Origin of the sequence: Microbacterium sp. (genome assembly GCF_044340635.1) — a bacterium.
Taxonomy (GTDB): domain Bacteria; phylum Actinomycetota; class Actinomycetes; order Actinomycetales; family Microbacteriaceae; genus Microbacterium.
In genome coordinates this window covers 1-50,323 of record NZ_JBIITF010000020.1, presented here as the reverse complement: position 1 = coordinate 50,323, position 50,323 = coordinate 1, and the positions used below count along the sequence as shown (strand labels likewise).

At 67.6% G+C, this 50,323-nt stretch carries 57 protein-coding genes; 23 read left to right on the top strand and 34 right to left on the bottom strand.

Annotated features, from left to right (window positions below):
* Positions 1-174: 174 nt before the first annotated feature.
* A complete protein-coding gene (locus tag ACIQ0W_RS14660) occupies positions 175-1,341 on the top strand; it encodes an amidohydrolase family protein (RefSeq protein WP_062764969.1) in 1,167 nt (388 codons plus the stop codon).
* A 22-nt stretch (positions 1,342-1,363) separates the two neighbouring features.
* On the opposite strand, the gene ACIQ0W_RS14655 is transcribed toward ACIQ0W_RS14660, so the two are convergent.
* Positions 1,364-1,945, bottom strand: a complete 582-nt coding sequence (locus ACIQ0W_RS14655; RefSeq protein ID WP_005052801.1) for an ABC transporter permease — start codon at positions 1,943-1,945, stop codon at positions 1,364-1,366.
* Between the two features lie 169 nt (positions 1,946-2,114).
* On the opposite strand from ACIQ0W_RS14655, the gene ACIQ0W_RS14650 reads away from it, so the two are divergent.
* The 5 genes from ACIQ0W_RS14650 (at position 2,115) to ACIQ0W_RS14630 (ending at position 8,171) form a co-directional block, all read left to right on the top strand.
* A protein-coding gene (locus ACIQ0W_RS14650) for an IS5 family transposase (protein WP_241186004.1) occupies positions 2,115-2,958 on the top strand; the annotation gives its coding sequence in 2 pieces (ribosomal slippage) (positions 2,115-2,420 and positions 2,422-2,958; 843 coding nt in all).
* A gap of 458 nt (positions 2,959-3,416) precedes the next feature.
* Positions 3,417-4,139 carry a TnsA-like heteromeric transposase endonuclease subunit gene (locus ACIQ0W_RS14645; protein ID WP_077049454.1) on the top strand — a complete coding sequence of 241 codons (723 nt, stop codon included), beginning with the start codon at positions 3,417-3,419 and terminating at the stop codon, positions 4,137-4,139.
* Positions 4,140-4,141: 2 nt separating this feature from the next.
* Positions 4,142-6,124 carry a Mu transposase C-terminal domain-containing protein gene (locus ACIQ0W_RS14640; protein WP_077049453.1) on the top strand — a complete coding sequence of 661 codons (1,983 nt, stop codon included), beginning with the start codon at positions 4,142-4,144 and terminating at the stop codon, positions 6,122-6,124.
* Positions 6,121-7,107 (top strand): TniB family NTP-binding protein, encoded by a 987-nt coding sequence (locus ACIQ0W_RS14635; protein ID WP_077049452.1) that lies wholly within the window; start codon positions 6,121-6,123, stop codon positions 7,105-7,107. The genes ACIQ0W_RS14640 and ACIQ0W_RS14635 overlap by 4 nt, the downstream gene beginning before the upstream one ends.
* A gap of 23 nt (positions 7,108-7,130) precedes the next feature.
* Positions 7,131-8,171, top strand: coding sequence for a hypothetical protein (locus tag ACIQ0W_RS14630; protein ID WP_396643419.1), 1,041 nt, complete (start codon positions 7,131-7,133; stop codon positions 8,169-8,171).
* 279 nt (positions 8,172-8,450) lie between these two features.
* On the opposite strand, the gene ACIQ0W_RS14625 is transcribed toward ACIQ0W_RS14630, so the two are convergent.
* Genes ACIQ0W_RS14625 through ACIQ0W_RS14615 form a run of 3 tightly spaced genes read right to left on the bottom strand, consistent with a single transcriptional unit; the run spans position 8,451 to position 11,175 of the window.
* Positions 8,451-9,515: an ABC transporter permease gene (locus ACIQ0W_RS14625; RefSeq protein WP_396643418.1), complete on the bottom strand. Its 1,065-nt coding sequence runs from the start codon at positions 9,513-9,515 to the stop codon at positions 8,451-8,453.
* Positions 9,512-10,432 (bottom strand): ABC transporter ATP-binding protein, encoded by a 921-nt coding sequence (locus ACIQ0W_RS14620; protein ID WP_077049444.1) that lies wholly within the window; start codon positions 10,430-10,432, stop codon positions 9,512-9,514. Before ACIQ0W_RS14620 ends, ACIQ0W_RS14625 begins: the two co-directional genes overlap by 4 nt.
* A 41-nt stretch (positions 10,433-10,473) precedes the next feature.
* Positions 10,474-11,175, bottom strand: coding sequence for a TetR family transcriptional regulator (locus tag ACIQ0W_RS14615; RefSeq protein WP_344229003.1), 702 nt, complete (start codon positions 11,173-11,175; stop codon positions 10,474-10,476).
* Positions 11,176-11,439: 264 nt separating this feature from the next.
* Here ACIQ0W_RS14615 and ACIQ0W_RS14610 point away from each other — a divergent pair, with 264 nt between their 5' ends.
* Positions 11,440-11,958, top strand: coding sequence for a hypothetical protein (locus tag ACIQ0W_RS14610; RefSeq protein WP_077049442.1), 519 nt, complete (start codon positions 11,440-11,442; stop codon positions 11,956-11,958).
* Positions 11,959-11,991: 33 nt separating this feature from the next.
* Here ACIQ0W_RS14610 and ACIQ0W_RS14605 read toward each other — a convergent pair whose 3' ends face one another.
* Complete coding sequence (locus ACIQ0W_RS14605; RefSeq protein ID WP_083734896.1) at positions 11,992-13,368, bottom strand: TrkH family potassium uptake protein; 1,377 nt, start codon at positions 13,366-13,368, stop codon at positions 11,992-11,994.
* A 255-nt stretch (positions 13,369-13,623) separates the two neighbouring features.
* On the opposite strand from ACIQ0W_RS14605, the gene nhaA reads away from it, so the two are divergent.
* A complete protein-coding gene (nhaA, locus tag ACIQ0W_RS14600; RefSeq protein ID WP_077049440.1) occupies positions 13,624-14,967 on the top strand; it encodes a Na+/H+ antiporter NhaA in 1,344 nt (447 codons plus the stop codon).
* A 169-nt stretch (positions 14,968-15,136) separates the two neighbouring features.
* Here the strand turns inward: nhaA and ACIQ0W_RS14595 are convergent, their stop codons facing one another.
* From ACIQ0W_RS14595 to ACIQ0W_RS14570, 6 genes are read right to left on the bottom strand one after another with little or no spacing between them, the layout of a single operon-like run.
* Positions 15,137-15,880: a response regulator transcription factor gene (locus ACIQ0W_RS14595; protein WP_077049439.1), complete on the bottom strand. Its 744-nt coding sequence runs from the start codon at positions 15,878-15,880 to the stop codon at positions 15,137-15,139.
* Positions 15,877-18,387 (bottom strand): sensor histidine kinase KdpD, encoded by a 2,511-nt coding sequence (locus tag ACIQ0W_RS14590; protein ID WP_077049438.1) that lies wholly within the window; start codon positions 18,385-18,387, stop codon positions 15,877-15,879. The genes ACIQ0W_RS14595 and ACIQ0W_RS14590 overlap by 4 nt, the downstream gene beginning before the upstream one ends.
* A gap of 3 nt (positions 18,388-18,390) precedes the next feature.
* Positions 18,391-19,005, bottom strand: a complete 615-nt coding sequence (kdpC, locus tag ACIQ0W_RS14585) for a K(+)-transporting ATPase subunit C (protein ID WP_077049437.1) — start codon at positions 19,003-19,005, stop codon at positions 18,391-18,393.
* A 29-nt stretch (positions 19,006-19,034) separates the two neighbouring features.
* Positions 19,035-21,197: a potassium-transporting ATPase subunit KdpB gene (gene kdpB / locus ACIQ0W_RS14580; protein WP_077049436.1), complete on the bottom strand. Its 2,163-nt coding sequence runs from the start codon at positions 21,195-21,197 to the stop codon at positions 19,035-19,037.
* 3 nt (positions 21,198-21,200) lie between these two features.
* Positions 21,201-22,874 carry a potassium-transporting ATPase subunit KdpA gene (gene kdpA, locus ACIQ0W_RS14575; RefSeq protein WP_077049435.1) on the bottom strand — a complete coding sequence of 558 codons (1,674 nt, stop codon included), beginning with the start codon at positions 22,872-22,874 and terminating at the stop codon, positions 21,201-21,203.
* On the bottom strand, positions 22,874-22,963 hold the full coding sequence (locus ACIQ0W_RS14570) for a potassium-transporting ATPase subunit F (RefSeq protein ID WP_077049434.1): 90 nt from the start codon (positions 22,961-22,963) through the stop codon (positions 22,874-22,876). The genes kdpA and ACIQ0W_RS14570 overlap by 1 nt, the downstream gene beginning before the upstream one ends.
* Positions 22,964-23,379: 416 nt before the next feature.
* Here ACIQ0W_RS14570 and ACIQ0W_RS14565 point away from each other — a divergent pair, with 416 nt between their 5' ends.
* The 3 genes from ACIQ0W_RS14565 (at position 23,380) to ACIQ0W_RS14555 (ending at position 25,086) form a co-directional block, all read left to right on the top strand.
* Entirely contained in the window at positions 23,380-23,991 is a 612-nt protein-coding gene (locus ACIQ0W_RS14565; RefSeq protein WP_139340550.1) for a hypothetical protein, read from the top strand.
* A gap of 100 nt (positions 23,992-24,091) precedes the next feature.
* On the top strand, positions 24,092-24,562 hold the full coding sequence (locus ACIQ0W_RS14560; RefSeq protein WP_077049432.1) for a hypothetical protein: 471 nt from the start codon (positions 24,092-24,094) through the stop codon (positions 24,560-24,562).
* A 107-nt stretch (positions 24,563-24,669) separates the two neighbouring features.
* The gene (locus tag ACIQ0W_RS14555; protein WP_175627527.1) at positions 24,670-25,086 is read left to right on the top strand and encodes a hypothetical protein; all 417 of its coding nucleotides are present in this window, start codon (positions 24,670-24,672) and stop codon (positions 25,084-25,086) included.
* A gap of 65 nt (positions 25,087-25,151) precedes the next feature.
* Here the strand turns inward: ACIQ0W_RS14555 and ACIQ0W_RS14550 are convergent, their stop codons facing one another.
* Positions 25,152-25,709: a DUF6611 family protein gene (locus ACIQ0W_RS14550; protein ID WP_344228992.1), complete on the bottom strand. Its 558-nt coding sequence runs from the start codon at positions 25,707-25,709 to the stop codon at positions 25,152-25,154.
* Positions 25,710-26,159: 450 nt separating this feature from the next.
* On the opposite strand from ACIQ0W_RS14550, the gene ACIQ0W_RS14545 reads away from it, so the two are divergent.
* From ACIQ0W_RS14545 to ACIQ0W_RS14515, 7 genes are all read left to right on the top strand, one after another.
* Positions 26,160-28,229 (top strand): hypothetical protein, encoded by a 2,070-nt coding sequence (locus ACIQ0W_RS14545; RefSeq protein ID WP_396643417.1) that lies wholly within the window; start codon positions 26,160-26,162, stop codon positions 28,227-28,229.
* A gap of 161 nt (positions 28,230-28,390) precedes the next feature.
* Positions 28,391-28,693, top strand: a complete 303-nt coding sequence (locus ACIQ0W_RS14540; RefSeq protein WP_061683609.1) for a hypothetical protein — start codon at positions 28,391-28,393, stop codon at positions 28,691-28,693.
* A 165-nt stretch (positions 28,694-28,858) separates the two neighbouring features.
* On the top strand, positions 28,859-29,500 hold the full coding sequence (locus tag ACIQ0W_RS14535) for a hypothetical protein (protein WP_153002372.1): 642 nt from the start codon (positions 28,859-28,861) through the stop codon (positions 29,498-29,500).
* Positions 29,497-29,715: a hypothetical protein gene (locus tag ACIQ0W_RS14530; protein ID WP_058632855.1), complete on the top strand. Its 219-nt coding sequence runs from the start codon at positions 29,497-29,499 to the stop codon at positions 29,713-29,715. The genes ACIQ0W_RS14535 and ACIQ0W_RS14530 overlap by 4 nt, the downstream gene beginning before the upstream one ends.
* The gene (locus tag ACIQ0W_RS14525; RefSeq protein ID WP_058632856.1) at positions 29,712-30,071 is read left to right on the top strand and encodes a hypothetical protein; all 360 of its coding nucleotides are present in this window, start codon (positions 29,712-29,714) and stop codon (positions 30,069-30,071) included. Before ACIQ0W_RS14530 ends, ACIQ0W_RS14525 begins: the two co-directional genes overlap by 4 nt.
* Positions 30,068-30,424 carry a hypothetical protein gene (locus ACIQ0W_RS14520; RefSeq protein WP_058632857.1) on the top strand — a complete coding sequence of 119 codons (357 nt, stop codon included), beginning with the start codon at positions 30,068-30,070 and terminating at the stop codon, positions 30,422-30,424. Before ACIQ0W_RS14525 ends, ACIQ0W_RS14520 begins: the two co-directional genes overlap by 4 nt.
* Positions 30,421-30,714, top strand: a complete 294-nt coding sequence (locus tag ACIQ0W_RS14515; protein WP_058632858.1) for a hypothetical protein — start codon at positions 30,421-30,423, stop codon at positions 30,712-30,714. Before ACIQ0W_RS14520 ends, ACIQ0W_RS14515 begins: the two co-directional genes overlap by 4 nt.
* Positions 30,715-30,829: 115 nt before the next feature.
* On the opposite strand, the gene ACIQ0W_RS14510 is transcribed toward ACIQ0W_RS14515, so the two are convergent.
* The 17 genes from ACIQ0W_RS14510 to ACIQ0W_RS14430 all read right to left on the bottom strand — a co-directional run bounded on the left by ACIQ0W_RS14510 (position 30,830) and on the right by ACIQ0W_RS14430 (position 43,865).
* Positions 30,830-31,753: a hypothetical protein gene (locus ACIQ0W_RS14510; RefSeq protein ID WP_058632859.1), complete on the bottom strand. Its 924-nt coding sequence runs from the start codon at positions 31,751-31,753 to the stop codon at positions 30,830-30,832.
* On the bottom strand, positions 31,750-32,025 hold the full coding sequence (locus tag ACIQ0W_RS14505) for a hypothetical protein (RefSeq protein WP_058632860.1): 276 nt from the start codon (positions 32,023-32,025) through the stop codon (positions 31,750-31,752). Before ACIQ0W_RS14505 ends, ACIQ0W_RS14510 begins: the two co-directional genes overlap by 4 nt.
* 9 nt (positions 32,026-32,034) lie before the next feature.
* Positions 32,035-32,709, bottom strand: a complete 675-nt coding sequence (locus ACIQ0W_RS14500) for a hypothetical protein (RefSeq protein ID WP_061683552.1) — start codon at positions 32,707-32,709, stop codon at positions 32,035-32,037.
* On the bottom strand, positions 32,706-32,942 hold the full coding sequence (locus tag ACIQ0W_RS14495; protein ID WP_061683551.1) for a hypothetical protein: 237 nt from the start codon (positions 32,940-32,942) through the stop codon (positions 32,706-32,708). The genes ACIQ0W_RS14500 and ACIQ0W_RS14495 overlap by 4 nt, the downstream gene beginning before the upstream one ends.
* A gap of 2 nt (positions 32,943-32,944) precedes the next feature.
* The gene (locus ACIQ0W_RS14490) at positions 32,945-33,457 is read right to left on the bottom strand and encodes a hypothetical protein (RefSeq protein WP_061683550.1); all 513 of its coding nucleotides are present in this window, start codon (positions 33,455-33,457) and stop codon (positions 32,945-32,947) included.
* A gap of 180 nt (positions 33,458-33,637) precedes the next feature.
* A complete protein-coding gene (locus tag ACIQ0W_RS14485) occupies positions 33,638-33,907 on the bottom strand; it encodes a hypothetical protein (RefSeq protein ID WP_061683549.1) in 270 nt (89 codons plus the stop codon).
* 135 nt (positions 33,908-34,042) lie between these two features.
* Positions 34,043-36,538, bottom strand: a complete 2,496-nt coding sequence (locus ACIQ0W_RS14480; RefSeq protein ID WP_396643414.1) for a DEAD/DEAH box helicase — start codon at positions 36,536-36,538, stop codon at positions 34,043-34,045.
* Positions 36,538-38,604 carry a site-specific DNA-methyltransferase gene (locus tag ACIQ0W_RS14475; RefSeq protein ID WP_061683547.1) on the bottom strand — a complete coding sequence of 689 codons (2,067 nt, stop codon included), beginning with the start codon at positions 38,602-38,604 and terminating at the stop codon, positions 36,538-36,540. Before ACIQ0W_RS14475 ends, ACIQ0W_RS14480 begins: the two co-directional genes overlap by 1 nt.
* Positions 38,605-38,803: 199 nt before the next feature.
* Complete coding sequence (locus ACIQ0W_RS14470; RefSeq protein WP_396643413.1) at positions 38,804-39,211, bottom strand: hypothetical protein; 408 nt, start codon at positions 39,209-39,211, stop codon at positions 38,804-38,806.
* The gene (locus tag ACIQ0W_RS14465; RefSeq protein WP_396643412.1) at positions 39,208-39,393 is read right to left on the bottom strand and encodes a hypothetical protein; all 186 of its coding nucleotides are present in this window, start codon (positions 39,391-39,393) and stop codon (positions 39,208-39,210) included. Before ACIQ0W_RS14465 ends, ACIQ0W_RS14470 begins: the two co-directional genes overlap by 4 nt.
* The gene (locus ACIQ0W_RS14460) at positions 39,386-39,616 is read right to left on the bottom strand and encodes a hypothetical protein (RefSeq protein WP_396643411.1); all 231 of its coding nucleotides are present in this window, start codon (positions 39,614-39,616) and stop codon (positions 39,386-39,388) included. The genes ACIQ0W_RS14465 and ACIQ0W_RS14460 overlap by 8 nt, the downstream gene beginning before the upstream one ends.
* The gene (locus ACIQ0W_RS14455; RefSeq protein WP_061683544.1) at positions 39,613-40,407 is read right to left on the bottom strand and encodes a hypothetical protein; all 795 of its coding nucleotides are present in this window, start codon (positions 40,405-40,407) and stop codon (positions 39,613-39,615) included. The genes ACIQ0W_RS14460 and ACIQ0W_RS14455 overlap by 4 nt, the downstream gene beginning before the upstream one ends.
* 282 nt (positions 40,408-40,689) lie before the next feature.
* Positions 40,690-41,646 carry a DNA-processing protein DprA gene (locus tag ACIQ0W_RS14450; protein ID WP_058633234.1) on the bottom strand — a complete coding sequence of 319 codons (957 nt, stop codon included), beginning with the start codon at positions 41,644-41,646 and terminating at the stop codon, positions 40,690-40,692.
* A 74-nt stretch (positions 41,647-41,720) separates the two neighbouring features.
* A complete protein-coding gene (locus tag ACIQ0W_RS14445) occupies positions 41,721-42,512 on the bottom strand; it encodes an HNH endonuclease family protein (RefSeq protein ID WP_061683543.1) in 792 nt (263 codons plus the stop codon).
* Complete coding sequence (locus ACIQ0W_RS14440) at positions 42,509-42,685, bottom strand: hypothetical protein (protein ID WP_396643409.1); 177 nt, start codon at positions 42,683-42,685, stop codon at positions 42,509-42,511. Before ACIQ0W_RS14440 ends, ACIQ0W_RS14445 begins: the two co-directional genes overlap by 4 nt.
* 2 nt (positions 42,686-42,687) lie before the next feature.
* The gene (locus ACIQ0W_RS14435) at positions 42,688-43,146 is read right to left on the bottom strand and encodes a hypothetical protein (protein WP_061683541.1); all 459 of its coding nucleotides are present in this window, start codon (positions 43,144-43,146) and stop codon (positions 42,688-42,690) included.
* A gap of 26 nt (positions 43,147-43,172) precedes the next feature.
* Positions 43,173-43,865: a DNA-processing protein DprA gene (locus ACIQ0W_RS14430; RefSeq protein WP_396643408.1), complete on the bottom strand. Its 693-nt coding sequence runs from the start codon at positions 43,863-43,865 to the stop codon at positions 43,173-43,175.
* A gap of 127 nt (positions 43,866-43,992) precedes the next feature.
* Between ACIQ0W_RS14430 and ACIQ0W_RS14425 the strand changes: the two genes are divergently transcribed.
* The 4 genes from ACIQ0W_RS14425 to ACIQ0W_RS14410 all read left to right on the top strand — a co-directional run bounded on the left by ACIQ0W_RS14425 (position 43,993) and on the right by ACIQ0W_RS14410 (position 45,848).
* The gene (locus tag ACIQ0W_RS14425; protein ID WP_396643407.1) at positions 43,993-44,163 is read left to right on the top strand and encodes a hypothetical protein; all 171 of its coding nucleotides are present in this window, start codon (positions 43,993-43,995) and stop codon (positions 44,161-44,163) included.
* A gap of 137 nt (positions 44,164-44,300) precedes the next feature.
* Complete coding sequence (locus ACIQ0W_RS14420; RefSeq protein WP_396643406.1) at positions 44,301-45,197, top strand: hypothetical protein; 897 nt, start codon at positions 44,301-44,303, stop codon at positions 45,195-45,197.
* A gap of 30 nt (positions 45,198-45,227) precedes the next feature.
* A complete protein-coding gene (locus tag ACIQ0W_RS14415; protein WP_396643405.1) occupies positions 45,228-45,512 on the top strand; it encodes a hypothetical protein in 285 nt (94 codons plus the stop codon).
* A 3-nt stretch (positions 45,513-45,515) separates the two neighbouring features.
* Positions 45,516-45,848 carry a hypothetical protein gene (locus ACIQ0W_RS14410; protein WP_396643404.1) on the top strand — a complete coding sequence of 111 codons (333 nt, stop codon included), beginning with the start codon at positions 45,516-45,518 and terminating at the stop codon, positions 45,846-45,848.
* Between the two features lie 326 nt (positions 45,849-46,174).
* Here ACIQ0W_RS14410 and ACIQ0W_RS14405 read toward each other — a convergent pair whose 3' ends face one another.
* From ACIQ0W_RS14405 to ACIQ0W_RS14385, 5 genes are all read right to left on the bottom strand, one after another.
* Positions 46,175-47,200: a DUF4192 family protein gene (locus ACIQ0W_RS14405; protein WP_058633114.1), complete on the bottom strand. Its 1,026-nt coding sequence runs from the start codon at positions 47,198-47,200 to the stop codon at positions 46,175-46,177.
* Positions 47,201-47,317: 117 nt separating this feature from the next.
* Positions 47,318-47,815 carry a hypothetical protein gene (locus ACIQ0W_RS14400; RefSeq protein WP_058633113.1) on the bottom strand — a complete coding sequence of 166 codons (498 nt, stop codon included), beginning with the start codon at positions 47,813-47,815 and terminating at the stop codon, positions 47,318-47,320.
* Positions 47,816-47,955: 140 nt separating this feature from the next.
* Entirely contained in the window at positions 47,956-48,516 is a 561-nt protein-coding gene (locus ACIQ0W_RS14395) for a hypothetical protein (protein WP_054687487.1), read from the bottom strand.
* A 139-nt stretch (positions 48,517-48,655) separates the two neighbouring features.
* Positions 48,656-49,150, bottom strand: a complete 495-nt coding sequence (locus ACIQ0W_RS14390; RefSeq protein WP_054687484.1) for a hypothetical protein — start codon at positions 49,148-49,150, stop codon at positions 48,656-48,658.
* A 104-nt stretch (positions 49,151-49,254) separates the two neighbouring features.
* Complete coding sequence (locus ACIQ0W_RS14385; protein ID WP_396643403.1) at positions 49,255-49,905, bottom strand: hypothetical protein; 651 nt, start codon at positions 49,903-49,905, stop codon at positions 49,255-49,257.
* Positions 49,906-49,998: 93 nt separating this feature from the next.
* Between ACIQ0W_RS14385 and ACIQ0W_RS14380 the strand changes: the two genes are divergently transcribed.
* Positions 49,999-50,259 (top strand): hypothetical protein, encoded by a 261-nt coding sequence (locus ACIQ0W_RS14380; RefSeq protein WP_054687480.1) that lies wholly within the window; start codon positions 49,999-50,001, stop codon positions 50,257-50,259.
* The last annotated feature ends 64 nt before the right edge of the window (positions 50,260-50,323 follow it).

Sequence of the window (50,323 nt, the reverse complement as noted above, 5' to 3'; positions counted from 1 at the left end):
GTCGTGCCGATCGGGCAGTTCCCGACCGTCTACGAGATGACTCCCGAGATGCTCGAGGCGTTCATGAACATGACCCCCGACGAGCAGCTCGCCGCCGTCAACGCGTCGGCGGGAGAGTAGTCAGCCCGTGAACAATAATGTCTCGTATCTACATCTCCTCGAACGGAGCAGTTCATGACGGATTCCACGCTCGGCGCAGTCTCTGCGACCGCGATCACGAACACCAGGGTCTTCGACGGACACAGTCTGAGCGCCCCCACGACGGTCGTCGTCCAGCCCGACGGGCGCATCGGTGACGGATCAGCGGATGCGGTCGTCGTCGGTGCCGCTGTCGTCAACGCGGAAGGTACGGTGCTCCTTCCTGGCCTGATCGACTGTCACATGCACCTGAAGGGGCGCGAGTCCCTCGAGACGCTCGCCACGTACGGTGTCACCACCGGCCTGGACATGGCGACATGGCCCGCATCACAGTTCCAGTCGTTGCGGGGACTGAGGGGAGTCGCTGACTTCCGCACCGCCGGCATGGCGGCGACATCTCAGGGCAGCACGCACAGCCGCATTCCGACCTATCCGGACGTCGCGCTGGTCGATTCCCCCGACAAGGCGGAGCGGTTCGTAGAGGTGCAGGTGGCAGACGGGGTGGATTACATCAAGATCGTCGCCGATCTGCCCGGTCCCACCCAGGACGTGCTCGATGCACTCGTGGCTGCTGCGCACGCGCGGGGGCTCAAGGTCATCGCGCACGCAGCCCTGTACGAAGCTGTGCGTATGAGCCTCGCTGCGGGGGCCGACATGATCACCCATGCTCCACTCGACCGCGCGCTCGACGATGCGACGGCTGAGACGATGCTCGCCCAGGGCACGGTGTTCATCCCGACCTTGACGATGATGAAAGGCATCGCCGCGAATCTCACCGCAGCGGGCGTTCCCGGTGTGAGCTATGCACACGCCCACGAGAGCACGCGCGCGATGCATGCCGCGGGCGTTCCGGTCCTGGCCGGCACCGACGCCTACATCGGGTCCTTCACACGGGCATCGCCGCCATACGGCGAGAGCATGCACGACGAAGACGCCTACATCGGGTCCCTCACACGGGCATCGCCGCCATACGGCGAGAGCATGCACGACGAACTCGCTCTGCTCGTGGACGCCGGCCTGTCAACAGCCGAAGCGCTGCGCGCTGCCACCTCGACGGCCGCGCACGCGTTCTCACTCGACGATCGGGGGGCGATCACCCCCGGATTGCGAGCCGACCTCGTGCTGGTGGACGGCGATCCGCTCACCGACATCGCTGCCGCGCGTCGCGTTCTGCGTGTGTGGTGCGGCGGCATCGAGGTGTGAGGGCGTCCTCTCGACCGCGGTGTCACTCCACGGCGGTGTTCGCGCCGTGGTGCCACGCGAGCACCCGGTTCTCGACGACGATGAGCAGCAGGTTGAACACGTACCCGAAGATCCCGATGAGCACGATGCCCGACCACATGTCCGTGATCGCGAACGACCTCTGCGACTGAAGAACGAAGACGCCGATCCCGTTGCCTCCCGCCATCATCTCGCTCACGACGACCATGATGAGCGCGAGCGAAAGACTCGTGCGCATTCCGGCAAAGATCTGCGGAGCTGCCGCGGGAAGTGCGACCTGCAACTCGTAGCGGAACCAGTGGATGCCGTACACCCGGGCGGTCTCGCGCAGTCCGGGGTCCATTCCTCTGATTGCAGCTTCGGTATTGAGGAGCACGGGCCAGAGGCAGATGAAGGTGATCAGAATCACCTTCGCGGTGTCGTCGAGGCCCAGCACGATGATGACGAGGGGAATCAACGCGACCGCAGGGATCGCGCGCAGGAACTCGAGCACGGGTGCGAACATCGCCTGGAGGCGGTGCGCCTGACCGAGAACGAACCCCACGACCACGCCGATGACCACAGCGCCGATGAACCCGATCATCATCCTGGAAAGACTCGGCAAGACGTCGCTCGCCATCCGCGCGAAGAGCCAGTTCTCCTGGAAAGCGACTAGGGCGTGTCTCCCAAAGGTTTGGGCTGGTCGCTGGAACGCTCGGTGTGTGTCTCGAACGGAGTTGCTGACTGATGCGCAGTGGGAGCTGATTGCTCCGTTGATGCCGTCCTCGCAGGGGCGTCGTGGTCGGCCGTTCGCCGATCATCGCACCGTGGTGGAGGGCATCATCTATCGCTACCGGACCGGGATCGCGTGGCGGGACTTACCCGGGTGCTTCGGGCCGTGGCAGACGGTGTGGAAGCGGCACCGCCGCTTCAGCGGTGATGGGACGTGGGACAAGATCCACAGCGTCCTGCTGGCCCATGCCGACGCCGCCGGGCTGATCGACTGGGAAGTCTCGGTGGACTCCACGATCAACCGCGCCCATCAGCACGCCACCAACCTGCCCCGGGACACAGGGGGACCTGACGAATTACACGAATCTGCGCATCGAGCCGCCTGATCACGCCATCGGCCGCTCCCGCGGCGGCCTGTCGACGAAGATCCACCACCTGTGCGACGGGAACATGCGGCCGCTGGTGATGCTGCTCGGGCCCGGGCAGGGCGGGGACTCCCCGATGTTCGAGCACGTGATGAACGCCCTGCGGGTACCGCGCCTGGGTGGGGGCCGGCCACGCACCAGGCCCGACCGGGCGCTGGGTGACAAGGCTTACTCTTCCCGGGCCAACCGCAAGCTGTTGCGCCGGCGCGGCATCCAGGCCGTCATCCCCGAACGCGATGATCAGATCGCCAACCGCAAGCGCCGCGGCGCCAAGGGTGGTCGCCCGGTCACCTACGACACCGAGGCCTACAAGCGCCGCAACGTCGTCGAGCGCGGATTCAACATCTTCAAGCAATGGCGCGCCTTGGCCACCCGCTACGACAAACTCGCCCTGACCTATCGCGGCGGCGTCGTCCTACGCGCCATCACCATCTGGCTCAAGGCTTTAAGAGACACGCCCTAGGCGTCGCGCCGAGCGTCGGACAACTGGAGTGAGAATCCGACAAATGGAGTGAGACGACTCGACAGGTCCGTGAGAATCGGACAACTGGAGTGAGACACGACACCCTGCATGCTCTTGATCTAGCAAGTTGCTATCTACCTGATGCCGGTGGGAAGCTCGCTCCGTTGCCTCGATCGGCAGTCGCGAGCTTATCACGGCTGTCAAGGGGGGTGCCAAATATCTGCCTATCGTCTGCATATGCCGGTGCACCCGCACCGATGTGTCCGATGACAGTGATTCTGTCGTCCGTGCCATTGATCTTGTGTCTGGGACGTTGATTCTGTCGTCCGTGCCATTGATTCTGTGGGCGAGCCTGCGACACGCGGCTTCTCGTCGAGCGGTCGACGAGTGGCGAGTCGTACTCTGGCGCCGTCAGGTTCACTTCCTCAACTGAACATCTGCGAGTGAGAGGAGTGAGCGTGAGCGGGTCGTTGCAGACGGCGGGGTCGGTCCGAGCCGATTTCGAGTGGGTCCTGGACGGCAAGCGGGATCGCCGTGACGCGATGGACGCTGCCGGGGTCGCCTTCGAGTCGGTCGACGTCGTGCGGGTGCCTGCGTCGTGGCAGCACAAGCGGAGCTACGAGGGCTTCTACTGGGCGGCGACCACAGCCTCGCATGTGTGGTTCGAGTCGCTGTACGAGCGCGCGGCTCTCATGCGGCTCGATCGTGATCGTCGAGTAGCGGGTCTCGCATCACAGCCGATGTGGATCCACTGGCCGCAAGGCGCCGGCAAGCACGCACCCGACTTCTTCGTCCGCTATCACGATGGCAGCGCCGCGCTCGTCGACGTCCGACCTGCCGAGCGCATCGGCGATGACGACGCCGAGGTGTTCCGGATGACTGCTGAGGTCTGCGAGCGGCTCGGATGGGGCTACCAAGTCGTGAGCGACATCTCCGTAACTGAGCATCGCAACCTCCGCTTCCTCTCTGGATATCGCTTCGACCGTTGGATCTCAGCGTCAGCCACGGCCAGGATCCGTGCATCCGAAGGAGAGCAGAGGACTCTGGGGGAGTGGGAGGAACTACTCGCGAACCTATGCGCGGAACCATTGGGCGCCGTCTACTCGGCACTTTGGTGGCGGCGGCTTCGGGTAGACGTGGAACTCCCGCTCTCGCTCAGTACGGCGGCAGTGGCGGCATAGCGATGCGCGCGCGGATCGGAACACACCTCACCTGGGACGGTCACGAGTTCGTCGTTATCGCGATCGACTATCGGCACGCCGTGTTGCGATCGCTGGAGGAGGAGTTCGTCCGCGAGGTCGTCATCGAGGAACTGCTGCGCGCCCCCGACGTCGTCTGGCACGATGTGCGACCGCTCTCGAGCGAACCGCCCGACATTCAGTTGATTGCCGCGTTGCCGGAGGCGGAGCGACGCGTGCTGGATGCCTGGGTCGAACAGCTGGAGGCGGTGAAGGTCGCGGTCGACGCCGGCGCCGAGCTCAAGCCATTGCTCCAGGACGTTCGCGATGCCATGGCACCGTTCGTCCAGGTGTCGACGGAGACCGTGCGTCGCAAGTACCAGCGCTACCGCGCCGAGGGCGTCCTCGGGCTCATCGACAAGCGCCGACAGAACGGACGCAAGCCTTCGGTCGACGCGCGCATCGCGGCCGCCCTGAGTCAATTGGGCGCTGCAGGAGTGAAACGCTCCTCGGGCACGCGGTCTCGCACCGTCGACAACGTGAAGTGGATGCTCGAGGAGGATCTCGGTGAGAGCATCGACCTGCCGAGCGACCGGACGCTGTACCGCCTGATCGCGGCACACCCCACGGCTCGCAAGCTCAGTTCATCGGCGAGGCGTCGAGAGACCGAAGCGAACAAGCCGGGCCGGGCATTCGGGTTGCATGGATCCCTCCGCCCGGGCGAACACGTGCAGATCGACTCCACGGTGATCGACGTTCCTTGCCGGCTGCTGGATGGGCGTCTCAACCGTGCCGAACTCACGATCATCCACGATGTCGCCACCCGCTCGATCCTGGCGGCGATGGTTCGCGCGATCGCGACCAACAGCGCTGACCTGGCGGGAGTCCTCGCTCGGGCGCTGACCCCCTACGACCGGCGGCCGCCGGGTGCCCGCGAGCAACGTGAGCGGGTGGCCGCGACCTGGGCGGGCAAGTTCATGATCGAGCAGGATCGGCTGGATCAGCATCGGCTCGCGCAGCCGTACATCTTCCCCGAGACGATCACGACCGACAACGGCAAGATCTTTCGCTCTCAAGCCTTCCGGCTGGGATGCGCACGGCTGGGGATCTCTCTGATCTTCGCGAGCAAGCAGACGCCGACCGACAAGCCGCACGTCGAGCGCACGTTCGAGACGATGGTCACCCGGTTCGTGCAGTATTTGGAAGGCTTCACGGGCGGCAGCGTCGAACGGCGGGGCCGAGATGAACCGACCGACGAGGCGCTCGCCCTGGCCCAGCTGCAAGAGCTCCTCGAGGACTGGGTCGCAATCGAGTGGCAGAACCGACCACACGACGGGCTCACCGACCCATTGCTCCCCGGCCGCTTCCTCACGCCCAACGAGATGTTCCGTGCGTACCGCCGGGTGGCGCCGGAGATCCACGTGCCCTTCGAGCTCGCCGACTTCATCGGACTGTTGCCATCGAAGACCTGTACCCTGCAGGACTACGGCATCAACTTCTCGCGTCGCGTCTACAAGTCCCGGCGCCTTCCAGAGCTCCGCGCCGCCGGAGCCCAAGGCGAAGGAGCGACACGGCCCTGCCAGATCCGGTACGATCCCAACAACCCGCTCTACATCTGGGTCGAGCACGACGGCGACTTCGTGCCTTTCCGCGGCGCCCCCGATCTGCTGGATCAGCCGATGGGCGGCGACATCTGGCGAGCCTCCCGTGACGTCGATGCGGATCACGATCGCGCCGTGAGATCGGATGCCGCGCAGCTGGCAGACCGGATGAAGCGGGCTCAGTGGGTGCGCTCCGGCAACAAGCGCAACCGTTCCGTTCGCACGGCGGAGGTGGATCGCGACCCGATGCACCTGACGGGCATCTCCAAGACGGTCGCTCGCGAAGAGTCCGAGGACGAGCCCGGCGGCGACGAGGTGATCTGGGAGCGCGGCGGTGGGTTCTCGCTCCTCGCGGACGATGACGGGGTGTGGGAGCGGCTGACATGACCCAGGCGATCAACACGCGGGAAGGGTGGTCCGCGTTCGTCAGCGAGACCCTCGACAAGCCCATCCCGATCACTCGCGCCGAGCTCGACGCGCTCTCACCGGCGGATCGTGCGATGAACCGTGAAGCCCGCAAGCAGTTCATGATCCGCGGCCCGGTGGTGCACACGGCGCAGTTCGCTGCGATCGAGACCGAGATCCTGCGGCGCCTGATGCTCAACCAGTACAAGTCTCACGGCAAGCTCGGCGTGATCGTCTCCGGCGAACCCAACATCGGCAAGACGACGACCGTCGCGCACATCGCCCGCCGGTTCGAGCGCCGCCGCCGCGATGTCGGCCGCGCCGGCGGCGGCAACTCGATCCCCGTCATCTACGTCTCGGTTCCGCCGTCGTGCTCACCGAAGCTGATGCTGGGCGAGTTCGCGCACTTCCTCGGTCTCCCGATCCGACCGCACTACAACACCGGCGAGCTGATGAACACGGTCGCGAGCGTGATCGCCGCGTGCGGAACCGAGCTGATCATCGTCGACGAGATCCACAACATCAACCAGAAGTACAAGCAGATGGGAGAAGCCTCTGACACCCTCAAACAGCTGTCGGAGAAGTGCCCCGGTACGTTCGTGTACGCGGGTGTGGATGTCGAGGCCAGCGGGCTCCTTGACGGCACCCGCGGTCGGCAGATCAGCAGCCGGTTCCAAATCATGCACCTGCAGAAGTTCGAGAACTCCGGCAAAGCCAAGGCGAACTGGGCCGATCTGCTCGTCGCCGTGGAGAGCTCTCTCGGGCTCATCGGCCAGCAAGAGGGCGCGGTGCTGCGCCACGCCAGTCAGCTGCATGCCGCAACCGGAGGCGTGATCGGCGATCTCACCGGGATGCTGCACATGCTCGCGATGGACGCGATCGACAACGGCACCGAGCGGCTCGACCTCGACACGCTGTTCGGCACCGTCCCAGCCGACTCCACTCCGGTGCCCGCCGCAACATGAGGTCTCCGCAGCGAGTGGAAGACGTGCGTCCCCTTCCGATCGGGGTGCGTCCACTGCCTGCGGAAACGGTGAGCGGGTACCTCGCCAGGCTCGCCACGGCGAACATGCTCACGCCGCGCGATCTGCGACTCCACGTCACGGCCGTCGCAGGGCTCTCTCCGTCGCGCCCCAACCTCGAGCGCGCGGCGGGGTGGGCGGAACGGCTCGGCGGGCTCGCCCCGGGCCACTTCGACGCCGACGCCCGCCGAAACGCGATGTACGTGCGCTGTCAGCACTACCAATGGCAACCCACGCGCTGCAGACAGTGCGGGTACACGCAGCGTCCGCGCACCGCGTGCCAACGGTGCTCGGACGGTTCACACACGACCGTGTGCAGTCGCGGCGGAGCCGTCTGCAACAGGCACCGCCGATGGCACACCGACGGAGCGGATTTCGACCTCGCGCCATTCCCCGAGTACGCCCGCGCAGAACGCTGCCTGTCGGGAACGCTCTGGAAGCGCGGGATAGGACTCGCGACCGGCGAGTTGCAGCTGGCGGCAACGTTGATCCGGTACTGGGCGGTGGACGACCAGATCAGCCCGCGCGTCGCCGAACGCGTGGCTGCGCTCGGCGTCGATGAGCTCAGCTCCGAGACCGTCTTTCTCGTCGCGTATCCGGAGGTCGTGAACCTGACGACCGTCCTGACCGATCTGTCTTTCGCGAGCTACCTACTCAGCCCGCGGTTCAGCCTCGCAGAGCAGGTCTGGGCGCTCGAGGCCGCGGTCATCACGATCATGCGAGGCTCCACCACGCCACGGCTGCACCACGTGGCCGAGAAGATCGTCTCCCGCGGCAAGGCCGCCGTCGAGACCGCTTTCGGGATGCGTCAGAACGCGCACAACAAGCGGCCCGCGACTCTGGAGAAGGCGCTGATCGCCGCATCGCAGCGCCACCGCAGCTGCTTGCTGCGACACCTCAGCTCAGTTCGCATCCAAGTCCCGCCGTTCGAGCCCGGGGTGGCGGCACCAAGGAACGATGTCCTGGTGCGACGACGGCCGCTTCCCGATCTCGCGCTTCAGGAATAGGCGCTTCGCCTGCCGGTGTCGACTGTGCACCGGGGCGCTGCACAGTCTTGAGTGCGATCCCGGTCGGTTGCTCTCGAGGACATAGTCACGACGGAGGATCCGCCCACGCCGATCATCCCGATTGCCACGAAGGCTGGCGAATATAGCGAAATCTAGGGATGTCTAGCGTTTCCCTAGATTCTCCTAGACCTTGCTCCACCTTGGCGATGGTGCCGAAGATGCTCGGCCCGATGATCAAGCACGACGGCGGACGTTGCTCATGCTCGCAGCGACCGGTGGCTACTTGTCGAGTTGGAGGCGGTGCCAGGCGACGAGCGTCAGTGCTCCGAATAGGAAGGGGACGCTGGGGATCAGGGCGAGTTGTCCGGCTGTGACGCTGTCGGGGTTGATGGCCCAGAGTGCGGGGGTGACGATGGGGAACCATGCTCCGACGCCGATGAAGGCCATGACCTGTGCGATGACGAGGAGGCCGATCGCGGTCGCGATCCCAGGGAGCAATCCGCGGCCGAGGGTGGTGGCCCAGGCGGCGGGTGTGGCGGCGAGGCCGACGAAGATGGTCACCGGGATCTGGCGGGCGAGGGCTTGCCACTCGGTGGGGTCGGGCGCCCCGTGACCGAGCAGCAATCCGAGCGTCAGGAGCGTGGCACACAGTGCGAGCGAGACTGCGATCGTCCAGGCGAGGTAGATGAGCAGCTTGGCCAGGGCGATCGCCCATCGCGGCACGGGGAGGGCGAACAGTCCGGTGATCGTGCCGTCCGCGAACTCGCGGCCGATCATCCAGCTGAGCCCGATGCCGAGCGCGGGCATGACGCCGGCGGCGGTGATCTGCGCGGCGATCGCGAGCAGCGCGGACCACCCGTCGAGGTCCGCGATCGGGCCGAGCTTCGCCGTCAGTTGGGGGTCGCCGAGCTTCATCGCGGCGAGGATGCCGGCGACCAGCGCAGTCACGCTGACCAGGAGAAGCCCCGTGGTCCACCGCAGGACGCGGGACGTGACGGCCTTGCGTGTCTCGGTCACCAATGCAGAGCGGAAGATGCTCATGCCTGCCCCCGTTCCTGGTCGTCGGCGAGAACCGACGCGAAGAACGCCTGCTCGAGGTCGGCGCCCGCCGGTGGTGATGTTCTCGTATCCGATCGTGCGAACGAGTTCGGGAGGCAGCGAGTCCATCAGTCCGATGAGCTCGGGCGACTTCATGGCCGGGTACAGCGGTAGATAGAGGAATACGACGGCGGCCAGGCCGGCCGACCAGCCGATGAGTCCTCGCCACCCTTCGCTGAGCCAGCGGCGGAACACCGGGAGTGGGGTGGGGTGAACGGATGCGGTGCGCTGTGCGATGGCGGTCATGATGCTGCTCCGTTTCGGGCGTACAGATCCAGCACGGACTCTTCGAGGTCGGGTTCTTCCACGGTGAGGTCGCGGATCGTTCCGGCGGCGATGGCCCGGATCACGGGGTCGATGTCGCCGCGTGCGGTCGCGGAGACACGGACCAGGTCGCCTGCCGCGGCGACGTCCACGTCCTCGATACCGGATGCCGCGGCCAGAGCGTCGGCGACGGTCTCGGCCGCGACACCGGTGACGGTCGCGCGGACGCGGCGCACGCTCGCGATCCGCAGCGATGAGACCGGGCCCTCCGCGACGATGCGTCCCTGCGCGAGCACCGCGACGTCGTCGGCTGCCTGCTGGATCTCGCTGAGCACATGGGAGCTCAGCAGCACGGTCTGCCCCGCGTCGCGGGCCTCGCGCACCATCGCGAGGAACTCCCGCTGCACGAGCGGATCGAGGCCGCTGGTCGGCTCGTCGAGCACCAACAGATCGGGCCGGTGCATGAACGCCTGGACGAGTCCGAGCTTCTGCTTGTTGCCCTTCGACAGCGTCCGCACGGGCCGGGCCAGGTCGAGTCCGAGCCGCTCGGCGAGCTGCTCGATGGTGCCGGGTGCAACGGGGCCGCTGATCTCGGCGAGGTGGCGCAGCAGGGCGCGTCCTTTGACGCGTCCTTCCAGGCGCAGCTCGCCGGGGACGTACCCGATGCGGCGGCGAAGGGCGGCGCCGCCGGCTCGGGGTGATGCGCCCAGCACCGTGATGTCGCCTGAGGTGGGGCGGATGATGTCGAGCAGCGTCCGCAGGGTGGTGGTCTTGCCGGCCCCGTTCGGGCCGATCAGCCCGAACACCGAGCCGGACTGGACGGTCAGGTCGAGTCCGTGCAGCGCGGTGTGCGAGCCGTAGCGCTTGTGCAGCGCACGGGTGTGGATCGCCACGGTCATGGCGGTGGTTCCTTTCGAATCAGGGATGAGGATCGAGGACGCTACCGCGCCGCCGGGGGATCCGGATCCTGATTCGGGTCGCCGTCGCCCTTGTCGCTGCGGGGCCCGGCGGGCCGGGCGAGTGCTTCCTTCGCCGCCGTCAGCAGGCTGTCGTCCTGGAACAGCCCGTGGGTGAACAGCTCGAGGCCGGGAAGCGCCAGCCGCCGCGCCCCTTCCGGGCCTAGTGGGTCGACGCCCAGCACCCGAGCGATTTGACCCTGCAGCAGCAGCGGCGCCAGCCCGTAGGCGGTCAGCAGCAGCGCGGTGGCCTCGGGGTCGGACATCGTCTGCGTCTGCCACTTGTCTCCCACATCACGGAGCATCTTGCGGGTGTGCTCCAGGAACGCGTCGAACACCCGCCGACCGGCGTCGCCGGGATCGGCGAGCAGCCGAACCAAATAGCCCAACCTGCCCGCGTGGACGCCGACGCCCGCCAGCACCGCGTCGATCCCTTGCGCGGTGGGGTCGTCGATCGCGATGGTGCGGTCCGCGAGCAGTGTCGAGACCACGTGCTCATCGCACTCTTCACGCAAACCGGCCTTGGAGCCGTAGTGGTGCAGCACCAGGGCGGGGCTCGCGCCCGCGTGCGCCGCGATCTGCCGCACCGTGGCCCGATCGAAGCCCGCCTCGGCGAAGACCTCGATGGCGGCATCCCGGATGCGCGCACGCATCGTCAGGTCGCCAGCATCCCGGACTGAACTCACGTTCAGCATACTAATCATGCGTTCACCAATCTGTCCAGTGATGTCGTCCAGCTGCGGGGTTTCGTTGCGGAACGCCGCACCCGGCCTTGGCGGGCCGGGTCGCACAACGCAGGCTTCTTCTCACAGCACAGCCGTGGCGCGGTGTTTCTCGCGCCCGCTGCGGGTAGGGTGTCGTGGATCCCCCTCCGGGGTCACGGTGAGCCGGGAAGTCTGGTCGGCAGCGGTCGCGCGACCGCTCCGGCACACCGAACAGACGGAGAAGCGGTGACACACACCGTCGTCGCCCTGGGCGACCATCTCGATTCCCTACGCCAGCTGACCCCGCACCGCGGCGTGATCGACTCCGACGAGGACCTGGAGCCACGCGGCGGCGTGCGTGGGCTGGTCGTCGGGGTGGACCTGACGGGCGCCCGGTCTGCACGAGAGGTGCGGGCGGAACTGAAGCGACAGGTGACCCGGTGGGCCGAAGCGGCGCGCCGGTATCCCGGAGCGATCCACCTGCTGATCGCCTACCAGATCCCTCGGGGCCTGGACCCGAGCCGCGTTCAGGGAGCCGCCGACGGTGCCGCCCTGCGGGCGCACGCGATGCTGGAGCGCAGCGCCGCCCGCTACGTCGATGTGACCCTGCTCGATGTGACCGAGTGCGACGACACGACGGTTCTGGCGGATCGGATCATGGAGCGGATCAGTGGCCGGGCCGGTGCTTACTCGGCGGCGGCGCTGACGTGGGCGGATATCCGCGGCACTTCGATCGCGCGTGCCACAATGGCCGACTACTACTGACCAGCCTCTCACCCGCGACAAGGCCTCCGGGGTTCAGCCGATGATGGGGCGTTCCTCGGGGAGGGTGTAGAGCAGGTTCCGTTGCCGTAGCGCCAGGGCGGCGGCCAAGCCGATGGGGCCGATGCGGCCGGCGAGCATGAGCAGGCTGAGCACGTACTTCCCGAACGGCTCGAGCTCGGCGGACAGGCCGACCGAGAGTCCGCAGGTCGCGAACGCGGAGATCACCTCGAACAGGATCCGGTCCAGCGGCGCGGTGCTGACGGTCATCACCAGCCCGGTGGCGACGAGCACCAGGGTGGCGCCGAGGAAGGTGACGCTGATCGCGAGGCGGAGCGAGCCGTCGGGGATGTGGCGTCCTGCCGCGATGACGTGCCGGTCGCCGCGTGCTTCGGCGATGATGCCGAGGAACAGCACCGCGAGGGTGGCGACCTTGATGCCGCCGGCGGTGGACGCCGAGCCGCCGCCGACGAACATCAGCGCGTCGGAGACGAGCAAGGTGATCGGGGTGGACTCGTTCGTGTCGGTGAGCGCGAACCCGCCAGAGCGCATCATGACCGAGGCGAACAGCGCGTGGAACGCTTTCTCGGCGGGGTTCAGGTGGCCGATGGTGCGGTCGTTACCCCACTCGAGCAGACCCCACGCGAGCGCGCCGACCGCGAGCAGGATGGTGGTCGTGGTGAGGGTGAGTTTGGTGTGCAGGCTCCACTTGCGCCGGTGCCACTTGTGGATGATGAGAGTGAGGAACACTGGAAATCCGAAGCTGCCGACGAACACTCCGATCATGATCGGGACCAGGATCCACAGGTCGCCGTCGAACGGGGCGAGCCCGCCTTCGTGGATGGAGAACCCGGCGTTGTTGAACGCCGAGATGCCATAGAACAGGGCATTCCACAGCCCCTCCCACCAGTGTTCCTCGATCATCACGAACCGGGGGACTAGCGCGAGGACCAGGATCGCTTCGATGGTCAGGGTCGTGACCACGACGATGCGCAGCAGTTGCCCGACCTCGCCGAGCTTGGAGGCGCCGCCGATGCTCTGCTGCGCGAACAGCTTCCCTCGCACCCCGAGGTGGCGGGTGACGGCCCTCATCAGCAGCAGCGCGATCGTCACGATCCCCAGCCCGCCGGCCTGGATCGCGAGCAGGATCACGACCTGCCCGAAGAAGGACCACTGTGTGGCGGTATCGACACTGGTCAGCCCGGTGACGGTGACGGCGGAGGTGGCGGTGAACACGGCATCCTGCAGCGGCGCGGCGCGCCCATCTGCAGAGGAGACCGGCAGCGTGAGCAGGCCGGAGAACAGCACGGCGGCGAGAAAAAAGATCAGCACCGCCATCCGCGACGGCGACCGCTTCGCCAGGTCGCGGAGATAGCGACCCGGCCGCAGCACCGTCTCGGGCAACCATCGCATACCGCGGTCTCGCGCCACCGGGGTCTCCTCATCAGATCAGACGACCCGAGGGTCGCCGCCGACCAGGCTTCCCGGCACTCCGGCGACAAGCATAGTTCGGCTGATCCGAACCCCCTCCATGCCGCGGGGTTTTGGACCGCCGAGGATGTTCTGAAGACCTGCCAGGGCACCTCCATGCGGCCTCTTGTAGGCTGGGGGAGGCGCGTCGGGAAGCCTGGTCGACACCGTCCTTCGTCGACCCGATCGGAACCGCCTATGACCTCTCCCGACCCTGCCCGGAACACTCCCGCGAGTGCGCAGTTCCCTCTCCGCGGCAGCTACGCCGAAGCGCTGCGCATCGGCACACTGCTACGCAAGGAGACCGTCGGCGGCGGGCTTCTCGTGCTCATGGCCGCGATCGGCATCCTGTGGGCCAACTCGCCCTGGGCAGAGGCCTACTTCACCCTCCGCGACCTCGAGGTCGGCTACGAGCCGTGGCATCTGCAGCTCAGTCTGGGCGCGTGGGCCGCCGACGGGCTGCTGGCGATCTTCTTCTTCCTCATCGGCCTCGAGCTCAAACGCGAGTTCGTCGCCGGCGACCTGCGCCGCTTCAGCACCGCGATCGTCCCGGTCGTCGCCGCGGCCGGCGGCGTGATCATCCCCGCCCTGGTCTACGTGGCCATCGTCGCCCAGACTCCCGGTCTCCTGCGCGGATGGGCGATACCGACCGCGACCGACATCGCGTTCGCGGTCGCCGTTCTCGCGCTCATCGGCTCTCACTTGCCGGGCCCGCTGCGGATCTTCCTGCTCACCCTCGCCGTCGTCGACGATCTCATCGCGATCAGCATCATCGCGATCTTCTACACCGAGACGATCGCCATCGTGCCGCTGCTGATGGGCCTGCTCACGATCGCCGTGTACGCCGTACTCGCGCAGCGGTACCGGCAGTTCTTCCACCTCAAGCCCGCCGCCGCATGGCTGATCCTGCTGCCCATCGGCGTGGTCGCGTGGGCATTCGTCCACGCCTCCGGCATCCACGCCACCATCGCCGGCGTGCTGCTCGGCTTCACCATCCCCGTCATTCACCGCCGCCGCGACCAGGTGCCCGACACCGAACCAGGTCTCGCGGAGGAGTTCGAGCACCGTTTCCGCCCGCTCTCCGCCGGGTTCGCCGTACCGGTGTTCGCATTCTTCTCCGCAGGGGTCGCCATCGGCGGGGCGGAGGGCTTCCTCTCCGCGCTCACCGACCCGGTGACCATCGGGATCATCGCCGCACTGGTCGTCGGGAAGCCGGTCGGCATCGTCCTGGCGACCTGGCTGACCACCCGAGTCCGCGGCATCCGACTTGACCCCTCGCTGAGGTGGGTCGACATCACCGGCGTCGGCCTGCTCGCCGGGATCGGGTTCACGGTGTCGCTCCTGGTCACCGAACTCAGCTTCACCGCGACCGACCCGCACCACGACCACGCCAAGGTCGCGATCCTGCTCGCCTCCGTCGTCGCGGCCGTGATCGCCTCGGCCCTGCTCGCCAGCCGGAACCGCCGCTACCGCAAGATCGCCCAGAACGACGCGGAAGACACCGACAACGACGGCATCCCTGACGTCTACGATCGGCCGTAACTCGAGTGCGCCGAGCGACTTGAGAAGCTCCCCGGGGTCATCGGCGAGGGTCGCGCGTATACGCCCCATCACCCGTGTGGGGTGCGGTGGCGCGGACTGTGAGCACGGTGTCGTCCTCCTGACCTGGTCTCCTAGCGGATGTCCGGGGGCGACGTGTCGGGTATTCCGATCAGGGGTTGAGCGGCGGCGTGGTGTCTTCGGCCGTTATCGCGGCCGCGGTGTTGGGTCTGTCGATGTGGAGGCGGTAGCCCATGCCTGCTTCGGTGATGAGGTAGCGCGGGTGGGAGGGTTCGGGCTCGAGCTTCTTGCGCAGTTGAGACACGTAGAGGCGGAGGTAGCCGGTGTCGGTGGCGTGCTCGGTGCCCCAGATGCTGGTGAGCAGGGTTTGCCTGGTGACGAGGTTGCCGGTGTTGCGGATGAGGATCTCGATGACCTGCCATTCGGTCGGGGTCAGGCGGATCGGCGCGTCGTGTCCGTCACGGGTCCGTGTGGCGCTTCGGGCGGCGAGGTCGATGACGATGTCGCCGAGGTGGACAGCGGGGTTGCTGTCGTGTGGGGAGAGGCGGCGGGTGAGGGCTCGGATGCGGGCGAGGAGTTCTTCGACGGAGAAGGGTTTAGTGACGTAGTCGTCGGCGCCCGCGTCGAGGGCGTCCACTTTGTCGGCGGCGCCGGTGCGGCCGGAGACGACGAGGATGGGGGATTCTGACCAGCCGCGGATGCCGTGGATGACGTCGATGCCGTCGAGTTCGGGCATGCCGAGGTCGAGGAGGTAGATGTCGGGCTTGTGGTCGATAGCGGCGCTGATGGCTTCGGCGCCGTTGGTCGCGGTGATGATTTCGTACCCTTTGGCGGTCAGGGTGATGCGAAGGGCTCGGAGGATCTGAGGGTCGTCGTCGGCGATCAGGATCTTCATGACGGGGTGTCCTCTGGCTGGGCTGTGGTGCTGTTGTGGGTGGGGAGAGCGACGACCATGGTGAGTCCGCCGCCGGGCGTGTCTTCGGGGGTGAGGGTGCCGCCCATGCCCTCGACGAACCCTTTGGAGAGCGCGAGGCCGAGGCCGAGGCCGCTGGTGTTGTCGGTGTCGCCGAGGCGTTGGAAGGGAACGAAGACGTCGTCGATGCGGTCGGGTGGGATTCCAGGGCCGTGGTCGATGACGCGGATCTCGACGATGTCGTCTAAGGAGCTGGTGGTGATCCGGACCTTGGAGTCGTCTGGGGAGTGGCGCGTGGCGTTGGCGAGGAGGTTGACGACGACGCGTTGCAGCAGGCCTGGGTCGGCGGAGACTAGGGGGATCTCGGGATTGAGGTCCAGCTCGAGCTCGTCGGGTCCGAGGCCGAGCTCATCGAGCGCGGGGACGATGACGTCGGCGGCGTCGACGTGGGTGGGGAGGATGGCGAGGACCCCGGCTTGAAGACGGCTGACGTCGAGAAGGTCGGTGACGAGGACGGAGAGGGTGGTGAGGCTTTCGCCGGCGGTGGTGACCAACTCAGCCATATCGGCAGGGGTGAGGGAGTCTCCGGCGGCTTGGAGGCCGCTGACGGCGGCGGTCGCGGCGGCTAGTGGCCGGCGGAGGTCGTGGCTGAGTGCGGACAGTAGGGCAGTGCGAATCTTGTCGGAGGCGGCGAGTGGGGCGATGCCGCTGGCAGTCTCGGTGAGCTCACGGTGTTCGAGCGCGACGGCGATTTGCGCGGCGACGACGGTCAGGAGGCGTTGTTCGCGGGCTGGGAGGTCAGGGCCGTGCAGTTCGAGCACGGTGCGTTTGCTTACTGGGACGGTCGAGTATCGGCCGTCGGCGAGGGGTTCGCCGGATGTTACCAGCACCGTGTCCCCTTCGCGCAGTCGCACGCCAGCCAAGGCGAACGCTTCGCGGGTGCGCTCCACGAGCGCCTCGATGGCGTTCTGTCCTCGCAGGACACTTCCGGCGATGGTTTGGATGAGTTCGGATTCGGCGGCAGCGCGACGTGCGACGCGTGTCTGTCGAGCTGCGCGGTCGACGATGAAGCTGACCAGCACTGCGATGGTGACGTACAGGGTGAGTGCAAGAAGATGGAGGGGATCGTCGATGGTGACGGTGTAGAACGGTTCGATGAAGAAGAAGTCCAGGGTGAGCCCGGACAGCACGGCAGCGAACAGGGCGGGCCAGATCCCTCCGACGAGAGCGACGATGACGACGAGCAGCTGGTAGCTGAGCACATCGCTGGTGATGGACTCGGGGCTGCGGAAGGTCGCGAGCAGCCAGGTGAGAGCGGGGCCGCCGATCAGGGCGAGGATCATCCCGGCGATGCGGCGTTTCATGGTCAGCGCGCCGCCGCTGCGGGGCAGGGCGAGGCGTCCGCCGGCGGCGGAGTGGGTGACGATGTGCACGTCGATGTCGCCGGACTCGCGGATGACCGTGGCACCGATACCGGGGCCGGTGAGCGCCGCGCTGAGCCGGCTGCGGCGGCTGACGCCGATCACGAGTTGTGTCGCGTTGAGGGACCGGGCGAACTCGACGAGCGAGTGGGGGATGTCGTCCCCGATGACCTGGTGATACGTACCGCCGAGCTTGTCAACGAGGGAGCGTTGCGCCGCTAACGCGGTGGGGCTGGAGGTGCGCAGTCCGTCCTGGCTGGTCACGTGCACCGCGATCAGCTCTCCGCCGGCGGAGCGGGCGGCGATACGGGCGCCGCGGCGGAGAAGGGTTTCACCTTCGGGTCCGCCGGTCAGGGCGACCACCACGCGTTCCCGGGCCTCCCATTGGCTGTCAATACCGTGCTCGTTGCGGTAGCTTTTCAGCGCCTGATCGACCTCGTCGGCGAGCCACAGCAGTGCGAGTTCGCGCAGCGCGGTCAGGTTACCGAGCCGGAAGTAGTTGGACAGGGCGGCGTCGATGCGTTCGGCGGGGTAGACGACGCCGCTTGCGAGGCGGTCTCGCAGGGCCTGCGGGGCGAGGTCGATGACTTCGACCTGGTCGGCTTCGCGGAGGATGCGGTCGGGGATGGTCTCTCGTTGGGGTACTCGGGTGATCTTTTCGACGACGTCGTTGAGAGATTCGATGTGTTGGATGTTGACGGTGGAGATGACGTCGATGCCTGCGTCCAGCAGTTCGTGGACGTCTTGCCACCGCTTTTCGTTGCGGGATCCGGGAGCGTTGGTGTGGGCGAGCTCATCAACGAGAGCGACAGCCGGGTTGCGTGCGAGGGTGGCGTCGATGTCCATCTCGGTGAGCTCGACGCCACGGTGGGAGACGACGCGGCGGGGGAGGATCTCCAAGCCTTCGGTCATCGCGGACGTGGCGGCGCGCCCGTGGGTTTCCACGACCGCGACGACCACGTCTTTGCCTTCGCTGAGAAGGCGTCTGCCCTCCTCGAGCATGGTGTAGGTCTTGCCGACGCCGGGGGCGGCGCCGAGGAGTACGCGAAGCCGCCCCCGTGTGCTCATCTGTCAGTCCTCCAACTGGTCTAGCGCCAGGTTAAGTTCCACGACGTTGACTGTCGGTTCTCCCAAGTATCCGAGGTCTCGACCTTGGGCGTGCTCGTCGAGGATGCCTTGCACCTGGTCTACGGTCAGGCCCCGCGCGTCGGAGACGCGCTGCACCTGCAGCTGTGCGTACTGGGGGCTGATGTGCGGGTCGAGTCCGGAACTGGATGCGGTGACCGCGTCCGCGGGGATCTCATCGGGAGAGACTCCGTTGAACTCGGCGATCTGTGCCTTGCGTTCCTCGATCGCCGCGATCAGGTCCTCGTTCTCGGGACCCCAGTTGGAACCTGAGGACGCGCCTCCGTCGTAGCCGTCGCCGGCTGCGGAGGGCCGGGGCTGGAAGTACTCCGGTAGCGGCTCACCGTCAGCGGCGGTGAAGTTCTGGCCGATCAAAGACGACCCGACGACCTCGCCTTCAGCGTTCCGGACGAGGCTTCCGTTGGCTTGTGCAGGGAAGGCGAGTTGACCGACCGCGGTGATCAGCAGGGTGTAGCCGATGCCGAGCACCACGGTGAACAGCAGGAGGGCACGGGTGGCGACCCAGAGGCTGCGGCCGGTGCTGCGGGTAGCGGTGTTCATGAACATGTTGTCTCCTTGACGATCCCGGGTCAGAACCCGGGGATGAGGCGCACGACGAGGTCGATGAGCCAGATGCCGATGAAGGGGGTGATGATCCCGCCGAGTCCGTAGACGAGCAGGTTTCGGCCGAGGATCTTGGATGCGTTCGCCGCGCGGTACTTCACGCCGCGCAGCGCGAGGGGGACCAGGACGATGATCACGATCGCGTTGAAGATGATCGCCGAGAGCACCGCAGAGGCGGGGGAGTGCAGCCCCATGATGTTCAGCGCCGCCAGGCCCGGGAACACACCCATGAAGATCGCCGGGATGATCGCGAAGTACTTCGCGATGTCATTGGCGATCGAGAACGTGGTCAGCGCCCCGCGGGTGATGAGCAGTTGCTTGCCGATGCGCACGATGTCGATGAGCTTGGTCGGGTCGGAGTCGAGGTCGACCATGTTGCCGGCCTCCTTCGCGGCCGACGTGCCGGTGTTCATCGCCACCCCGACATCCGCCTGCGCGAGCGCGGGCGCGTCGTTCGTGCCGTCGCCGGTCATCGCGACGAGGTTGCCGCCCTCCTGCTCCTTGCGGATGTAGGCGAGCTTCTGTTCCGGAGTGGCCTCAGCGAGGAAGCCGTCCACGCCCGCCTCCCGTGCGATCGCGGCCGCGGTGAGCGGGTTGTCGCCGGTGACCATCACGGTGCGGATGCCCATCGCACGCAGTTCTGCGAACCGCCCGGTGAGTCCCTCCTTCACGATGTCCTTGAGGTGGACCACACCTAGCACCCGGCCCTCGCCGGAGGGGTCCTTCACGGCGACGACCAGCGGGGTGCCGCCGGACTGTGCGATGCGTTCGGTGTGGTCCTCGAGCTCGGCCAGCTCGCTGGACGGCAACCTCCTCCCCTCCGATTCCAACCATGCGGTGACGGCGGACCCGGCGCCCTTGCGGATCTGAGCACCGTCGGGAAGGTCGAGACCGGACATGCGGGTCTGCGCGGTGAACGGGACGATCTCGCCGGCGGTGCTCGTGTCGACGTCCTCGCCCTGGGCGCGGGCAAGGTCGACGATCGAGGTGCCTTCCGGTGTCGGGTCCGCGAGGGACGAGACGGCGGCAGCGTGGACCAGTTCTTGCTCACGCACCCCGTCCATCCGGACGAACTCGCTGGCGCGCCGGTTGCCGTAGGTGATGGTGCCGGTCTTGTCCAGCAGCAGGGTGGTCACGTCGCCGGCGGCTTCGACGGCGCGTCCGGACATGGCGAGCACGTTGCGCTGCACGAGCCGGTCCATGCCCGCTATGCCGATCGCAGAGAGCAGTGCACCGATCGTCGTTGGGATGAGGCACACCAGCAGCGCGATCAGCACCGTGATGCTGGCCGGGCTGGCGGCGTAAGACGCTATGGGGTTGAGGGTGAGCGCGACGACGACGAACACGATCGACAGGCTCGCCAGGAGGATGTTCAGCGCGATCTCGTTCGGCGTTTTCTGTCGAGCAGCGCCTTCGACCAGGGCGATCATGCGATCGACGAAGGTTTCGCCGGGCTTGGAGGTGATGCGCACGACGATCCGGTCGCTGAGCACCCGGGTGCCGCCCGTGACGGCGGAACGGTCGCCGCCCGATTCGCGGACCACGGGTGCGGACTCGCCGGTGATCGCGGACTCGTCCACGCTTGCGATTCCCCACACGATGTCCCCGTCCCCGGGGATCAGTTCACCGGCGGAGATCACCACGATGTCGCCGAGGCGCAGGTCCGCGGAGGACACATCAGTGGTCGTCGCCTGTTCGGCGCCGGCATCCGTGGCGGAGTCGTACCCATCGATTCGGTGGGCGGTGGTGCTGGTGCGTGTCTTGCGGAGCGTGTCCGCCTGCGCCTTCCCGCGTCCTTCCGCCACGGACTCGGCGAGGTTCGCGAACAGGACGGTCAGCCACAGCCAGATCGCGATCACCGCGGTGAATGGCCACGGCACCTCGGTGCCGCCGGAGGGTGCTGGACCGCCGAGGAAGGGTTCCGCGATCGCGAGCACGGTGGTCAATGCCGCACCGACCCACACGAGGAACATGACAGGGTTACGCCATTGGGCGCGCGGATCGAGCTTGCGGAACGCGCCCGGGAGGGCAGCCCGCACCTGTGCCCAGGTAAAGGCCTTCCGCGGTGCCCGCGGGGCATCGCCCCGGGAAGGGGCAGGGGATTCGGGGGTGGGTGTGATGGTGGTCATGGTTTACAGCAGCCCTTCCGCTAGGGGACCCAGCGTGAGAACGGGGAAGAAGACGAGCGCGGTCACCAGGACCGCTGTGCCGACCACGAGGCCGATGAACAACGGTCGGTGGGTCGGGAGGGTGCCGGCGGTGGCCGGTACCTTGTCCTGTGCGGCCAGGGAACCGGCCAGGGCGAGAACGAGGACGATGGGCACGAACCGGCCCAGCAGCATCGCCACGCCCAGCGCGGCGTTCAGCCACGGCGTGTTCGCGGTGAGGCCGGCGAACGCGGACCCATTGTTGTTGGACGCGGACGCGAACGCGTACACGAGCTCCGACAGGCCATGGACGCCGGGGTTCCATATCGAGGTCGTTTCCACGTCCTCTCGGACTCCGGGGATCGCGAAGCTGAGGGCGACACCTCCCAGGAGCAGGGTCGGCATGACGAGGATGTACAGGCTGGCCAGCTTGATCTCGCGAGGCCCGATCTTCTTACCCAGGTACTCGGGGGTGCGTCCGACGAGGAGCCCGGCGATGAACACGGCGATCACTGCGATGATGAGCATCCCGTACAGACCCGCCCCGACACCTCCAGGGGCGATCTCGCCGAGCATCATGTTCAGCATCGGCATCATGCCCCCCAGCGCGGTGTAGGAGTCGTGCATCGAGTTGACCGAACCGGTGGAGGTCAGTGTGGTGCCGCTCGCATACAACACGGATTGGACCAGACCGAACCGGGCCTCCTTGCCTTCCATGGCGGCACCCGCGAGTTGCGGGGCGGTGCCGTTTCCGGCGAACTCGAACGCGGCCAGCGCGCCGAGCGAGACGACGAACAGGGTGCTCATCGCGGCGAGGATGGCGTAGCCCTGGCGGTTGTCGCCCACGATCCGCCCGAACGTGCGCGGGAGCGAGAACGGGATGAGCAGCAGGAGGAACACCTCGAAGATGCTCGTCCACGCCGCGGGGTTCTCGAACGGGTGGGAGGCGTTGGTGTTGAAGAACCCTCCGCCGTTCGTGCCGAGCTCCTTGATCGCCTCCTGCGACGCGACGGGACCGCCGGGCAGGACCTGTGATCCGCCGGATACGGTGGTGATGTCAGTGAACCCGGCGAAGTTCTGCACGACCCCTCCGGCGAGCAGGACGATCGCCGCGATCACGGAGAACGGCAGGAGGATGCGGAACGAGCCGCGCACCAGGTCGACCCAGAAGTTGCCGATCGTTCCGGTGCGTCGATAGGCGAACCCGCGCACGAGGGCGATCGCGACGGCGATGCCGGTCGCGGCGGAGACGAAGTTCTGCACCGTGAGTCCTGCGAACTGCACGGTGTAACCGAGGGTGAGCTCGGGGGAATATGCCTGCCAGTTCGTGTTCGTCACGAACGAGATCGCGGTGTTGAACGACAGCCCCTCCGGGACAGCGGGGAGACCCAGAGCGTAGGGAAGCCACTGCTGGGTGCGCTGCAGCAGGTAGAGCAGCAGGACCCCGACAAGGGAGAACAGCAAGACTCCGCGCAGATACGCTTGCCAGGTCTGCTCGGACCTGGGGTCAGCGCCGATGACGCGGTAGATCCCGCGTTCGACCTTCCAGTCCTTCCGAGAGGTGAAGACCCAGGCCATGTAGTCGCCGACGGGGCGGTACGCGACGCCCAGGAACAGGATCAGAGTCGCCAGGCTGGCGGCAAGGAACAGCCACTCCATCAGAACTTCTCCGGCTTCACCAGAGCGGTCACCAGATACACCAGCGCCGCGAGGCCGAGGGCAGCGGCGAGCAGGTCGAAGACGATCACAGCTTCTCCACCGCCTTGCCGATCAGACCGACCAGCGCGAACAGGACGATAACGCCCAGCACGTACACGATGTCGAGCACGAGGAACTCCATTCGAAAGCTGTCGAACCCCCGGGCGAGGGCCGCGCGTCGTTCAGACGCAACTCCCGATCAAACACCTGCGCTCACGGCGAAATCACAGCCCTAACGAAACGCATACGGCCACCCGTCGAAAGCTAACGGCCGTCCATACATCCCCGACGTCCCGCGCCCTCCCCGATGCCGGCGACCACCTCCGCCCCGAGTGCTCATACCCCGCCCGGCTTCTGCTCGTCATGTCAGCAGACCGTGAGCAATCCGGGCGAAGCGGGCCGTTCCGCGCATGTATTCCGTTCGGACCCCACCGATCGTGCGGATGGGCGGGCTAGGACAGACGGTGTGACTCTCACCGATATCGTCCCCACGCTGCGACGCACCCTTCCCGTTCCACTTCGGGCGAGGGCTTGGCCGGATCACACGACGCCGACGACGACCGACGTGGTCGTCGCCGGAGTGTCGATGCGGCGTCTGGCCGAGATGTGCGGCACCCCCTGCGTCCACAACACTGACCGCATCATTCGCACGAACCCCCGCCAGGCCGAGGTGCTCCGCTCGGACGTGTCGGTCGTCATCACCCGTGTCGTGATGACAGTGAACAACCTCGACTCCCAACGCGTCATCCTCATCGACGCGAACTTCAGCGACGTCCCTGCGGTGTGGTCCGAGGCGCGCCTGATCGACCGGATCTCCGCCGCCGCGTCGGCTCCTGGCATCTTGCTGGCCGCGGAAGCAGCCGCCCCGGCCTACCCGTCTCCTCCGGTGCGGCTTCCCGCCGACCTCGCCGAAGGCGACCTGCTGGCACTGCCGTGCGAAGGCACAGTGCCCCTGGGGCGCGTGCGTCCGGTGCCACTGCCGCGCCATGACACAGCACCGTTGTCTCCGGCTATCGCGGTGTCCCCGGCCATCGACATCGCCCCAGGTCTCTTGTCCGCCCTGACCCCCCAGCTCTGAAACGGAGACAGTTGACGTGACTCTGTTACACACCATCCTCAGCGCCCGACTCCTCCGGAACCGGATCCCTGCAGCGACGCCGCGGGCACACGGGTGGCCCATGGACACCGTTCACACTCGCGAGGACGTGCTGGTCGGTGGGCACTCGCTGCTCGGACTCGCCACGACGCGGGGCACACCCGCGGTACTCATCCACCCCGCCGGACACCCCGAACGGACTGGAGGTTCTGACGCCTATGTCACCCTCGTAATCACGCGTGTCCTCGCTGTCGCCGGGGACACGCGCGGCGCGTTGCACGTCCGCGTCGACGGCGACATGACGGAAGTCACCCCGGACTGGGCGGGGTCGACCGTGCTCGGCCGCCCCGACGCTGGCAGTCGGGCGCCCGCCAGCATCGAAACGATCGGAGCAGCACCGCTGCCGGGTGAGGTGCCCCAGGAAATCCAGGCTGGGGATCTTCTGGTCGTCCCGTGCGCGGGAACGATCGCGCTGGCCACCGTACGGCACCACCCCGCCACGACCCCAAACGAAAGAAACTCGATGGAGACGTGGACGCGATGCGCGAAATGACCTTCCGCACCTCCACCTCCGGCAGGATGTGCTTGCTGACCGGCGGATCTCTACATGGACCCGACGCAGAGCAGCCGGCTACGGACAAAGGTGCGAGCTCTTCGTTCGTGGGCGGCATCGTGTGGGGGATCCAGCTGGAGGACAGCGCAGCGGGGCTACAGGTACGCAACCGCCTCCGCGGTTCCTGGCGGCCCATTCGCGATGTGCTGCGTCGCTCGCCGACCGTGCATCATGTGATCGTGCTGTACCGGCGGGGTCCCGGCCATCGCCCTCGCTCCTGCAAACGGTTCGCTTACGCGGCGGCCACAGACTTTCACGCGCGGGCCGAGAGAGAACTGGGGTGGGACGTCGATGTCGTCTTTATCGACGTGACCGACTGCGCGTCCCACGCGCGGCTGAACGCTCGGCTTCTCCAGTACGTCCGCACGCACCCTTCCCCCAATATCTGGGGCGCGCTCTCGCTGGACTGGGCGGACGTCCGTGACCGATCCGTCCACGACGTGGCCGCGGAGATCTTCGCCTGATCGCGGCCACACCGCGATCGAAACCAGGCGGGGGCGATGTCCTCTGCCCGACGGCCAGCCGATGGCTAGCCGTTTCGTTGCAGACTGAGCAGTGTCACCTCGCCGAACACGTTACGCCAGGCTCTCGTGTACTGGTCTGCCGTGATCGTTCCCGCGCGACGGGCGCTCGCTGCTTCCGTCATCGTCTCCGCGAGAGCCTCGAGATGAGTCTGCGCCCGGGAACGATCGTGGTCGGGCGAGATCGCCGACGTGCACACCCAGATGGATGCGGACTTGCGACGGACCCCGATCGTCCGGGAAGACAGAACCACCCAGCCGATCACGAAGAGGCCTGCGATCGACAGCAGCGTCAGCTCGGGCGACGCCCCGGTTCCCAGCAGAACGATCGCGGCGATAACCGCGCCGCCTATGCCGAGGGGGGTGAGTGTGCGAGACGCGTCGGCCCAGAGACGTTCCCGGTCGAACGAGTCGGGCGGGTATACGACCAGATGCGTCGTGACGCTGCCATATCGGCCGGTGGACCGGGATATGTGCCCCCACCGTTGCGTGCCGACAACCTCCGTGGATGAGTACTGGCCTGCCATGGGGAAGTGAGGACTGTCGGGGTCCGCGCGTTTCGACACGCATACAGCTTTGTCGCCCACGTGGCTTCCCCGCGTGCGTCCTCACACAACCCATGCGCGAATCCGCCCAATACTCACGTCGATCCAAACACGGGCCGTTCGGCCGAGGTGACTCAGATGCATATGCCGCTTCGACGAACTACACATCCGCTGGCGCTGATACCGCCACCGTCGAGGTGCCCCCAACGGCCAAGCAGCGCGAAGACGCGGAAGGCGATCACAGGATCGGTGGCACGGACGACAGAATCACTGTCATCGGACACGATGACAACCCATCAGTAGTTCCCGCCAACCGATCTGTAGTTTCCGCCCCGGGCGCCGGGGAAGTAGGGGCTTCGTCGACGCCTGCATCGCGTTCGCCGGTGATGTCCGATTCCGCTGGCAATGCCGACCTATGTGCCATAGAGACGCATCGTCTCTGCAGCCGCTGATGCATAGGAGGTAGATGGGATGTCTCGCGCAATGTTGGGTGTGAGGCCCGAGGTCGTGGAGGACGTGGCGGTGCGCGCGTTGCCGCGGCGGCCGCTCGCGTGGCCGATGCGGGTCGTCGTCGTCTCGGCGATCGCGTTGATGGCCGGAGGGCTGGCGGCGTTGGCCGATCGCGTCGAGCTGCTGGTGTTGGTCGTGGTCGTCGCGGCGGTGATCATCGCCGCCCTGGTCGTGTTCGGTCATCGCGCGTGGCAGCGCGGCCGGTCCATCGACCTGATGATCGAGGCGGTCAATTCTGTGGTGAGAGCGTCAGCTCCGACCCGAGACCTGGTGACCGTGTCGAGGTGGAGGGGAGGGTGGATCGGCGCTCCGCAGCGCATCGTGATCCGCTACCCCGGAGATCTGGTCGACTCGGATCTGAAGTTCGCCGAGACGCTGGTGGTCCAGGTGAGCAACCGGATGGGGATCGCGTACCGGGTGAAGAAGAACGATGCGCGCCGATGCTTGATCACGCTGACTGCGGATCCGGCCGCCCCTGAGCCTGTGGTCGACCCGGATCAATCCCGTCTGGAGAGCGTGTTGTCGGTGATCATCCCCGGGGTGTCCGTCGACGAGTTCGTCCGGGACAATGCCGACAACCTGCAGCGAACGGTTCTGCACTGGCCGCCGACGTCGACTTCGCGGGTGTCGAAGACGATCTGGCAGAAGCAGGCTGTTGACGCCGTGCGCTCCTCGGTCGTGGCGCCCAACGCGGCGCAGCTGACCATCGACTGGGATCTCACCGCCGATCGCGGTACCGTGCGCCCGCTGACGCCGCTGCCTGATGTGCTCCCTCATCCGCCCCGTGACGACGACAACCCGATGAAGATCGCCTTCGGTCACTTCCGCGACGGGACTCCCTGCGTCTGGGACCTCGATGCACCACTCCCGCATTTGCTGATCGTGGGTGGCACCGGTGGTGGAAAGACGGTGCTGTTGCTGTCGATTCTCACCGCACTGCCCACGGGGATGCGGCGTGACGCATTCGGTCGGTGGGTTCGCGACCCGGACATGCCGATGGCCGAGATCTGGCCGGTCGACCCGAAGCGCCTTGGCCTGTTCAACCTCGGGCTGCTCCACGGCGCGAAGCCGGCCGCGACCCGCGAGGCGGCGATCGTCACCTACATCCTCAAGGTGAAGAAGCTCATGGACGACCGATACGAGTACCTCGAGCGGAACGGCCCTCATCTGCGTTCCACGCTCGACCCGCTCGTCCTCGCCGTCGACGAGGGTGAGGAGATGGCCGACATGCTCAACGAGTGGTGGAAATCCGGCGGCGGCAAGGCCGACTGGTGCCAGAGGATGGGTCTTGAGAAGGCGCCGACCGGCAGCATCCACCCCGTGATGACGGCATTCGGCTCGATCCTGCGGCTCGGCCGCGAAGCGCGGGTGCACGTCATTCTCGCTTCGCAGCAGGCGGCGGCGTCGTGGTTGAGCACGTCGAGCCGATCCCAGTTCGCCGTCCGCATCGCGTTGCGGAACCTGGAGCAGTCCACCTCGATGATGACGTTCGGCAGCCTCGTGGCCACCGCCGGGCTCGAGAACAAGCCCGGCCGCGCCTGGGTGTCTCCGGGTATGGGTGTCCCGCCCGAGCACGCGCAGATCTTCTGGACCCCGAAGCTCGCCCAGGGGCTTGGCGACGAGGACCGCGCGATCATGCACGACCTCGGAATCACCCTCCCGGACGACCCGGGCTTCGTTCCGCATGACGACGTCGTCCAGGCGCCCGCCGAGCACGGTGAGGCCGAAGACGTGGCGGAGACCGCCGGCGGGGAGGATGCGGGCCGGCCGCACCTGTATGCCGTCGAGGACTCGGCCCCCATCGAGGAAGAGACCGTGCGCAGCTTCGAGCTGTCGGTCTCCGAGCTCGAGGTGGGGATGGACATCCTCGTCGACGTCGACGGTGAAGGTGTGATCGCGACCGTGGAGTCCATCGACGTCGACCTGGAGGACCAGGACTACCTCATCCTGACCTACCTCACCGAAGACGGTGAGAGGGGTGAGGTCGCGGTCCCCGATGACGAACAGGTGACGATACTGCTTCCGGAGTGACCCCCGGAGACGACAAGACGATCTCGTCTTTTTATCGCATAGGAGTTAGACTCATATGCGTAAAGAAAGACGAGATCGTCTTTGTCCGATCTGGGCCTCTAACCGGACCCATGTCGAGTAGAAGGCATCCCGCCTCATCCTCGACAAGAAGGAGGGTCATCATGACCATCACCCAGACCGCCCCCGCGAGCACCGCGGTGGGGGTCGATGTCACCGGAACGGTGCGCAGCCCGCTCATGCTCTTCCGCACCATCCCCGACCGCGTCCCGCACGTCTCGTTCCGCATCGACGGCGTCGACGGGCCGTATAACGTGCACGCGCGCGGCGTGCTCGCAGAGCTGCTCCGGCAGACGATCCGCAAGGGGAACGCCGTGCGGGTTCACGCACCCTGCGCGACTCTCGCGCACCCCGATCAACACGTTCCGGATCTCGAGGCGGACAGCGTCGAGCTCGATCTGCGTTGACCTTCGCGTCGACGCCCGGACCCCTGACGAGAGGACCTCTCACGGATGTGTGACCCGAAGCCTGGTGCGCGGTGCAGCGCCGACACCTGGAAGGAACTGCAGCACGCGCGATCGAAGGCAGATGCCGCTCGACGGGATCTCGACCGCGCGCCCGAGGACCCTTCCGTGCGGCGCCGGCTGCACCAAGCCGAGAGCAACCTCGCAGAGAAGAGCGCCGCATACGACTCCTCGCCTCGGGGCCAGCGCGAGCTCGCGGAGAAGATCGACTCCGCAGCTGACCCGAATAACCCCGAGCTCGACGATCTGCGCACTCGGCTGTGCGCCGGCCGGGCCACGCGCATCGCTCAGAAGCAAGCACTCGCCCGGTCACGCGGCCTGTCCGGGGCGGAGGAGTCCCTCGAGGTGGAGCGTGCCCTCAACCGGCTTCGCCACCCGGACGGCGGATACACCCGCCACCCGAACACTGGTCGCGAGGAGAGCATCGGCTTCTTCGTCTCGCCCTACCCAGACCGCGAGGTAGCAATCCCCGTCGACCAGCTCCGACCCATCGACATCCTGCGATTCAGCAAGGCCAACGCCGATCTGCTGCGGATGGACTACCACTACGAGGGCGCCTGGCACGATCCTGAGACGGGAATCGTCTCCCTGGACGTGTCCGTGAAGACCCTCGACGCAGCCGAGGCTCGACGGCTCGCCGAGCAGCACCAGCAAGTCGCGTTCTTCGACGCGCAGACCGGCGCCTCGGTCGAGGTCGACCCGAATGCCCGCGACCGAATCTCGCACCTCAACGAAGGGAACCCGTCATGACGAAGGACCTCAAGTACCTCGGGGCCGGGGCGCCCGGCGATCCGCTCACGGACATCGTCGCCGCCGTCGCCGCCGTCGCCGCCATCAACGGCCACACCCCGGACGACGCCGAGCTGCGCGAGCTGCTCGACGAGCAGGCTTTGCCCTCCGATGACGAGAGCGTGCAGCGACTGCGCGCCATGCTCGTCGACGCCGGGCTGGGGGAGGGGACATGACCGCGCGATCCGCACAGCCCCGCACCCTTCGCGCCCGCATCGTGACGTCGAACGAATCGTCGCTCGAGGTGCTCGCTGACCTCGTCGCCTCGGCCGACGCTCTACGGGCGGAAGCCGATGCGCTGCGCGCGCGACTGTCAGCCGGCAAGCTCGTCGCCGTCGCCGCGGCCGCGCGGGACATGATCGTCAAACTGCGCATCCGTGGGGCAGTACCCGAAGGCGACTACCTCGCGCTGGTCGACGCGGCGCGCATCGTCCTCTGCCGGCAGCGATTGCTCCTGCACCAGCTGCTCGCGTCAGGGGGAGCTGCCTCTGGGATCGGACCAGCTGCAGGCGATGGGGTGCAGGAGCCATGAGGACGCTCCGAGACAATGACGCTGCCGGCTACCCGGACGGCGTCTCGAGCGATGATCTGCACCGCCGCCGCGAGGGCGATGAGCTCGGATACGTCCCGTCGACGGGGGACTGCATCCGGTATGCGATGCGCCACTCGGCTTGGGACGAGAACGGGCACCGCCTCGAGGACTGGCCGGCCCGAGACGCGCGCGGGCCGTGGGGGCCGGCGACCGACGTCGTGAGTGTGACGCCGGTCGCCGGGCCTCTCATCGTGAAGGTCGCCTGCCGCAACCCTCGCAACGGTGAGCGCACATGGATCGACCTCGACTGGTGGATCTGTGAGCCGGTCTATCAGGACGGAGCGCTCTGGTGATCTCGTCGACGTGGGGGGAGCGATCGCACAGCGATCCCTACTGCGCGGCCCATTGCTCAGCGGGGCACAAGCACAGCCAGTGCGGATGCTCGTGCAGCCACCGTCGCGCCGCCTCGATCTCTGATCGGTGGCAGGGCGCGTACTCCTACGCTCTGACGAACTCAGAGATCGACGATGCTGCAGCATTCGCGGATGAGTTCGCGGCCTACATCGAGGACAGGATGCACGAGATCCGGTATCCCGATGTGCCCCTGCCGACGCCCGAGGAGTACGAGCTCGCGCATCGATGACAGGTGCTCTGAGCGCCTGGACATCACCGTTGCACATATGAGATAGTTGCTGTGGGTGACCGCCCGAACTTCACCTCGGTCCCCGGAGGGTGCTGCATCCCTCCGGGGACCTTCTCTATGCGGCGTCTTCACCGCCGGGGGTGATCAAGGGCAGCAGGTCTCGCGCGGCCTTCGGGTACGTCGTCCGCTCGAGAGCGACCAGTTGCTGGCGACGCTGACGCGCAGTGCCGAGCGCCCAGGCGTAGCGGAAGTTGCCGGGGTGGCGGATCTTCTGCACTCCGACGTCGACGAGTGCCGTATGCAGCCACGCGCGAGGATCCTGCCCGGCGCGACGCGGCCGGGCACCGAGCTTCACCAGGTGCCGCTCGGCGGCGTCGCATCCCTGCTCCCCAGTGCGAAGCTTCGAGAGGGTCCGCTCGGAGAGCACGAGGCCGGCGGTGGGGACGTAGTTCAGCGTCCGCGGGGTGGATCGCCCCAGAGCGATCGCTCCCGTGGCCTGGTAAATCGTGCCCACATGACCCCGGGAGACGGTCTCGACACGGGTGGAGATCTGGCCGTGCTCGTCGACGTCGGTGATGGTTCGCTGCCGTGGCATCGGGTCAGCGAAAGAGACGATCCCGAGGATGCCGGCAGCCGCTGCGCGCTTCCAGACCTGGGCGAGGAACCAGGACTCGGCGTTGGCGGGTGCGGCATCCGTGAGCACGAAGCGGCCGAGCTCGAGGGATTGCGTGAAGGGGGCGAGTTCAGGGAAGACGTTGCTGACGACGGCTGCCCTCATGGGGACGGACAGGACCGCGACGCCGACCAGGCTCGCGGGATCCTCGCCGGCCTCGGAGAACAGCCCCCACGCCATCCGGCCAGCCGGGTACGAGGCTGCGTAGTGGTGCCGGCAGACGAACGCTCGCGCGACGGACTCCGGGATCTCGGCAACGGAGAACTGACGCGCGTCGAAACCTCCCTCGGACAGATGACGCCACGAGTGTCGTCCCAGCGTCCACCGCTGGCAGGAGGACGATTCGGGGGTAGGCGTGCGGGTCATCGGGCGGATCCTTCCGGGTGGGTGTCGTGCGGGATGCTGATTGTGGAGGAGGACGTGCGTGGCGCGGCGAGGGCGATCGCGTACAGCTGTTGGAGTCGCCGGCGAAGGTGCGGATTCGCTGCAGCTGACCGGCGGAGCTCCGCTGCAGAGATCTCGCCCCCGAGGGTGCGGAGATCCAGGGTGGCGATCGCCCAGTCGCAGAGCGCGACGTCGTCGACGTCAAGCTCTACCTCGACGGTCGTCGTCTGCTGCCAGCTGAGCGCGGTCTTCACTGTGTGCCCTCAACGGTTCTGCGGCCGGTGCCCGGTCAGCTGGTGGTACGGGACTGTCTCGGGCCAATTGCCACCGGAGTCGCTGCGGAGTGAAACGGTGGTCCGGTTCGCGCGGACGACCGTGTGCCAGCGGCCGCGATGCTCCACGAGATCTCCGGGGGCGACAGCTCTCCGATCGACTCGGGTGGCGCCGGCGCCGTTGAGGTGCGCCTGCTCCACGGCCTGCCAGAAGCGCAGCCGTCCCGTCAGCTGCTCGCGCTCGTCGAGAAGCTCCTCCCGCTCGGCGCCACGAGCGGGAGGGAACGTGACTCCAAGGTGGTTGCGGTAGCCGGCGAGATCTCGCGTCGTCGCGCGGAGTCGCCGCTGCAGCCGTTCGATCCTCCGGGCGGCGTCCTGCGGACTGGTCCTCACCGCGCGCCAGGTGGTGAGATCTTCGACGGGCTGGGGCCGTACCTCGAGCTCGACGAGGACGACGTGCCCAGCTCGGGTGAGCTCCTCCTCGGTGCGTGCGATGAGGTCTCGCCGCGGCGCACGGTCCTGCGAGGAGGGGACATACCATTTGGCGCGTCGTCGCGAGTACCGCCACCCGCACGCCCGGAGGGCCTCGGCTTCGGCCCCGTCGACGCGGACGCCGGCCAGCGTGGTGCCATCGGCGCCGCGGTGGGTGATCCGCAACGAGCTCATGGCTCGTCCCGGAAGATCTCGATCGCGTTCCTGACGACCAGTCGGAGGAGGAACCAGAGCCCGATCAGCAGACCGAGCTCGAGCAGGGCATGCCAGACGCGGCCGCCGAGGATGAGCGCCGCGGCGACCGCGACTGCTGCGACGAGAACGAACACGGCGCCGGATGCCTCCCGGCTGGCGCGCTGTGAGATCTCCGCGGAGACATGGCGACGGGGATACGGAGCGATAGCCATGCTCAGCCCCCGATGCGTTGCGTCGGCTCCACAGCTGCACCGCGCCGCCACTGCGGTGTGAAGTCGCACAGGCCGGAGTACTCGACGACGCCCGGGTGGTCATCGCTGGCGACCAACGGCCAGGCGCGCAGCCGTGACTGGATTGCGGCCCCGAGCCGGTCGAGGAACTTGCGGGCGAACGAGTCCGCCCAGTTCGGACTGTCGGCGCTGTTGTCGATGAGGAAGAGCCGGCATCGCTCCACTTGGAGGGCCTGCTCCTCGGTGATGGTGAACGTCTCCCGCTGCTCGGGCTGCCAGATCAGATCGAAGACTGGCTGCCAGGTGTACAGCGGGGTGGGGTGATGGGTGCCGGCCGCTGCGTTCGCGGCCGCGTAGTTCTCCGAGCGCAGCTGCCGGCCGATCCGATCTGCGGCCCTGACGATCTCCTCCGCGTCGCGGTCGACGGTGGAGTTGCCGATGACGGCGGCGCTCACGATGAGGTCGATGGTGTCTTTGGTGACGATCTGGACGCGCACGAGAAACCTCCCTGCATTTAGCTGACTTGACAGCATCGAATATAGGGCACACATAGCAGATAGTCAACTGGTCAACCTCGTCGTCGACCGAAGCGTGCGGATCGGTAGGCCAGTGGACGCCTTCAGCCGGCCGCAGTGCGCAGCAGAGCGGCGCCCGGGCATGAGGGAGCGGGCTGGTTCTTACCGCCGGTTGCTCGTGGGTGGGCCGGTATACCGCACGTACTCAGACCAGGTGCACTCCACGGCGAGGCGCATCGCGTCTTCCGGAAAGTACCCGATGAGCTGCCGCTGCTCAGGATCCTGCGACCAGGTCACCGAACGCAACAGACGTCGCCCTTTGACTTCGACATGCCGGATGATCGCGATGCGCTTGCTCTGGTCGAACACGTACCAGATGCCCGGCTCTGGCGATCTCTGCAGCTGCGACATCGGAGTCCAGTGCTGCACCACCCCGTGACCATACGCAAGGGTGCCGACAACCACACGGTTGCACAGACGAGCCCGGTCGAGTGTCCGCTCTAGGTGGCCATCAACGTCGGCGGCGCACCAGTCTGCTTCTGTTCCTAGGTGTCATCCCGAGGGCTGCTACTGATAGCGGCCGCCGTGCTGGTCAAACAGGGCGCGCACGTCGGCCTCGGTGCCGCCGGTCTTCGCCAGGGAGATCATCGCGTCCTGCGCTGTCGGGCTCGCGAGGTTCAGCTGGACGAGGACGTCGGAGCCCTTCTTTTCGTCGATGATCGCGAGAACGCGGCCGAGGCGGGTGGCGTTCTGCTTCGTGTACTCGGCGAGAGCGCCCCACTTCGGGATTGTGTCGCTGCGGGACGGATCGTGTGGGTCGATGATGTCTATGAGCACTTCGCCGTCGCGTTCGGTGAAGACCAGGAAGTCGGGATGCAGCAGGCGCTGCTCCCCGAGCGGGCCGTACGCGATCGCGATGGACTGGGTGCCGCTCGACGGGTTCCGATACCAGGCGAGCGTGGTGTGGCGCTTCGTCTCCGTCTCGAGTACGGCGCGTTCCCACGTGTTGCCGTCGTGCGGGAACTGTCCGTCAGTGTCCGCGAGCAGGTGGCGCGGCCAGCGGTGCTCGGCGTCCTTCACTACCGTGTCCGAGGGTGCCTCGACGGGGATCTCGACGGAACGCTTCGACTCGGCGAACGCGGCGTAGAAGTCGGTCTCTGCGGTCCCGCCGATCTGCGACAGGGCAGCGGCGTGCTGCTTCCGCCATTGATCCAGCAGCGTCTGGCTGGCGTCCTCGACAGCTTTCACTGTGTCGGGCTGCTGTGCGACAGCTGCGACGATGAGGCGTGCGGCGTCTCCGTCCCGGTCGCCTTCGGGCTGGGCCATGTACAGGCGGTCCCAGAGCCACTTCGCTGAGTTGTCCGGGAGGCGGCGGGCGGCGATGTTGAACAGGTCGGCGACGTTACGGGTGGCGATCTTCGCGCTTTCGGCCTGCGTGCCAGTCTGCTCGCCGGTGAGCCAGTCGATCGCGAGGGTCTGATAGTCGACCTCCTCGTAGGCGGTCACCTTATCGTCGACGAACTGCTGGTTGGCTTTGATGTGCTGCAGCAGGGTGTCGACTGCCCGGTCTTGAGCGATCCGCGGTGCGTCTTGGAGGATGCCGGTCTTCGCGAGCACCATCGCCGCGGTCAATACGCGGGATGTCGCCGGCCGCGCGGTCCGTGAGGGCCGCGACCAGCTGGGGAAGTCCCTGAACGCGGTCCACACAGCATCCGGCACGGCGGCGTTGCGGGTGACTGGCACCGGGTTCACCACGACGGGCGTTGCGACCTCGGTGTCGCCGGTGCGCAGGCGCATCGCGACCCGCTCGACGGACTCCTGATCGAAGTGCGGAAGATAGGTCCACACGGCGTTCAGGTTGTCGTCGCCGGCGACCCGCTTCGCGAGTGGGGTGCGGACGATGCGGCCGACGAGCTGGGTGATGGTCACGTCGTCGCTGGTGCCGCGGAGGGAGACCAGCACCTCGGCGCGGGGGCAATCCCACCCGGTCGTGAGCGCGTCCTTGAACAGCACCACCTTCACTCCGCCGGTCTCCTGGATCCGGGGTGGGTCGACGTAGCGCACGTCGTGGCTTCCGAAGGTGACCGCGGATCCGCCCTCGAGCGCGTTGGCGAAGTTGTCGATTGTGAGGGTTGAGTCGGCTTGCAGGATGTCCTGGATGAAGCCGGCCACGATGGTCTCATTCGGTTTTGCGGTCAGCTGTACGAGAAGCACCGGCTCCACGAGCGCATCGCCCGGATTCTGGTCCGCCCAGGACGCCCATCGCTGCTCCTGGCGGGCGCGCTGGATCGCCGCCTCCCGAACGAGGGTCGAGTCTGATGCGATCTCCTCGGTCGGATGCGCGAGGACGAGCTGGTCCTTCACGAGCCCGGACTCGCGTACCGCCGCAACCTCTACGTCGACCGCCTCACGGTACGCCCGATGCGCTGCGATGTTCTTTTCGAAGCGCTCCGGAGTGGCGGAGACACCGACGACGATCGGCACCGGATTGCTCATCTTGCCGCCGCCCCGGGTCAGCTGCCCGAGGATCGTGTCGCCGCTCGCACTGGATCCGCCGCCAGTGCCCTGGTGCGCTTCGTCGACGAACATGACCACGCGGCTGCCGAACCGGTCGACCGTGTTGCTCAGGGTCTCCCACAGGGTGAAGGTGCGCCCATCCTTTGAGGTGTAGTTGGTCGCGCTGCTGCCGAGCTTCTGGGTGTTCAGAAAGTACACCCGGCCCGGTGTCAGTGTTTCCACGTCGTACTGCTTCGAGGAGTCGATGATGTGCAACCGGGGACGCAGCTTCTCGCTCGCGCGTTCGAACTTGTCACGAGTCTGCTCGTTCAGCTTCGGGTAGAGCGATACCCACAGGATGACCGGTTCCTCGCCGGGTATCACCGTGTCACCGAAAATCAGATCCTCGATGGCGGCCGCGGCGATGATCGTCTTGCCGGCACCGGTCGGTGCCGCGAGGCTCACAGCCGACGACTTACCCTTCGACGCGAGCCCGGCGCCCACTTCGATACCGCTGACGATCTCGCCGGCGGCCTGCGCCTGGTAGCCCCGGAGCTGGTACTCCATCAGCGCCCTCCCACGTTGATCTCGAAGTTGCTGAGATAGTTCTCGTACAGCCGGAACGACGACACCTCGGGGCGCATCGCTCGCACGATCGGGCCGTACGTGGTCTCCGAGTCCGAGACGACGTAGACGGTCTCGATCTCCGGCCGGCTGTTCACGAGCTCGACGAACGGTGCCCACTCGGCGACGCTGAACAGCACCGCATAGTTCGCGCCCTCGGGCGCCGCGAATGCCTCGGCATGCTCAGCGATCACCGGGCCGCGCCCGCCCGCCTTCACCCACAGCAGCGTCGCGATCTGCCGGAATGCATCGTCGGCAGCGATGTCATCGCGGTCGAGGTAGTCGAGCTTCAAAAAGGTCACGTTCTCGTCGTACCCAATCGCACCCGGAATGCCCGACGCGATCTTCTTGCCGTCCGCGTCCATCACCGGGTCAGTGAGCTTCGAGCCGTCGCGCCGCGTGCCAGTGACAACCGTCTGGATTCGCGGCAGCGTGACCTTCTCGAAAACACCTTCCGCCTCCCACTCGGGATCTCCCGCTGCATGGCCAGCTTTGGTGAGGGCCGTCGCCGCCTTCTGCCCTACCTCGTTATTTGTCACGACAATCGACTGCCTGTGGCCGCCATCGGTCGCGTTGAGCTGCAGAACGGCGTGCGCAGTCGTCCCGGTGCCTGCGAAGAAGTCGAGAACTACGGCACTGGGCTGACCGCCTGTCGCGATGTTCACCCACCGCGCGATGACGTCGACGTCTTTCGGGAAGGGGAAGTCGTTGGTTCCGAGGATCGCAGCTAGTGACCTCGTAGCCTTCGATCGGTCCTGAGTGAACACGGGGGCAACAGACTGCTGGCTGCCGGCTTCCAGGAAGCGCTTCTGGCGCGCGGAACCGGTGCTGTCAGGGGCAAAGACGACGATGCCGTCTTCAATCGCTTGCATCATCCGCTCGCGCGACCAGATCCACCCGTTCGGATGCATCTTCACGGGCTTGCCGTCGACCGGGTGCGGAATGTCGTACTGAAGGTTCGGGCGGGGAAAGGGGTTTCGCAGATCGCCCGTGCTGTAGACCTTGCCGGCGTGCTTCGGATGGCCATCAACTTGGTCGTACATGTTGAGGCCGCGCTCGGCACGGGCCGGGTGGTCAGCCGGAAGGGCTCTGCGCCAGTTTCGGAGCAACGCGGTGGCAGCTGCAGCGTCATGACCGGACTCCTCCCACGCATCGAGCCCAGCCTGCAGTAGTTCGTCGTACCCGGGACGTGACTCCTTCCAGGCATCACCGGTAGAGAGAAGCGCCTTGTCCTTCGCGAAAAAGAGCATGTAGTCGTGCGTGTCGGCGATGAACTTCACGTTGTTCTTGCGGCCGCCCTGCCACACAACGTTGCCGAGGAAGTTCTGCTCACCGAATACTTCGTCCAGGAGCACCCGAAGGCGGTGGTGCTCGTTGTCGTCGATAGCGACGATGATGACGCCGGTCGGAGCGAGGAGGTGTCGCGCGAGCTCGAGGCGCTTCTGCATGAAGCTCAGCCACTTGGAATGGCGGTATGCGTCCGCGTCGCCGACGTAGCGGTCGTTGTAGATCCAGTCGCCGGCGCCGGTGTTGTAGGGCGGGTCGATGTAGATCAGATCGACCTTGCCCTCGTGCGTGTATCGGAGCGTCTCGAGCGCGTGGAAGTTCTCACCCTCGATGACGAGGTGGTGCGGCTTGTCGCCGCCGCGCTCTATCGACCCGAGCGGCGTAAAGCCTGGGTAGACGGGCTCGTCGAAGACACGCGCGACCACGAGGTCGCCTGTCGGCACTTCGCGCGTTTCGCCGTCGTGGTGCAGTTGCGCGACTCCGCCGACGACCCTCTTCACCTCCCAGTAGCGCGGGTCCGAACCGTCGCGTAGCTGGGCGCGGACGCCGCGTCGCACGCGGGCCTTCGGGATGCGGATGCCTTCGGGGAGGTGCTCCTCGAAGTTCAAGCCCCACTTCTTCTTGCCGGTGATCTGGGTGATCTCGGCGGCGATGCGGTCGCGCAGGGCCTGGTCGGCTACCTGATCCAGCAGCACGTCTATGCGTCGCCGTTCGTCGGTCATCGGGGCAGCTCCTCAGCCTGGAGCGTCAGTCCCGGACGCTCACTCGTCATCACGCTACCGGGCGCTTATGCCGGGCGTGTCTGTCTGCAATGGGCCGCGGACAGAGAGGGCACCCGGCCGTGGATCGTCAAGTGTCAAGTCAACTAATCCAGGAGGGCCGGATGTCCAGCGCTCCACTGACCGGGTGCCGTCTCAGATCTTAGCGGTCGCCCCCGTCGCCGGGGAGTGACGCGTGCGGCGCGGCCGCGCATGCGCGCAGCCATGCCGCGACGCGCGCTTCGTCCCATTCCGTGATCTCGCTGGTGTGCAGTTGCGCGATCAGCTCGTCGACGAGCCGGTTCCGCGCTGCGAGGCCCAGAGGTGCTATTCCGGCGAGGGGGAGGCGTTGGCGCCACCAGGTGGAGGACTCTGCTGGGTTCCCGCCGGCGTCCGAGCCGCAGTTGGGGCACAGACCGAGGGAGTCGGTGGTCTTCCGCCGGTGCCAGACGACAACGGCCCCGCACCAGGCGCATTGGTGGACGAACTGCTCGCCCCGTCTCATGGCCTCGGTGGGAGCGAGCTCGAGGCCGACGTCGGCGAGTTCGAACAGCGGCTCGTCGGCGGTCATGACTTCGCTCGCCTCCGGGCGCCGACGCTCAGGGATCTCGCCGTGGCGATCCGTGGCCGGCCGATGACCTCGTAGTCGTGACTCTGCTCCCAGCGGTCGGCAGCGTCACGGCTCGTGAAGGGCACGGCCACGACCTCGCCGGAGGTGAACTCCACTAGGAGCACGACGCGCTCGTCATTCATTGGGGACCTCCTCGAGGTGTGCGCGGAGGTGGAGGCGGTCACGGATCTCGTCGACGATCTCCTCGCTGCCGCCGCCGAGGATCTCGTCGACGACCTCGAGGTGGATGTGTCCGGTTAGCCCGAGCTCGCGCAGCGCTGCGCAGACGGATGCCGCCTCGGCGGGGTCACCGAGATCCAGGACGACCCGTCGACGTCGCGGCGAGAGGTGGGTGACCAGGCTCATGCTGCGACCCGCTTCCGCAGTGTCCGCTCGAAGACGGTCTGGATGTCGCCGCGGTGATGCCGCTCCGCGGCTTTGACGATGGCCGGCACGGTGCGGCCGACGATGGCGGCGGCCTGGTGGGGGGATTCGCCGAGCTCGAGCAGGAAGGCGATGTCGTCGAGGTACTCGGTGGCCGTGTATCGGGCGTCACGCGCCTTCGCCACTCCCTCCGGCACCTCGGTGGGGTCGTCGATGTCGTCCCAGGCGAGCGGGCCGACCCACCGGTAGTGCTTGGCGATCTTCTTGGCTCGCTCGGCGCGTACCCCGTCCTGCGGCTTGTCCCACTGCTGGATGAAGAGGGCGGTGACCTTATTGCGGGTGCCGGTGGTGATGCGGTTCCTTCGGCCGTGCAGCAGGGTCCAGAAGTTCCCGACGCCCATCCCCAGCGCCTCGGCGAGGGCGGTCTCCTGCCATCCGATGGCGACGAGTGCGCGCAGCCGGCGGACGGTGCCTGTGGGGTCGATGAGAGCGGCCTCGATGCTGTCGGCGGTGAGGGCGAGGAGCGCGTCGGCGTACGTCTTGCGGATCTCCTCCACGGGGGCACGCTGATCGGTTCCGCGCGGCCCGTAGATGAGGTCCATCATCGGGCCGTGCCCGACGCCTGCTGCCCGGCCGATGCGTTCGTAGCCGAGGCCGAGTTCGTGCAGCTGCTGGACGTGTGCGCGGACGGGGGCCGCGGGTACGAGGCGGGGGCCGATCTGGTCGTCTCGTCCGTAGGCGCGCAGCCTGTTCCGTCGTCGCTGACGTTCCATTGCTCGCTCGTGGACGCACGTGCTGCAGCGGCATCCGTGCCGGGTCCAGCATGTGTCGACGTCGTGAGGATGATCGGGTGGGCACTGGTTCCGGATGCCGTTGGCGCGGGTGGGGCGGGCGGTGTGGTTGCCGGCGCGGTACTCCCGCAGGTAGTGCATGCGGCACAGCCCGCGAGCGGTCACCGGCCGGGAGCACTGCTCTCCGGGTGCCTGGCAGGTGCGATTGGTGGTCAAGGTCGTTCACCTCCTAGATGGGGGCGGCTGCCGCCGCCCCCATGGGATTCAGAGGAGCGCGAGCGCGTCCGCGGTGTCGGTGACGAGGGTGGCGCCGCCCTCGCGGATGAGACGGTGGGTGCCGGCGCTGCTCGGGCTCGTGATCGGGCCGGGCACCGCGCCGACACGTCGGCCGAGCTGCGCGGTCTCAGCGGCGAGGAGCAGGGAGCCGCTGCGCCAGCCGGCTTCGACGATCACGGATGCCTGTGACAGGCCGCCGAGGATGCGCGCCCGAGCGGCGAAGCGCCACTTGGTGGGCGCGGCACCGGGGGCCAGTTCGCTGACGATCGCGCCGCCGGCGGCCGCGACCCGGTTGATCAGGTCGTTGTGTCCTGCCGGGTAGGGGCGGTCGACGCCGCCGCCGAGGACGACGATCGGGGTGCCGCCGGCGGCGAGGGTGGCGCGGGTGGCTGCTCCGTCGATCCCATAGGCGGCGCCGGTGGCGATCGCCACGCCCTGCTCGGTGAGCTCGGTGGCGAGCTCACCGGCGACGTGGTCGCCGTACCCGGTGGAGGCCCGCGCTCCGCCGATCGCGATCACTCGAGCGTGGCGCAGCGCGGCCGCGTCGCCGCGCACCCACAGCCCCACGGGACGGCGATCGCCGAGAGCGTCGAGAGCCGCCGGCCAGGCGTCGTCCCCGGGGATGAGGAAGACGGCATCGGCGTGGCTGTCCAGCCAGCGCACGGCGCGCTCGAGCCCGTCGCCCAGGAGGGTGCGGGGTCGGATCTGGTTGACAGCCTCGATCTCGGCGGCGCTCAGCCCGGCGAGATCGCCCGTGACGATCGCCGCGACGACGTCGCGGGCGGGAGTCTCGCTGCCGGTCTGCGCGCGACGTGTGAGCCAGGCGCCCAGGGTCGGGTTGTTGGGCTCGGCCCAGACCGTGAGCGCGAGGCGGGACTCGCGCTCGGTCCAGGCTGCGACCTCACCGGTCGCGGGGAGGGAGAGAGTGGTGGTGCGGGTGGTCATCGGATCCTCCTGGATGATGATTAGCTGACTTGACACCATCTAATATAGATGTCAGGTCGGACATGCGCAACCCCTCAGCCGTCGCAGCGCTCCAGGATGTGGGTGATGGCGAGGCGGTCCTCAGCGAAGAGGGGCAGCTGGTACTTGGAGGCCACGAAGGTGAGTCGGGCCGCATAGGTGCAGAGGTAGTCGGCGTTGGCGGGCAGCCACTGGCTGGGGCCGCTGTCTCCCTTGGCGCTGTTGCTGGGGCCGTCGACGGCTTCGAGGTTCGCGGGGTCGTTGGCGAACTGCTCGCGCTTATCGGCGGTCCACAGATCGGCGCCGGCGTGCCAGCTGCCCGAGAGGCTCCAGAGGTGATCGATCTGGACGAGCTCGCTGGTTCCTTGACCTCGCTGGAAGGTGATGTCCTGCCCGGTGTAGGCGTCATGCAGAGTCCCGGTCAGGACCACGCAGTCGTTCGTTCCCGGCTTGAGGCCGACGTCGACGAGGTCTCTGCGGAGGATGTCGTTGCGGGTGTCGCACCCGTTCCGATCGACGTCGGCCCAGCGCTGGCCGTAGGCGTCACGACTGTAGGGGAGAGCCGACTGCGCCTGATCCGCGGCGGGGATCGTCGCGAGCAGCTGCAGCGTCGCGTCGGCATTGATCGTCGTGACGTCGTGCTCCGTGTCGGCGAGACCGGCGCCGAGCAACTCGTCGATCGCGGAATCATCGGCCTGGGTGCTCAACTGCTGCACGGGCGACGACGTCTCTCCGGTCTCCGCGTGCGAGTCGAACGGGGAGCCCGACAGCCAGGTGATGCCGGCGACGACGGCAGCAAGGCTCGCGACGGTGAGCGCAGGCAGCGCGGGGGAGCGTCTTCTGGTCATCGCAGGCCTCCGTCTCCGCCGGCTCGCTGCGGCAGCCGGGTCCATCCGCGGTCGGCGAGATCCGCGATCGCGCGCTTGAGCTCGGGGGCGGGGATGTAGAACGTCGAGGCGTTCTCCAGGCACTCCTGCAGATCGAGGTAGAACTCCTCTTCGGGCCGGTTGCCCCGGGACATGGTCACCACCCCCGGATCCGGTCTTCGACGTATCGCGCGAACGCCGCTCGCTGCGCCCCGGTGAGGGGTCGCGCCGCGTGGGTCAGGGCCTCGATGTGCCGCTCGAGGTGCGCTGCCTGCTTCGCGGCTCTCTTGGAGGCGTCGGCATCGGCCTTGAGCTGGTATGCGGCCCGGTCGGCGACTTGCCAGGCGGTGAGGGTGGGCTCGTCGACGTCGGTGACGTGTCCGGCGATGCGGGGTCGGCGCGGGCCTTTCGAGAAGTAGACGTCGGGCTCGTCCGCGGGCGAGGTGATCGTGATGCGCGCCCCGATCTGCGCGCCGGTCACGAGCGGCGCGGTGTAGTAGCGGGTGCGCTCGCCTTCGAGGTAGGCGTAGCCGAGCTTGCCGTTGCTGGCCAGGGTGCGCCGGCCGATGTAGGTGACGTCGGTCGAGACCGGCTCGGGCGTCTCTGTGGTGCTCATCGTGGTTCCTCTCTGGTCCCTGCACGTCATAGGTGCGCGAGCGTGCGCGGATCGGACAAGGCGTCGAGCTCGTCGGGCGTCTGGACGAGGGTCGCGAGATCTGCGGCGAGCAACTGCCGGGTGCCGCGACCCGGGCGGGACTGATCGGTGGGGGTGGCGGCCACGGCCCGGGACAGCCCGCCGGCGATCGCGGCCGCGGTCATCCCCGCCGATCGCGCACCGATCTCGACGAGGACGAGGCGAGGCGCGAGCGCGGCGATGAGGCGTGCGCTGCGATGGGAGGTGGCGCCGCCCCGTGACGGCGAGGCCTCCCAGAGGATCAGCCCACCGCGGTCGAGGATCCCCCGCTGCGCAGCGCGAGCGATGTAGCCGGCCTCCGCCGGCGGACGGTCGATGATCGCGATGATGCGCCCGCCGGCGCGGCGGGCGGCGTCGACTACGGCGAGATCGGTTCCCGTCTCGGCGGGAGTGACGAGGACATCACCACGAGCGGCGAGCCCGGCGGCCAGCGCCGCGCCGGCGGCCCGGCCGGCGACCGTCGCTGTACGGCCGCCGATGAGTGCCGTGCGCGCCTGGGACTGCAGAAGATCCAGAGCGCCGAGCGCAAAGATGCGCCGCGGAGCGATCGAGCCGAGATCCGCGAACGCTGCAGGCCAGTGCTCATGCTCGGGGTGCAGCAGGACGGCGCCGTCTGTGCCGGGTGTCTCGTGCGCGGGCATGACGTCCTCCAATCCAAATTAGCTGACTTGACGGTTACAAATATAGGTTACGCATATGAGCTAGTCAAGATGATCGTCTCCGAGCGAAAGGATGCGCGCTGGGAAGCGGGGGACATACCATCTGGGCATGAGGTTGATCGGGACGGTGCGCAGCGAGCCGGAGGCGGAGCCCACGAGGATCGAGGTCGAGGCTGCGACCTACTCGGCCGCCCTCGAGCAGCTCGAGCAGCGCGTGCCCGCAGGGCATCAGCTCATCGCCATCAGAGTCGATCGAGACGACGACCCCCGGGCCTCTTGATGTGTCGGTCGGCAGAGGAGGGCGGCCGCCGCTGCCCGAACTGCGGCAGCGAGTCTGAGCGCGCCTCCCACAACGCCCGACGTCGGCAGAATCGCGCCGCCCGCTCGGCGGTCGTCTCGTGGGCGCGAGCAGAGGGTGTGCCGGACGAGGCGATCGCGCTCCTCGCGAAGGCGCCGCCGTCTGTGGCGAAGCGGTGGGCGCGCGAGGCGGGTGCGCCGGCATCGCTGCTCGAGGATCCCCCGCCGGCGTCGGCGGCGCGAGCAATGTCCCCACGGGAGGTGTCGGACATCTTCTGGGTGGGACCGGATGTTCTCCCGTCGATCATCGCCACCGCCGCGCAGCAGGGCAGGCATCCCCGCGAGCGTGCGCTCCTAGATGCCGGGGTGGCCGGCCTCGAGTGGGCGGAGGAGTCGGGGGTGAACGAGACCATTCGGGTGCGGCTCACAGACGGCTCCGACGCCTACCACAAGCCCTTCGACGGGCTGGATGAGGAAGCGAGCGAGGACTACGGGCACGACGGCCCGCTGCAGCCGATCCATGAGGTCGCAGCGTGGGCGCTGGCCCGCGAGCTCGGTGGCCCGTGGGACGAGCTCGTGCCGCCGTGCGTGCTTCGCGAGATCGACGGCCGGCTCGGCTCGATGTCGATGGGCGTCCCGGGCAACGTGACGAACCCGCTGCCGGTCGTGCCCGAGGAGCGGATCCTCGCGGCCGGGTTCTTCGACGCACTCATCGGGCAGCAGGACCGTCACGGCGGGAACCTCCTCGTCGACCAGGACCGGCTCTACCTGATCGACCACGGGTTCGCGTTCGGTCGCACCGGCGACGGATACAACCTGCAGCTGCTCCAGCAGCGCCGCGTGTTCCACGCCCCGCAGCTCACGGACGGCGAGCGCGCCGCGTTGCACCGGCTTGTGGGGTCCCCGGATCTGTTGGGTGTGGCGCCGTTGCTCCAGGGGGATCGAGCGGATGCGCTGCGTGCGCGGGCGGAGATCATGCTGGCTTCGGGCCGGGTGCTGCCGGGGGGCTGGTTCTAAAATGCAGGGCACGAGTGAGGTGGCATCCCGATGATCGAAGTCGAGTTCCGGCGGCCCGCGGCGAGCGGGTATGAGGCGGTCGGTGTGCTGCGTGTCGAGGACGATGGTTCTTATCGGGTCTCGGGGGACATCGGGGTCGACCTCGAGGAAGTGACCATCATGGACCGGTCGGCGCCGGGCGGTCGTCTCGCGCTGGCTGATGATCCGGTGAGCTGGGCGCGGAAGGCGCGGCGGGCGTTCCGTACCGGTTACCTGGTGCCGGTGGTGGTGGCCGATACCTTACCGGCGGCGAGCGCGCCGATAGTGGAGGGTTGAGCGATGGGTGAGTTGATCGATCCGGCTGATCCGGAGTACGAGTGGAAGGTCGCGGAGCAGTATCAGGCCCTCGTGGACGCGCCCGGGCCGAATGACGACGCTCCTGTGCAGATCACGTCTCGGCAGGCGTTGAAACTCGCGGCGATCGCCGAGGCCGTGGCCGCGGGGCATGTCGGATTCACCGATGCGCTGCGCGCAGGGGCTTGGTTCCTGCAGTGCGCGAACGCCGAGGCGCCCCACGTGGGGGATCGCATGCGGATGTCGATGTCCGCCGCCGAGGCGTGGGAGCGGGTGGACGCATACCCGTGGCCGCGGTCAGGGAAGCCGCGGGGCTGAGCCGTCGACGACCCGCCTGACGGCGATCGAGTGTGGCTCTGTGTCGGCGTGGGAGTAGCCGGCTGCGGCGAGCGCGACTGCGGGCTCCGGGGTGGAGCCCCTCCCTCCGAGGGGAGGCGGTGTGCGCTTCCCCTGGCCGCTGTGCGGTTGGCGGGCCTGCCCCCTCTCCTGTCGATTAGCTGACTTGACTACTACTAATATAGGGCATGCCTCCGACATGCGCAAGTCGTCGGCCGCCGCCGCCGTCGCGCCGTAGTCGAGCTGAGCGTCTTGGCGTGTTCTGACTTGCACGGGGGTGGGGCGGCGAGCGCCCCACCCCGTACAGGTCAACGCTCGAAGGCCCAGCGAGGGAGGTGGCCTGCCTGGACGAACGAGGCGACGATCTCGGAGAGGCCGTGGCCGGGTTCGATCGTGAGCGCCTGGCGGGCGTAGGCGTCGGCGTGGGTGGAGTGCCCGAGCGCCCAGGAGAGCCACGCGATGGTCGCCAGCAGGCCCGCGCGGAGGGGCTGGGGGGCGAGTGCGGTCAGGTGGCGCACGGTGGCGAGAGCGGACTGCAGGCGGCGCGCGTCGGGTCGGGGAGCGTCGCCCCACATGATGCTGGCGAGGTCGGTCGGGTACTCCTCGCCGTGCTCCCATCCGGCCTGCGCCTCGGCGGCCCGCTCGCCGCCGTGCTCGTCGGTGGCCCACTGCACGATGGCGATGTCGCGGAGGGAGGGGCGGCTGAGGGCGAAGATCAGGCTGGCCGCGTCGAACGGGTCGATCTCCTCGGGCCGGGTGGTCGCGGCGACCTCCGCGAGTGCGACCCAGTCGGTTTCGGCGACGTCGGCGAGGCCGAAGTCCTCGAACGCTGCGAGCACGGCCTCGAGGCGGTCCTCGTCGGGGGCGGGGATCTCGGTGCCGCTGTGCTGGTCGCCGGTGGTGGCGCGGCCTGCGGCGAGCGCGGAGTTGATCTCGGTGAGCGGGTGGGGCTGCTCGTCGGTGAGGGCGCTTCCCCAGCCATCGCGGGCGACGTAGAGGGCGTCCTTGATGCCGAAGCCGCACTCGGTGGCTCGGTCGAGGAGGGCGCCGATGATGGGGCGGGTGGTGTGCCCGTCCTGGTCGGTGTAGATGACCACGGCGACGGCCCGGGCGTCGGGGATACGGCAGACGATGCCGGTGATGGTGCTGGCGAGGGCCTGCGGGTCGGTGTCCTCGTTGAGGTCGAAGCGTGCGGCCCCGGCGGTGTGGTTGCCGCGGAAGGGGACGACGACGATGGAGCGGGTCGGGGTGTAGCCGATGAGGGCGGGGATGAGGCCGAGGAAGTCGGCGGCGCTGGTGGCCTGGACGATGGTCGGCTGGGCGGTGGTGGTCATGGGGTCCTCCTCGGACGATGATTAGTTGACTTGACTACTACGAATATAGGGCATGGGTCCGACATTGGCAACCCCCGGGGAGCGAGACGGCGAATCGCCCCGCTCCCCGGGCCTGATTCACCAGATCTCGAAGCCCCCGCTGTGCCGCGCGAAGCGGGCGAACTCGGCCACGTTGGCGACCTCGAACGGGTAGTGCCGCGCGCTCGGCTCGGTCTGCCCGGTGCCGCTGCAGGCGTTGCACCCGCCACGACCGGTCACGGGGTCGCGAGGCTTGTCGAGGCCGTTCTGCACGCCGATCTCGTCGGTGCGCACCCCGGTGCCCGAGCACAGCCAGCACTCCTCCATCGGGAGCGCGGCGAGGTAGACGCTGCGCTCCGCCTCGTACAGCGCAACGGTGCCGTTGGCGAGGTCTGCGTCGAGCGCGTCGGCCAGGGCGAGCGCGCCAGCGTCGTCGAGGCCGTCGCCGTCGTTGCTGTGCCAGTAGGTGCATCCGGCGGTCAGCGCCGGGTGCGCAGCGGTGAGGTAGTCGGCGAGCGGATGCCAGCCCCACACGCTGTTGCGGAAGTACTGCCCGACCTCGGCGGTCGGGTTCTTCCCGTAGACGTCCATACCCATGTCGATCCCCTTTCCTTGGGATTAGTTGACTTGACACCTACGAATATAGGAGGGAGGTCGGACATTGGCGCTGCGGAGTGGTTCGGGCAGGCGGGAGGGGCGGAGCCGGCTCGACCCCGCCCCTCCTGAGCGCCGCGGTATCAGGCGACGGTGGGGGTGAACACGCAGTAGGTCTCGCGTCCGTGGTGCCAGCCGTCGCACTCGATGTGCCCGAGCTTCCGGGCGTCGTTGCGGCAGGCGCGGCGCGCGGCGATCTCGTCGCTGTCGATGCGCGCGGCGTGCAGCGCCTCGATGTGGTCGAGCTTGTCGGCGAAGCCGTCGTGGTCGGGGAGTCCTGCAGCGGCCCACAGCCGCGCGCACAGCCCGAAGCCCTCGTGCGAGAGCGGTGCCCGCTCTGCGGCCGCGAGAAGGCCGATCACGACCTCCACGGCGGTGCCCGGGCGGGTGTCCTCCCCGTGGGCGACCCGTTCGAGGATCTCGCGCACGTGGGCGCGGTAGACGATCTCCACGCCCATCCGGGCGGATGCCTCATCGCCGCTCAGCAGGGCGAACGAGTGATAGAGCTTGTCGGCGTCCTCGGGGTGGCGCAGCTGCGCCTGCGCGATCTCGTCCTCGGCCCAGCCGATGCGCTCGAAGATCGACCCGAGCGCATCCTCGATCCCGGCCAGGATCTCGGCCGCTCCAGTGGTGACGTCAGTCATGGTGTCCTCCTAGATATGGGTTAGTTGACTTGACACCTACGAATATAGGAGGGGGGTCGGACATTGGCGCGCAGGCCGACAGTCGGGGCAAGAGAGAGGGGCGGAGCCAAGTCGGCTCCGCCCCTCGGTCAGCGGTGGATCAGGCGCGCTCGGCGTCCCAGTCGTCCACGTCCAGGCCACTCCAGCCGTTCGAGCGGATGGACTCGATCACGTCCTCGGAGGTGATCTCCTCGGAGGCGAGATCGCCCGCGCCGTCGCTGTCGCGGGCGGCGACCGTCTTGTAGACGGTGAGGGAGATCGTGATGTCGAGGCGGACCTCGAAGTCGCGCTCGCGGGGCACCCCGTTCAGTTCGTCCGCGAGGCGGTCGTATTCGGCGCAGAACCCGGCGTAGTCAGCGATCCGGCCCGCCTTGTCCCAGAAGTCGACGAGGCGGGGGTCGCCGCCGTCCGTGATCTGGTCGAAGCGCAGCCGGTTGTTCTCCGCCTCGAGCTCGGCCACGCGAGCGAGCGCGTCGCGCGCCGTGGCCTCGGCCCGGGCGATCTCGCCGATGGCGACTGTCCGGTTGTCGCGGATGAAGCTGATCTCGCCCAGCTCGGCCGCGGTGTCGGTTCCGGTGGTGGTGATGTCAGTCATGATGTCCTCCCTAGAACGATGATTAGTTGACTTGACGTGTACAAATATAGGGGCCACCTCCGACATTGGGAGGTGGCCCCTATCCGCCTAGGGAGTGACGGGGATCAGGAGGTCATGGCATCGACCTCCTCGGCCCATGCCTCGGGGTCGGCCTCGGCGCACTTGCGACGGATCTCACCGGCGATCTCGGCCATGTCGGCGGTGTCGTAGACCGTGGCGAGGGCCTCGGCTTCGCGGCGGGTGAAGTGCTCGAAGAAGTCCTCGCCCACCTCGATCCGGCCCAGCAGCTCGGCCAGCTCGCGCAGCTCGGCGCGCAGCCGGTCGAGCACCTCGGCGGGGGAGTGTCCCGGCTCGTAGACCGGCTCCAGGTTCCCCGCGCTCGTGCGCTCGGCCACGATGCGCCCGCCCTGCCATTGCTCGCGGGTGACGCTCGGCTCCTCGCCGGTCCACTCGGTCTCGATCAGCACCGTCGCGGTCGGGTAGCGGTGCGTGAACGCTTCCCCGAACGTGGCGAGTCCCTCGGTCTCGTACTTGTCGTGGTACGCCAGGTGCGCACCCTCATCGTCGAGACCGAAGTCCGAGTCGAACCCGAGCGCCCGCCCGCCCAGATAGACCCGCTCCTCGCGGAGGCTCTCGCCGATCTCCAGGCCGTGCTCGCGGTCCACGCTCGCGTTCCACAGCGCCACCATGCTCTCCAGCGCGGCGACCTTCTCCCGGTTCGGGAAGGTGATCGTCACCGATGTCCACATGCTCATGTCAGGCCCTACCTTTCTTGATTAGTTGACTTGACAGCTACTAATATAGACATAGGTTCCGACATCGGGATCACAGCACCGAAAGAGGCCGAAATGACCGCCCAGACCATCGCTACAGCAGAGGCCGCGCTCGCCGCACTGACCGGCAACGTGACCCACCGACCCACCGACCACGAGATCGCGCTCGCAGAGGCACTGCAGGCGCTCGTGAGCGACCACACCGCCCTGCTGGGCGAGGGGCACTGCGCGAGGGCGTGGGAGGAGGGCGTCGAAGCCGCGCTCTACGCCGTGACATCCCCCGAGCCGGGAGCACCGTTCAGCGTCGGGCCGAACCCCTACGAACCCGCCAGCTAACCCGCCTCGGCGCGCAGCGCCGAACCGACCACAGGAACGGGGGAGAGGATGACCGCCAGCACCC

Excerpts from the sequence above, each read along its gene's own strand:
- ACIQ0W_RS14660 (WP_062764969.1), top strand. The coding sequence starts at position 175 with ATGACGGATTCCACGCTCGGCGCAGTCTCTGCGACCGCGATCACGAAC.
- ACIQ0W_RS14655 (WP_005052801.1), bottom strand. The coding sequence starts at position 1,945 with ATGATGATCGGGTTCATCGGCGCTGTGGTCATCGGCGTGGTCGTGGGG.
- ACIQ0W_RS14640 (WP_077049453.1), top strand. The coding sequence starts at position 4,142 with ATGCGCGCGCGGATCGGAACACACCTCACCTGGGACGGTCACGAGTTC.
- ACIQ0W_RS14635 (WP_077049452.1), top strand. The coding sequence starts at position 6,121 with ATGACCCAGGCGATCAACACGCGGGAAGGGTGGTCCGCGTTCGTCAGC.
- ACIQ0W_RS14625 (WP_396643418.1), bottom strand. The coding sequence starts at position 9,515 with ATGACCGCCATCGCACAGCGCACCGCATCCGTTCACCCCACCCCACTC.
- ACIQ0W_RS14620 (WP_077049444.1), bottom strand. The coding sequence starts at position 10,432 with ATGACCGTGGCGATCCACACCCGTGCGCTGCACAAGCGCTACGGCTCG.
- ACIQ0W_RS14605 (WP_083734896.1), bottom strand. The coding sequence starts at position 13,368 with ATGCGATGGTTGCCCGAGACGGTGCTGCGGCCGGGTCGCTATCTCCGC.
- nhaA (WP_077049440.1), top strand. The coding sequence starts at position 13,624 with ATGACCTCTCCCGACCCTGCCCGGAACACTCCCGCGAGTGCGCAGTTC.
- ACIQ0W_RS14595 (WP_077049439.1), bottom strand. The coding sequence starts at position 15,880 with ATGAAGATCCTGATCGCCGACGACGACCCTCAGATCCTCCGAGCCCTT.
- ACIQ0W_RS14590 (WP_077049438.1), bottom strand. The coding sequence starts at position 18,387 with ATGAGCACACGGGGGCGGCTTCGCGTACTCCTCGGCGCCGCCCCCGGC.
- kdpC (WP_077049437.1), bottom strand. The coding sequence starts at position 19,005 with ATGAACACCGCTACCCGCAGCACCGGCCGCAGCCTCTGGGTCGCCACC.
- kdpB (WP_077049436.1), bottom strand. The coding sequence starts at position 21,197 with ATGACCACCATCACACCCACCCCCGAATCCCCTGCCCCTTCCCGGGGC.
- kdpA (WP_077049435.1), bottom strand. The coding sequence starts at position 22,874 with ATGGAGTGGCTGTTCCTTGCCGCCAGCCTGGCGACTCTGATCCTGTTC.
- ACIQ0W_RS14560 (WP_077049432.1), top strand. The coding sequence starts at position 24,092 with ATGGACACCGTTCACACTCGCGAGGACGTGCTGGTCGGTGGGCACTCG.
- ACIQ0W_RS14545 (WP_396643417.1), top strand. The coding sequence starts at position 26,160 with ATGTCTCGCGCAATGTTGGGTGTGAGGCCCGAGGTCGTGGAGGACGTG.
- ACIQ0W_RS14540 (WP_061683609.1), top strand. The coding sequence starts at position 28,391 with ATGACCATCACCCAGACCGCCCCCGCGAGCACCGCGGTGGGGGTCGAT.
- ACIQ0W_RS14530 (WP_058632855.1), top strand. The coding sequence starts at position 29,497 with ATGACGAAGGACCTCAAGTACCTCGGGGCCGGGGCGCCCGGCGATCCG.
- ACIQ0W_RS14525 (WP_058632856.1), top strand. The coding sequence starts at position 29,712 with ATGACCGCGCGATCCGCACAGCCCCGCACCCTTCGCGCCCGCATCGTG.
- ACIQ0W_RS14520 (WP_058632857.1), top strand. The coding sequence starts at position 30,068 with ATGAGGACGCTCCGAGACAATGACGCTGCCGGCTACCCGGACGGCGTC.
- ACIQ0W_RS14510 (WP_058632859.1), bottom strand. The coding sequence starts at position 31,753 with ATGACCCGCACGCCTACCCCCGAATCGTCCTCCTGCCAGCGGTGGACG.
- ACIQ0W_RS14500 (WP_061683552.1), bottom strand. The coding sequence starts at position 32,709 with ATGAGCTCGTTGCGGATCACCCACCGCGGCGCCGATGGCACCACGCTG.
- ACIQ0W_RS14495 (WP_061683551.1), bottom strand. The coding sequence starts at position 32,942 with ATGGCTATCGCTCCGTATCCCCGTCGCCATGTCTCCGCGGAGATCTCA.
- ACIQ0W_RS14480 (WP_396643414.1), bottom strand. The coding sequence starts at position 36,538 with ATGGAGTACCAGCTCCGGGGCTACCAGGCGCAGGCCGCCGGCGAGATC.
- ACIQ0W_RS14475 (WP_061683547.1), bottom strand. The coding sequence starts at position 38,604 with ATGACCGACGAACGGCGACGCATAGACGTGCTGCTGGATCAGGTAGCC.
- ACIQ0W_RS14470 (WP_396643413.1), bottom strand. The coding sequence starts at position 39,211 with ATGACCGCCGACGAGCCGCTGTTCGAACTCGCCGACGTCGGCCTCGAG.
- ACIQ0W_RS14465 (WP_396643412.1), bottom strand. The coding sequence starts at position 39,393 with ATGAATGACGAGCGCGTCGTGCTCCTAGTGGAGTTCACCTCCGGCGAG.
- ACIQ0W_RS14460 (WP_396643411.1), bottom strand. The coding sequence starts at position 39,616 with ATGAGCCTGGTCACCCACCTCTCGCCGCGACGTCGACGGGTCGTCCTG.
- ACIQ0W_RS14455 (WP_061683544.1), bottom strand. The coding sequence starts at position 40,407 with ATGGAACGTCAGCGACGACGGAACAGGCTGCGCGCCTACGGACGAGAC.
- ACIQ0W_RS14450 (WP_058633234.1), bottom strand. The coding sequence starts at position 41,646 with ATGACCACCCGCACCACCACTCTCTCCCTCCCCGCGACCGGTGAGGTC.
- ACIQ0W_RS14445 (WP_061683543.1), bottom strand. The coding sequence starts at position 42,512 with ATGACCAGAAGACGCTCCCCCGCGCTGCCTGCGCTCACCGTCGCGAGC.
- ACIQ0W_RS14440 (WP_396643409.1), bottom strand. The coding sequence starts at position 42,685 with ATGTCCCGGGGCAACCGGCCCGAAGAGGAGTTCTACCTCGATCTGCAG.
- ACIQ0W_RS14435 (WP_061683541.1), bottom strand. The coding sequence starts at position 43,146 with ATGAGCACCACAGAGACGCCCGAGCCGGTCTCGACCGACGTCACCTAC.
- ACIQ0W_RS14430 (WP_396643408.1), bottom strand. The coding sequence starts at position 43,865 with ATGCCCGCGCACGAGACACCCGGCACAGACGGCGCCGTCCTGCTGCAC.
- ACIQ0W_RS14425 (WP_396643407.1), top strand. The coding sequence starts at position 43,993 with ATGAGGTTGATCGGGACGGTGCGCAGCGAGCCGGAGGCGGAGCCCACG.
- ACIQ0W_RS14415 (WP_396643405.1), top strand. The coding sequence starts at position 45,228 with ATGATCGAAGTCGAGTTCCGGCGGCCCGCGGCGAGCGGGTATGAGGCG.
- ACIQ0W_RS14410 (WP_396643404.1), top strand. The coding sequence starts at position 45,516 with ATGGGTGAGTTGATCGATCCGGCTGATCCGGAGTACGAGTGGAAGGTC.
- ACIQ0W_RS14405 (WP_058633114.1), bottom strand. The coding sequence starts at position 47,200 with ATGACCACCACCGCCCAGCCGACCATCGTCCAGGCCACCAGCGCCGCC.
- ACIQ0W_RS14400 (WP_058633113.1), bottom strand. The coding sequence starts at position 47,815 with ATGGGTATGGACGTCTACGGGAAGAACCCGACCGCCGAGGTCGGGCAG.
- ACIQ0W_RS14395 (WP_054687487.1), bottom strand. The coding sequence starts at position 48,516 with ATGACTGACGTCACCACTGGAGCGGCCGAGATCCTGGCCGGGATCGAG.
- ACIQ0W_RS14390 (WP_054687484.1), bottom strand. The coding sequence starts at position 49,150 with ATGACTGACATCACCACCACCGGAACCGACACCGCGGCCGAGCTGGGC.
- ACIQ0W_RS14385 (WP_396643403.1), bottom strand. The coding sequence starts at position 49,905 with ATGAGCATGTGGACATCGGTGACGATCACCTTCCCGAACCGGGAGAAG.
- ACIQ0W_RS14380 (WP_054687480.1), top strand. The coding sequence starts at position 49,999 with ATGACCGCCCAGACCATCGCTACAGCAGAGGCCGCGCTCGCCGCACTG.